Below are 57671 nucleotides of genomic sequence, written 5' to 3'. Positions count from 1 at the left end.
GGCATGTTCTTATGGGAATTTTTAGGTGGCTTATTATTTGGAAGTCTAATCGGTGTCTTAATCGTTAGCGTTCGTCTATTCTTAATTCGCTACAACGATGATACACCGCTCATCATGGTTCTCATACAACTATTGACGCCATTTCTGGTTTACCTTTTGGCCGAAAAGCTGGCATTGTCAGGTATCCTGGCCGTTGTGGCTGCTGGACTAGCCCAGGGTTCCGAACGTGAAAAGCTACGTTTAACCTCATCACGAATGCAGTTAATTACCAGTAATGTTTGGGAAATCATTTCCGGCATGTTATCAGGAACCGTGTTTGTCTTATTAGGACTCTCCTTACCGGAAGTCATTACTGCCATGCAACAATCCCCCAACCCAAACTTCGGTGTGTATAAATTGATTGGCATCGGGGTTCTCCTTTATCTGGCCAAAGGTATTATCCGTCTGTTCTGGAGTCGTTATTTAATTAAAAGACGTGTTAAAACAAGTCACGAATGGCGGGATAGTCTGGTCATGGCCTTTAGTGGCGCCAATGGAACCATTACCCTTTCTTTGGCTTTCTCGATGCCAGAAGTCATTCATGGTCAACCGTTCGAATTTCGTGGACCCATGATCTTTTTGGCAGCTGTTGTTATTTTCATCAGTTTGATTATGCCAACGATTTTCGTCCCGCTTCTTTTACCGAGTCAAGATAATAATCAGCCAAGGTATCGATGGGTACGGCGCATGCTTCAAGCGGCAATTTCCGATTTGGTTAAAGAAAAAGAGCATCCCGAAGAAGCCCAAATTGTTATCGATTCTCTGCAACAACAATTGGTTTTAGACGGCACACCAAATTTAAAGTTACGTCGCCGATTGATGAGTGCAAGTCATCAGGTAGAGTTAAGAGCTGTTCAAAAATTACATGACGACGGCAAAATCACCGATGATGAATTGTTTTATTACGGGAAATTCTTACAACTAAATAATTTCTCTGCCGATGAAAAGATTTGGAAAAATGTCCTGTTACGAATTCGCTTCAGTTTACACATCGGAACCTTATACAAGGACATGAATCGCGCACAAGATGCTTTTCTAACCGCTCCAGTTATTCTTGAAGAAGTTTACTGGCGGGAACAATTTAAAAAACACGGTGAGGATATTTTACCGATTGAACAGGTTGGCTTTGATGCCGTTATGGCCTTTCTAAAAACCAAAGATGTTGAAAGCGGTGTTGAATCAAACATGGTTAAACGATTCTATCGAACACGCCACCGTCGAATTCATGGAAAGGACGTTAATGCTGACATCGTTTATCAGATGTTCATGCGAGCCTTTCATAGCGAGTACGAACTAATTCAAGAAGCTTTAAGTACCGGAAAGATCAATTCATCCCTTGCCGAAAAGCTTCAGCAGCGAATCTCAATTGATGAAATGACTTATCTTCAAAATACAGAAATATTCAGCAACTAAAATGTATTTAATATTATTAAGCCTGACTAAATGGCACGCATTAAAGTGTCATTAGTCAGGCTTTCTATTAATGGGGTTTGTTATTTTGAAATACCAACCAGCAAAAGCTTAAATTAGAACGATAACGCTCCCTTCAGATCCCAACCTTTTAAAAACGGACCATTTCGCAATAAATGTTATACTGAATGAAAGCGACAGATTGAAGGGGGAGTTTTATGCAAAATCAAACACCGTCACGTATGCAGCGAAACCAAACAACGCAACAAACTAAAAAAACAAAACATACAAAATTAATTGTTGTCGTAATCGTATTACTGGTACTTCTGGGAGGCTTTCTGTACATTGGTCATCAAATTCATGAACTATCCGATGCTCAACGACAAACCAATACTATTTTAGACAAACCAATTAAAAATACAGTTGTTAAAATCGTCAAACCAAAGGTTCCGGCTGAAATTCGGCCACAAGTTGTTCAAATCATTGAACAGGAACCGCTTTATAGACTTCAACAAGCCGCAAATAATCCAGGGACGTTTCAGGAAATCGCCAACAAATACCAAGTACCGAAAAAATACGTTTATCCAGCTAAACAGTACTGGTTTAGTCAGGAAAATCAGACCTTACGGAATGATATTTACCATGCTCAGTTACTTCAATTACTATCTGAACTAAGGCAATTGAATGATTCATCAACCAATTCAACATCTCAATAATTCGAAACAGAAGACCTGTCTGTCATCAAATCGTTTTATTCAAAAACTTACTTACTACAGAGCGTGAAAAAACAGTTTATCTTTGTTTGATGTGAGGTATCTCCCCAAAAGTTAAAGTAAAAACTTTAGCTCTGGGGGTATACGCCAGTATCAATCAATGATAAGCTGTTTTCGTTTTCGTAAATTTAAGCGTCCTCAGTCCAGCTGTCATTATCCATCGGGATATATAGCCAACCGTAACGGGACACTTTTATTTGTAGGTCCCAGACCATCTCATTGTCATATGTTTTAATACGGGGGGTTCTCGTTGAATAAACAGCATAAGGATGTGACCGTTCCTTTAATTTATAAGTATTTACTACCAGTTTCGATTTAGCCGCCCCAATCATATGACCATCACCCAACAAAAATAATCTGGTGGCCCCGCTTGGCGTTAATAGGCTTATTACACTAAGCATACTTGGCAAAATAATCCAAACTGTCAATCGGTGATGTTGGTCTCCTAAGTGACAACCTAAAAGTACTGGAAAATACCAAGCCGTAACGACCAGAACACACGGAAAAATAAGTGTCAATAAATTATTGACAGACTGGCTAAGGGCCACATTCCCCAGTTCTGGATGAAATATATCGCCGAAAAATGTCACTGATAATATGACCATCAACCCTGTCAGTATAAAAAGGGATTTTTTCTTTTTAAGAAACGCTGCCGATAATGCAATAACAATCAGAAACCATTGGAATAACAAAATCCATAAAATAAGAATAACACCCCAATTATCGCTATCCGAGCTAATGTGAACCTCGTTTAACCCAACCGCTGCTAAAGCAAACATCATATACCATAAAGCAATAAATCCGACTCGTAATCCTAATAAAAGCCACCTATGCCACAAACGCAATGTAAAGTCCCCCTCTCCTTTTATTATGACACACTCAGAACTACAAAAAAGCTTCCAAAAACGATTTAAAAACAAGCTCAAAATCATTTTTGGAAGCTTTATTAATTTAGTTAATCAGGTTTATGACTGAACACCGTGTTTCTTTAAGAATTCACTTAATGGAACAAGCTTGTCAGCATAATAACGTTTCTTAAACTCATTAATCGTCTTTTCGTCAAATTTATCAGGATCCAACGTTAGTTTTTCAACCGGTATTGGACGCTCATTAGTCATCTTAACGTCAATTAAGACCGGTTTGCCAGCTTTGATCAACTCAACTGCTTGATCAAACGCCGGCTTCATTTGTCCAACTTTTGTCACCGTAATACCGGTCATACCTTGAGCTTCGGCTACTTTGGCAAAATCGGTTTGCGGCAAACTAATACCAAACCATTCATGATTGTCATCTTCCTGTTCATCTTCAATGAAACCAAGGGCATCATTTGAGAAGACAACGTTGATAACCGGTAAGTGGTACGCAACCTGAGTACTTAAATCCTGCATCACCATGGCAGCAGCACCATCACCAGCCAAGTTAAAGACCTGACGGTTCGGATAACTTAGTTTAGCAGCAATGGAACCGGGTAGACCCACACCCATCGTTGCAAATAAACCGGAAGTAATCCATGGTTGTTTACCGTTAACTTTCAATAAACGAACCGCATTTTGAGTCACATCACCAACATCGATTGAGTAAATTGCGTTGTCTTCAGAAATTCGATTAATTTCCTTAAAGGCCGGTTCAAATCTTAACTCACCGTCCGTTCGATTCATCATGTCATCATTGTACTGATGCCAATTAGCAACGTTATCCACGTTTGCGGCATACCAATCTGAAGGAGCACTATCCTTACCTAATTCAATAAATCGCTGAAGAGACTTCTTAGCATCGGCTAAAATTGCCACATCGGTCTTATGACGTTTTCCGAGTACTTGCGGATTACTATCAATTTGAATAAATTTAACATCCGGTTTAAACATTTCTTCGGCAAATGGATAATTGGACCCAACAAACAGCATCAAATCAGTTTCTTGCAAAGCTTCATTAGCCGGCTTGGAAGCAACACGGGCAGCTGATCCTAACAATGCTTCAAAGTCATAAGGAATAATTTCCTTGCCAAGCGCGGTTGTAATGACCGGCATTTGAAACTTCCTAGCAAATTGCATCACTTCATCCGCTGCACCAATTGTCCCTTGTCCAACGTAAATTAAAGGCTTTTTGGCTTTTGAAATCAATTCAAGCGCTTGATTGATTTGATCATCCGACCCAGCCCCAAGGACAGGTTTTGCAAAGTTCTCAGCCGAACTATAGTAGTCATCGGCCGGAATTTCTTTATTTGACAAATCGTTTGGAATTGTCACAAATGCGGGACCGTGTTGTGCAAATGCCCGTCGAATAGCTTCATCAAGAATATGAGGTAAGCTCTCGGCAGTCATGACCGTACGGGCATACACACCGGCATCTTTGAACCAAGGGTTTTCATCAAACTCTTGGAAGAAATCTTGATTCATTAATGCCTGTGGATTTTGACCAACAATAAAAAGCACAGGAACTTTATCTGCCATTGCATCATAGGCACCTTGATACAAATGAGTTGCACCGGGACCAGCCGATCCAAACGCAACACCTATGTGTCCGGTTAACTTTGTATCGGCAACCGCAGCCAAAGCACCTACTTCTTCGTGACGAACATGAATATACTTAATACGATCTTTTTCGGCATCCAGTGCATACATCAAATTATTAACAGTTCCACCCGGAATACCATAAATATGATCAACATGCCAACTCTCAAGTGTTCGTAATGCTGCTATGCCTGAATTAATTGTTTCTGCCATTATTAAGACCTCCTGTATAACCATCAATTTTCTATTCATTCTTATGATAGCGGTGTCAAATTTGAAAAACAATTAAATGCACTTATTAATCGTAACCAAAAAATGAACCTGATGATCTTTCCAGGTTCATTTTAATCTCGTATTTTATTCTTCAAATATCTTTCCAGCTTTAGGGCCCGGATCAAGTGTCCAAATTTTTTCAATATTAATCACACCGGCACCTTTTGGTACTGGAAACTTTCCTTCAGCCCATTTTTCGGCTTGTTCATAATAAGGACCGTCTGTATAAAGTTTTGCAGTCCCGCCAAACCGAAATCCCTTTAGCGCTTTAGCGTTGGCAGTCGCAACAATAACTTTACCATTGTCGTTAATATTGGCTTGTGTCTGACCACCCGTCATTTCGTTATAAATAAGGTGTTCGTCATCCAACACACGCATGGAAATTTTAGGACCGACATCCGGATTGCCATCTGCATCAACTGTCGCAATATAAGATAATTCACCAGCAATTAAATCTTTCATTGCCTGGTTTAACTTTGCCATCATAACATCCCCTATTTATTTAGTAAGGTCATTTTAGTGCTTGTTCAATCGACAAGCAATCATTTAACCTTACACGACATATTGATGCCGAAATTCAGGAACAAACCCTTTCTCCAGACCCAACCCCTCTTTTAAATAATTTTCAAAATGACCATATTGCTGATTGATCGTCACAAAAAAATGTTGTAAATAACGCCGATCAACTACCAATGCCTGACTTAATGCCCTTTGCTGGCCGGTTGTTAATTTATCTGCCAATTGATGGATAATTTGTTCATTTGCTTTCTTGCGTGATTCGTTGGTTTTTAAATAATCTTCAAAGATGTCGTTATCACTGACGCCAGCCGTTTTTAGAATTAAAGCGGCCGCCACACCGGTTCGATCTTTACCGGCAAAGCAATGAAAGAACGTCGGCCTTGGGTCGTCTACCAATGCGGTCATAAATTGATGATAACCCTTTTGAGCAGAAGGACTGGTAACCAGTTGGGCATACGTTGCTAACATCACTTGACTGATGTCGCCCGCATTATTAATCATGCCTTCAATGCTGACACCGCTTTTCTTTGCATCAACCAAAACATCGATCGCGTCATAATCAACTCCACCCCATACACTATCGGGATATTGTTTTCTCTCGGCTTGGCTTCGAAAATCAACTACCCGGGAAATTGCCAGTTTGTCTTTTAAATATAAAATCTGATTCTGATCCAAGTCGGCAATCTGACCACCCCGATACAACAAACCATCTTTTATTCGGCCATCTGCAGCCGGATAACCACCAAGTGTTCTGAAATTTGTTAATTCTACTGCCATTTTTTTCACCCATTCATTTTAATTATGACCACACTCTCATGGTGCCAATGGTCCAACTCTACCATAACTATCGTTTAAAATGATTAATCAGTGTCTACATCTTTAAATTGATAATAATCGGCTCCAAAATTTGCCATAAATTCATTTAATAATTTGGGATTTTGCTCCATTACGAAAGCATGACCACCATTATTCCAAAACTTTTCTTTTCGTCCCTTTGTCAGCGGCCAATATTTTTCCACAAAGTCCGGTAATGTTGGATCGGACAGATGGTTATTAACGTACCAACTAATAAAGTCCCTCATTCGCTGTGTCGATTTAGTGAACTCACTGATTTGATCTGTCTGTTCCTGCAATTTTTGCTTCGCATTGTCAATGGCTTTTTGGCGTTCTGCGGTTTTAATACCATACCTGGAAATTTCCCAAAGAAGCCACGTGAAGCCCTTCCAAAAGTCGCCCTCTGGAATCACCACATTCATCATCATCAACACATCATAAGATAGTAGATCAATCCCAAGAAATTTTTCCTTGGACTTGAGATGATATAAAACCGGCTCCCAATGATCAAAAAAAGTTTGATCACTATCCGTGTGAACCTTATCAACTAAGAGTTCATCTTCTAATCTGCGCTGGGCTTGAGACTGATCTGTTGAGACTGCCTGAAGCATTTCTTCGAGTTGCACGGTAAACTCGTGACGACTGTCCGTCAACGAACTTTCAGGCCTCTTTGAACGAAATTCTTTGATAATGGCGTTGAAGTTTTCCGTATAAAGAGCTGCTTTTACGGCATCTACCATTGAATAACGCTGATTTGACACAGCATACAAGAACAATGCATCATCAATGTCAACAAACCGTTGGTTGACATTCTCTACCAACGGATCCGATATTGGTGACCAGTGGACAATATGTCTACTTATGTTATTTTGAGAATCCGTCAGTTCAATGTCGATAATATCCTGAACTTTTTTTAAATGTTCAAAGGCATCCCGGCCACCAACAAAATAGTGGTTGGCCTGAACGCTTAATTCTCGATTAAGGACCAACACAAAGCCAGTAAGTAAGGTCGGATTGTCCAAATCTTTTTCAAGAATTAAAAATGAAACATCTTTTGAATCAAAAACCAACTTTTCACCATTTTTAAATATTAATGTTAATTGATTGACCAATGCTAAATTGACACGACTACCCTTATGAGCAAATTTTTCCCAAGCGTGTAGTGCAGTATCTTTTTTGCCCTGCAATCCACCACGCTGTTTACGGACCAGATAATCACCTGCAGTCGTGCCCGTTATTAAGTTATTATCTGCAAGCTCCGCAATAACGTCCCTATCAGTTTCTCTTTTTACCACAATCACATCAACCCCTACAACCCAAACTCATTTAACGATCATTCCCATATTACCGATATTTTATTAAATAGGCAACTCGTTTAAAGAAGCTTTTATATAAAATAGATAACTGCCATTTTGTTTTTTTGATCAAAAATAATTATTAAACTTATTTTTTGGGCATCCCTAAATTTAACTTTTGCTAAACCTCATTTTGGTGTAAAATGAGCTCAGGAGAAGGTGAGCATATGCAAAACCAATCTGACCAGAATCTGGATCTTTATAGAGAACTGGTTAAAGAAAAAGACCTTGTAGAAAAACAAAATACCGTTAAGGCATATGGTTTCTTAGCAATGCTTTATATGTATCTTGGTGAATAGCAGTCTAACCATCTTCTCTGATTATCCTCCTTATTATTAATCGTATTGTGGTTGTTTATTGGCGTTCACAACTAGAATACAGTTAATAATCCTGTTTGTTTTCCTTTATTTGCATTAATTCCAAAGGTCGTTTCATCTCTTGAACCTTTGGAATTTTTTGTGTACCTGTCTTTTATATGACACTGAAAGTGATCAAACTTTTATCGAAACCAGCCGTAAAAGGGTTGTAAAATAATTGACCATTAAATTATTTGGCACTAGCCTGTAGGCGAAATGGAAATTTGAGTACGATATTAGGAAGTATTTGAGATATATGGCAAATTCTCCCGTGATGTTATCAAGAATAACCCTAAGAACTTTCGTCCGTTTGGTCCTGATGAAACTGCTTCAAACCAATTGCAGGAAGCCTTTGCGGTTACCAACCGTCAATGGATGGAACCAATTCACAATCCATATGATCAGTTGATGAAGGCAGACGGCCGTATCATTGACTCTCAACTTTCCGAACACCAAGACGAAGGTTGGTTGGAAGGCTACACCTTAACCGGTCGACACGGTGTCTTCACGAGTTACGAAGCTTTCTTAAGAGTTGTTGATTCAATGTTGACGCAATACTTCAAGTGGATTCGCGAAGTTAATGAGCCACCTTGGCGTCAAAAATATCCATCATTGAACATCATTTCGTCATCAACATCGTTCCAGCAGGATCATAATGGTTATTCGCACCAGGATCCGGGTATTTTAACTCATTTAGCCGAAAAGAGGCCTCGCTATATTCGTGAATTCTTGCCGGCCGATGCAAATTCACTGCTTGCCGTTATGCACAAAGCATTGAATATGAAGCAAACATTGAATGTGACAATTGCTTCCAAACATCCACGTCCACAATTTACACGTTCATGGATATCGTGAAGATGGTGATATTACCCCCCCCATTTGATATGCGTGTATTGAACCACTTGGATCGATTCCACTTAGCTAAGGAAGTTGCAGAAGATGTTTACGGTGATAAGTCTTCCGAATTCACTTCGCACATGGATGACAAATTACAGCAACATCATGACTACATTCGTGAAACCGGAGCTGATTTACCAGAAATCAGAAATTGGGAATGGAAATCACTTAAATAAAATAAAAATAGGTTAATCATACTTGCCTAGAATAAAATGGTCAGCTCTCATAAAACAGCAGCTGACTATTTTTGTTGGCACTCACGACGCTTTAGAATTTGTAACGGCCCTGGGATATCACTATCAAATTTTAAATTTGGCAAAATGAGAAAACTGTTATAATAGACTTATCAAATACAGGAATCACTTGGAGGAAAATCATGAAAGTTATTAATGTTGAACTCACGGTTAAACCGGGTAAGCAAAAAGAATACGAAGCATTTATCGATAAGCTGGTTCAAGGCTCACGTGCAGAGGCTGGTAATATCAGTTATAATCATTTTAAAAAAATCGGGACAGACAATGAGTATGAGATTATTGAACATTGGAAGGATGCTGATGCAGTTGCCTTTCATAACGACACTTCCCATTTCCAAGCCTTTCTTTCAGGCGTTGGTGCTTATCTAACCAAGGATCCCGTCATCATTCGAATGGATTATCAGGAAAAATAATCACCGTAACTAAAATAAGAAGCTGATCCGGGTGCTATTAAAGCACTTGAGTCAGCTTCTTTGTTAATGATCCTGCTTAATTAATTTTTCTCTTCGGATTTAAAATACCCATTGGATCAAATAAATTTTTAATTTGATGTTGCAGCACGTCAACTGAGTCACCCAATTCTTCATTAGTCCATTGATTCTTTGACATCCCAACTGCATGTTCACCAGAAATCGTGCCACCTAAAGTCAGCGTTTTTCTAAATAGCCGACGAGTAGCTTCAATGACTCTTTCAGGTGGGTTGGGTTGATCATTCCATAACAGACTTGGATGCAGGTTACCATCACCAGCGTGTCCGGCAGTATAAATGTCGACATCCAACTCAGTACCAACCTGGGCGATATATTTAACCATTTCTGCCAGCTTGGATAATGGCACCGCCATATCTTCCATAATATAATATTTAGCATTGGAAAAGACCGCCGGTAGCATATCCTGACGCAACTTGATTAAGGATTTGGCCTTTTCTGGATCGTCTGTAATTTGAACATTCCAAGCTCCCTGCTCGTCAAGAATCTTCTTGGAAGTTTGTAATTTTAGTTCACTGGCACTATCAATGCTGAAAATCAGCAGTGACGATGTATCACTTTGTGAATAACTCGTGTGTTCATATTGATCCAACGCTTTGACAGTTTTACCATCTAACGCCTCAAGCATCGAAGGATACAAACCGGAATTTCTAATTGCTTTAACGCCTTCTGCCAACTTTGCCATATCGTCAAAGAACGCCATTCCGGTAATGGTTTTACCTATCGGAATCGGGAATAATTTGACGGTTACTTCTGTAATGATACCCAACGTCCCTTCGGAACCAACCAATAACTGTGTCAAATCATATCCATATGCCTGCTTGAATGTCCGACCGCCAAGCTTAATCTCTTGGCCATTTGTCAGCATCACTTTTAGCCCAAGGACCGAATCTTTAGTTGCGCCATACCGGACACCGCTTAGTCCGCCGGCATTGGTTGAAACATTGCCCCCGATAGCAGACATCGGTTTAGACGCCGGATCAGGTGCATAAAACATCCCCTGTTTCCGGGCCGCCTTATCCAAATCCTGGTTGATCACTCCAGGTTCAACGACTGCAAGCGAATCATCTTTATCAATTTCCTTAATATGATTCAACCTGGCAACTGACAAAATAATACCGCCATTAACACCATCGGCACCAATAACGGTACTGGTATCAGCGGTCTGTGGGACAACCGGCAAATGAAACTTCTGTGCGGTCTTCAAAACACCCCGGATATCATCCTTATCTCCAACGGCGACATAGGCCAAAATTTGACCACTGATTGAACTTTCGGCATTTCCGTTTGCTGTATGCTTGACTGCCGTTTCGTCATCAATATGAATTTCAGCGTGTGGTGCCTGTTGTTTCAAAAAATCGATTATTTGATCATGATTGTAAGCTGTAAAAACTGCCATCAACTAGCACTCCCTTATTAAATAGATTTTTATGAACATTTGTACCAAAATTAATTGTCGTGGGTTAATGCCATACATCAACTTTGTGAACCCATTTTTAGTTTTAAAATGTCTTGATCAATTGGTCAAACATTTACACGTTTAATTCCAAAACCTTCTCTATTGCTTATCAAATAAGTATTATTCGGCACTAACTATTTATAAGTATAGATTTCACAAGCTAATTTCTCACAACCCAACATGTGAATTTGCTATAATGAAAGTAGAAGTTATAGAATTAAAAAGTTATAACTATCATAATCTTTAAGGAGTTGGTCAATATGGCAATTAAAACAACTGTTTCAGAACTAGCAAAGTTACCAGACATGAATGCACCGGTGATTACGCTGAACTTGAACCTAAATAAATTGGCTTATGACGCAAACGAACAACTTCGAGTTAAGAATATCTTGAAGGAAATTCAAAAGGAAATCGGTCCAAGCATCGATTCTTTCGTCAATGAAGTCAATGATCTAATTCGCCAAGAACTGCCTTACGATGGCATCACGATGATTTCCGACCGAAGCGGCTCGAACGTCTATTATCTCATTCGAACCAGTGTCGACGAGGCTGATTATCACACTGACAACTCCATTGATTTTCTACTGCTCTTAAGTGCTTCGCCAAACGCTGATTACACATTACTTGAATTAAATCGTGATAACAGTAAATTATATCAACTTCAAAATAAACGTGTTAGTCCACTTGCTGTTGAAAATTATCCACTTACCGTTCAAGATGCGTTGGGAACAGAGCTTCGTGGCGGCGAACTGAACTTTAGCGGTCGTGGCGGTCAAACTCAATATCATGGGCATAACGAAACCAGTCAGGAAAAGCAAATTGACCAGGAAAGATACTATCACGTTCTGGAAGATTTATTGAAAGATGACCCATCATTGAGAGAACACGACTTTATTTTGATGGGATTACCGCAAAATATCAATCTTTTCAAGAAGTTAAACAAGGCATTAAAGCTTGCCGATATCTCAATTGATCAATCGGTTCAAAGCTTAGCACCGGATAAAATTGCAGAACTGGTTAATAAGAAGATCGAAGATTACAATAATACCCACTCTAATGAAGCGATCACAAAAGTCTTCAGAGATAAATTATTTACGGATTTAAATACGATTCAGAACATGCTCAACTCGGACCAGGTTCGTCACTTGTTCGTGGCTTCCAGAGATGAAATTAACGGTCATGATCCAGAATCATACGCAAAAATTAACGTCATGATTAAACAAGCTTTGGCACAAGACGCAGATGTCTCTGTTGTAAAGGAACAACCCGACATGCCTCTTGTTAGTGCAGTGAGCCATTAAAAATGCCGACATTAATCATCAAATAGGCAAACTAAAAAAGGTCGAAGGCTATCGTCTTTGGCCTTTTTTACATAGAATTTAAAAATTATTGATCAACTGTTGATAACACATGTCCGTTTGGTCCAACAATATCGCCATTATGGGATTGCCCATCCAATAAAATATTAGTTACCAGCTGACCGCCCTCTTCAACGGTTTTCATAAACGGTCCCTGTCGATGACCATTGATATCGGTTGACACACCACCGGGGAAAATGCCAAAAATTGATAGTGGCAGTTTCTGGTTAATAAAATCAACCGCCAGTGTTTGAATCAAACCATTCAATGCAATCTTCGAAACACGGTACGCTGCCGGATTATACCAAAGTGTGGCTGAAAACGGACCGGTTAGATTTGCAATTCGACCATGATTATTTTTCAAAATCGGCACTAACTTCTGAATCACCTGAAATGTGCCAAATAAATTAACGTTTAGTGTCTGCTGATAATCAGCGACCGTTGTTTCCAGAGCAGGCTTTGCCATATCTCCTGCAATACCGGCATTGTTAACCAATAAGTTCAAATCCGGATGTTGACGACTAATTTTGTCCGCTGCTTCAGTAATTGATTGTGACTCGGTCAAGTCTATTTGAATCGTATCCAATTGAAGGGCCGAAATGCCGGCTTCAACTAATTTGTTAACTGCTTGCTGCCCTGATTCAAGCCGACGGGCACCGACAATCACAAAATACCCATGCTCTGCAAGCTGTTTTGCAATTTCAAATCCAATTCCCCGATTAGCTCCGGTTACAAACGCCTTATTTACCATAAAGTTACCTCCAATTTAAGATAAGCATTTCGATTGAAAAATCATTGTAACCCTGTCAATAAAAAAAGCAAGTCAGCAATCCAAAATACCTGTAATTGTCTAAGCCTTCATTAATTTGCTTTGAATTTCATCGGCAATTTCCTTTAACCGTTGCATGTTTTGAACCTGCGAAATTTTATACCCAACAAAATATGGGGATGTTGCAAACCTGGGCACAATTTTGCAATAAAACCGTTCATTAATTTTATAGAAGAACAGATTGTATGAGGATAGACGGCCACCCATATAATCATTTAACAGGTAATCGATCATAACGTGAGCTACATCGGCCAAAGCATCAATATTTTCAACACCGTTGATTGCAATATTGATCTCTACAAACCCAATGATCGGATGTGTCGAAAGCGTGATCTCCCGTTGTGGCTGATTTGAGACAAAAACACCAGTGAAATTTTCCACACTGATATTTTGATAAACGTCATAGTCATTCAAACCAACAATTTGAAAATGTGGATGTCTCAGACTACCACCCGATAATGGCCCAAAATTTTTATACATAATCACGCTTGTGTATTGATTGGAATCAATCATCTTTTGCCAACATTTAAATGCAAATTCAAATACTTGGCGATTCTGTTCAATAGAATAGATAGAGGGTCCGCCTTCATGATCACTGGACTCAATGACAACCGTTTGAAATGTATCTTCCAAAGTTCGAAATTTATTAACCAACCAAATCCGGTCCTGTTCCTGAGCTAAAATATTAGTTAAATGGGCAACATCACAAAATGGGCAGTAGCCCTTCGGATGACGAATATTTTCCGGCTTGCCTTTTGCTGCATTATAGTCAAATTTTAACGGTTGATTCACTTTATGGCCTACCTTTTCTTAAATAATCTTTTGTTTATTGTAATTCTGTCTTTAGTATTCGTCCAGCAATGCAGTGCACTGTCATAAAAAAACCGACAAATTGTGAGAATAGCATCCATCAGCGTAGAATCTGAATGATGAACGCAGGGAATGGTGACGACTCTTTAGTTATGAATGAAGTGGATCTACAAGTAGGTTATTAGTAACCGATTTAATAGAGCCACCCCATAAATGGTTTCTGGGATGAATTATTTACCCCAGCATGTTATAATTTACCTGTTGGGTTTGATATAGCCCAACTATTGGGGATAAGATATTAGACGCGTCCAGACTGGCCTTTGTCAGGATGGACGTTTTTTGTGTTGGCCTTCATTCCTTAATGCCCACAAACATTTTTTCACAGTCAATAAAATGATTTTCCCCTAACCATTACATCAATTTTTAAGGTAATGATCGAAGCTTGTGAATAAAAAGGTTGCACTCGTGTCCTAGATGCGTTATATTTTTAACTGCACTTATAAAAAGTAAGCAATTGAAATAACCTTTAGGAGTGACAATATCATGGCAAAAATGAAAGCCGGTCAAGCTTTGGCCAAAGTGTTAGTAAGTTGGAACATTGATCATATTTATGGGATTACCGCAGATTCAATTAATAATACCGTAGACGGCTTATATCAAGAACGTGACCACATTAACTATATTCAGGTTCGCCATGAGGAAGTCGGTTCTCTGGCTGCAACAGCTGACGCGAAATTAACCGGGAAAGTGGGAATTAGTTTTGGATCAGCCGGTCCCGGCGCAACACACCTATTTAATGGCTTGTACGATGCAAAAATGGATCACGCACCGGTTGTTGCGATTATCGGTCAATCTGCAACCCCGATTATGAATACCTATTTCTTCCAGGAAATGGATCAGGATCCGATGTTCGTAGACCTGACTGATTTTCACAAACAAGTGACCACCCCCGAACAGATTCCATACGTTATGGATGAGGCCATTCGCTATGCCTATCGGACAAAGGGACCTGCCATTGTTATTATTCCGGACAACCTTTCGGGAGAAGAAATTGATTTTGAACCGTTCAAAACGGCCAAAACGCTTACTTCCGCAACCACTAAGATAATTGATCAGAGTGCTGTTGAGGACGTCTATAATCTGTTAAAACAAGCAAAACACCCTGTTCTTTGGGCCGGTCTGGGTATGAAAGATGCCCGCCAGGAAATGATTGATTTTTCTGAAAAATTCAGTGTCCCGGTTTTGACAACGGCTCCTGCAACCGGCATTATGCCAACCGATCATCCAAACTATATGGGGGCCCGCGGTCGACTTGGTACAAAGCCGGGCTTCGAAGTCACTCAGGCAGCAGATTTAATTATTCTGGCAGGAACCAACTATCCATTTAGCCGTTTCTTACCACAGGGTATTAAGTTTGTTCAAATCAATAACAACGTTGAAGATTTAGGTAAACAACGTGACGTTGACCTGGCTGTTCTGGCAGATGCCAAGCCATTCTTTGCAAAGCTCAATACCATGGGCGAAGCGGTTGACCCAACACCATTTCTAAAAGCTGCTCAAAAAGATAAACAAAATTGGAATGCTTGGTTGAATAAGGTCGCAGATGATGACAGTAACGGCCTTTCTCCGGAGGCGGTTATTCGGGCGATCAAAGAAAACAGTGATAATGATGCCGTCTTTGGCCTTGATGTTGGTAATAATCTGATGTGGTCAATCCGCCAATTACCGTTTAACCACGATCAAAAACTAAGCATGTCCGCTTGGTTTGGCACAATGGGATACGCTCTTCCGGCAGGAATCGCCGGCAAACTTAGTTATCCCGATCGCCAAGTTTTCAGTATCGCAGGTGATGGTGGCTTTTCCATGACCATGCAGGATCTATTAACTCAAGTTCAGTACAGCCTACCTATTGTTAATGTTGTTTTGGAAAACAAAGCCTTTGGTTTTATTCAACATGAAAAGATTACTGCCAACCAGGAACCCTATGGGATTCACTTTATCGGTGCCGATTGGGCCGGCTTTGCGGACAGCATGGGCGCGATCGGTTTGAAAGTAACCGATCGAGAGTCCTTAGCAGAGGCTTTCAAAAAGGTTCAAGAACTTCAGGCTGCCGAGAATACAAAACCAATTTTAATTGATGCCAAAGTTAAAAATCAAGATCCGGTTGATACCAGTTTTATGCCAATCGACCCAGAAAAATTCGACAAGGCAACGATTGATGCCTACAACAAGCAGTCAAACCTTTTTGACCAACCACCGTTCTCAGAATTACTCAAAAATGAATCAAAATAAAGATCATTAGTTAAATAAAAAACGACTGGGTGCCTATTATGGCACATTCACCAGTCGTTTTTACTCATTTATGAACAATTTTAATTAGCTGCCATCGCCTCATTAGGTTTTTCATCACCATCTGGTTGAAGCATTTCGGTCACCTCTTGTCGCCGACCATAAAGATAAGTGACTGAAAAACTCACACAAAAGCTGATCACACAACTGACAAGAAATGATGGAATTGCAGTCGTGGCGATGCTGATAAAGCCAAGAACGCTGTTAGATCCCAGTGAAACCGCTAAGACGTGTGTTAATCCAAGATAGACAGAGGCTACACCAGAACCGATCATTGATGCAACAAATGGAAATTTCAACTTTAAGTTAATCCCGAACATTGCAGGCTCGGTAATTCCCAGGAGTGCCGACATACTTGCAGAAGATGCCAATCCCCGTTGCTTCTTATCCTTTGTTAGGAATAAAACTGCAAGAGCAGAAGCACCTTGTGCAATATTTGAAACCGATGCAATCGGGAAAATAAAACTGCCCCCCGTTTGTTTAACATTGGCAATCAGCTGTGTCTCAATCGCCGGGAAACTTTGATGAAGTCCTGTGATAACAAGTGGTGCGTAGAATAAACCAAGTATCCCGGTTCCAACAGCCCCTGATGTTTGGTAAAGCCAAAGCAATCCAGATGTTAAACCATCGCTCACATCCCGCATAACCGGTCCAACAATGACAAAAGTCAAAATGCCGGTTACCAAAATTGTGATTAATGGTGTAAACGTATAATCCAATGCTTCCGGTAGCCGCTTATGACACTGTTTTTCAATAACAGATAACAACCAGGCAACAGCTAACATCGGAATAACAGATCCCTGATAGCCGGCTTGGGCAACCGGCAAACCCAGAAAATGCCAGTAAGGTAGCTGATGGCTGGCCAGAGCTGTGCTAACGTTATAACCACTTACTAAAGCTGGAGAAACCATCATCATGCCCATTGCGCCACCAAGATACGGGTTTCCACCAAATCTTTTGGTTGCTGAAAAACCGATGAGAACGGGTAAAAACGCAAACGGTGCGTTGGCAAGAACGTTAATAAACGCCGCAAACCCTTTTAAATTTGGATACGCAGTAATAAGCGAATCATTCATAAATAAATGTGGTGCAGATAAAACATTGTGAAGAGCCATTAGAAGCCCCGCAGCAACTATTGCCGGAATAATCGGTACAAAAATATCTGCCAATAAATTAATAAAGTTTAAAAAACCATTTTTTGTCTTTTTTAAAATAACTGATTGCAGCAAATCATATCCTCCTTCTATGATAAAAAAGTCACTTCGACATAGTTTACAGACTTTTTAAGAGGATGCAAGCTTTTTCCCCAATCAAATTTGCTTTAAAATCAAACGTAACCGGTTTCTTCCCTACTGTTTCAGTCAGAATCAAGCGACATATTAATTGCTTTTGATCTGACATGCATTACACTATGAATAGCAATAATTGATTAATAAAGGAGCGATTTTAATGAAAGCATTTGGATACGAACAAAATGGCGGCCCTGAGGTTTTTAAAGAATATCAAGTCCCGATTCCGGAAATTTCGGGAAATCAATTGTTAATCAAGACACAGGCTTTTAATTTAAATAATTTTGAACGGGCGCAACGTGCCGGAGAGTTCAAGGCAACTGATCACCGGATCATCCCCGGCAGAGACGTAGCCGGTATTATCGATCAGGTCGGCAGTGACGTTAGCGGGTTCAAAGTTGGTGATAGAGTTGTCGCCCACGGTCACCATTCATATGCTGAATATGCAATTGGCGAAGATACAAACACGGTTAAATTACCGGGCAATGTTTCTTTTACCCAAGCCGCCGGTATTGTGACACCGGGGCTTGCTGCCTATAAGGGACTTCATCTTTTTGCAGACGTTAAAAAGGGGCAGACCGTTATTGTTAAAGGTGCTTCGGGAGGCGTCGGCTCAATTGCCGCTCAAGTTGCTCTGGGCCTTGGTGCAAAAGTGATTGGTGTCGGCGCCAGTCGTAACGCAGACTATGTCAAATCACTTGGCGTTTCGCAATACGTTGCCTATGATCAACAGGATCCAGCTGAAGTTTTGGCCGATGCTGCCGATGTTGTGCTTGATGCGGCTTTAAACGGCAATGGAAATGATAGTGATGTTCACATTGTTAAAAACGGCGGCATCATTGCCACTGTTGGGGATGCTGAACCAGCTACCAATAAAGATGTCTCTTTTAAACACATCCATCCGACCCAAGAGATTTCTGACACGACGGCTTTGGCTGCGCTACTGAAATTAATGTCTGAAAATAAGCTGTCGATTAAAATCGGCTATCAACTGCCATTTACAATTGATGGCGTCATTAAGGGACATCAGATCCTTGAATCTAAACACGATGGCAGAGTTGTCGTCTCAAAAGACTGACTTTTATTAAACGTATAGCGACAGAAATGTTGTTATAGATTAATACCGGATCATCGCTGGAATATTAAAGAGGCCAAGACGATTTAGTCTGACCTCTTTTTTGTTAGGATGTTCATTATTTGGTTAAAGAACGCGCTGCAAGACGATTACTATCAACCCTGACCATTAGCGACAAATCTTTTTGTTGTCACATTGCCAACCTGATCAATTGCCTTGACTGTAAAGGTATTTCTACCGGGGGTTAAATCATAGGATTGGTTAATCTGGTAGTCCGGATACGGATTTAAAGGCTGATTTTGATCATGACTATTAAAACCGGCATCTTTTTGTTGGGAAAAGAGATTATTACCGTTAACGTCAAGTTTAACACCGGAAACATTATCATTAACCGTTCCCGTAAGCCTTATCCGATTGTTTTCCACGTTTTCGCTGACGGCCAGACTCGGCTTCACTACATCCAAATAAATTTCCAAAATACCGCGTTGTTTTTGAACCTTACTTTGCCCGTTTCTTAGTATCGTTTTGGTATATAAATTGTAGCCAACGCCACGTTGCTCGGTCGGATTGAATGGGACTTTGAACTTAAATGTGCCATTCTTTGAAATTCGAACTCTGTTAGCCGGATCGGCTTCGTCTGGCGTTGCCAGGATCACTAATCGTTGCTTGTTAGGAGATGAAACCTGTCCGTTAATTGTTAACTGATGGGTTTGTAAATCATAAATAGTTGCACTGTTAGCCGCATTTAAAAATGTGCTGGCATTATCATGCAGCTGGAAAAATTTAATCCCTTTGCTTGGCGCTCTCCGATAGGTGAGTTGTGACGTCTTATGGCCATTTGGTATTGGTGATCCAAAAATCGATTTGGTTTTTTTCTGTGCCTGGGCATTTGAAATGAGCTTAGGAGTCGTCTTTTTTAGTTTGGCTATGAGTGGCGCTTTGGGTAATTGGGAAACCACAATCAGTGTCGAGGGCGATTTTAAATAAGCGCCAAATTTTTTCTGTGGAACTTGGCTCCATCCCTGTATCGTTTCGTAACCGGTTTGACTAAAGTGACATGCAAAAGCGACGACACCCGTTTTAGGATTAAGGCGTCCCTTTACGACTTTGTTTGTCCCTGTATCCTTGGCATAAGCATTCAATGCCGGCACACCCTTTGGTACTCTTGCGTATAAAGTAAAGACCTTCTTATTTGAAATTTCCAAATAACTCGACGAGGCGTTTTTACCGGTTCCATACTTAAACCATTTAAGTTGTGGAGCCCGATCAAATGACACATTGGCTTTTTTTGTGACTAACCCCGAAAGTTTTCGATGAACGGCCACTTTTGTACTGTTCCCCGCAATATCCGTCAACGTCAAATTAGCCTGATGCTTCATGAGCATCTGTTTTACAATTGATGTTAACCGATCACTAAACTGACCGGCCAACGCCGCTTTTTTCGTCAGTTTAATGCCGAATTGATGACCATTTGTTGACAGAATGCCGCGGGAAATACCGGTAAATCCTGCACCATGATCGTTAAACTGTCCTGTTAATCGACCTGTTTTTCGATTATAGGTCACTGCCGTTGCCTGGGGAGCCCGCGTATCCACTTCAACCGGATAAGAAGCCAATTGTTGCTGGTCTGCGCCATCGTTATAGTTGGTCGTAACCAATTGATAATGATAGCGACCATTCGGTACCACAATGGATTTCCCGGTCGACTGGTCAATATAACGGCCATCCCACTGCAATGCTTTTGGATTCTGCCACATACTGAACGACGTACTGAGATCCAAGTTACCGGAATCATTGGCAATCGATTTGTCTGTATGGGTTTCCTGATCAATAACTCGAATGACATTCCCTTGATCATTGACAATCTGTGCCTTCACATTGGCAAGGCTTTGCTTGGCAAATACAAATGGGGTGACGCTGTCTTGATGATGATCGCCATTTGGTGAAAATGCCACCCGAGCAGGATGGATATAACTGGCCACTTTTCGCCAATTTGTCTTATTATCATGATTGTTAACATAAGCACTTAAAGATACCCGATCACTGATTCCAAGAGGTGTGTTGTTCTCATCCATCAAATAGCCGCCATGAAAAACACTATTAGGCATAAATGCAGGCGAATCAATCACCTGTTCCTTGGTCGTATCACCATAGTAAGCCAAGTATGGCATTGACAACGACTGCCCGGGTTGATCCGCTTTAAAATGCAGGTACCCTTCCACCACTTGATTTGACTTAACCGTTGGTGAAATAGCCAAAGATAAAGTAAGGGTTTTTCTCTGTCCCGGATCGATCACAATATTGGATTGATCGGAAGTTAGCGATGCACCAGTCAATGAAATATCGTGTACCTGACCATCCTTTTTTTGATCTCGAATCTGTGTCATAGGGCCACCGTCATTGTCAACAGCATAATTAATCGGAACGGATCCGTGATTTGACAGCTCAACTTTAAAAGAACGACTACTACTGATTTGCCCTAACGAAACCGAGCCAATACCGGTTGCCGGATCCTGGACCGTTGCTTTGAGATTGGCAGCAGCCGTCACATTAATTTGCCCCGCACCCTGTCTTCTGGGTGAGACAATATTTCCGTGATAATTAACATCTTTCATTGGTGTTGCACTGTTCATCAACATATTTTTTGTTTGTGAAACCAGCTGGCTGCCGGATAAATCAGGCTGGGATTGCTTTAATTTTTGAATGACAAGCGCTGCTGCACCAGATACAAACGGTGTTGCCATTGATGTCCCTTCCAGCATGGCGTACGTGTTATTTTGCCAAGTGGAAGTAATACCCATGCCCGGAGCAGAAATATCCGGCTTTAACGTATAGTCAGGAGTTGGTCCCCATGAAGAAAAAGATGCCATTTCATTCTGAGAACCCTTCAATGAATTTTCCGCGGCAACGGTCATTGAATTGGCAGAAACTGCCGGATCAGCCAAAGTGCCACTATTGGCTTCTTGATAAGCCGTATTGATCCTGTTTGTGTTTGCCAACGGGTTATTTGTAAAAATACTTGCTGAGTTACCATAGTTGCCGCCCTGCAAGTGAAACAAACACACCATGATTAATGGCATACTGAACTGCGGCCTGCTCCTCATCAGTAAACGACTGATTGGGTAAGCTGATGCCCAGTGAAATACTGATCACATTTGCGCCAAGATCTACTGCATCGTGAATGGCTCGGGCAACATCATTTTTGTTTTCGTCGTCAATCATGTCGGACACTCTCAAATCCAATAGTTGCGCTTCTGGTGCAACGCCCACGACATATTCATGCTGCTTCTTGGTATAACGACCGTTTGCGGCAATAATGCCGGCAACGTGTTGCCCATGAAACCCCGAAACATCATCCGGTTCAGTTGCCTGATTACTATTTGATGTGTAATTATAGGCAAACGGAATCTTTGAATTGACATATCTCCCATATCCCTTTTGAGCAATCATCCGTTGCGCATCGGCTCTCGAAATCTTGGCAGTTCCGGGGCTCGTCAAGCGAAAATCTTTATGAGGTTGAATCCCGGTATCGATTACGGCAACGACCATTCCCTGACCTCGATTTCCCGACTGCCAAAGCTTTGGCACATTGCCCTTATCAATTGCAGCTTGATTCTCGTTTCGCCCCTTTGCGTAAACAGGCAAGTCAATCGATACCCGACCGGCTCCAACTGGGCTTGAAAATCCAATTAAAAGCCCAAGCGTCAGCAATATGCCTGCACTAACAAACACACCAATGAACCCTTTTTTAATACATAAACGCTTCACTAAATCATTCAATGGCAACTCCCCCAGTCAGAATAATGGTTCTACAAATTAAGTATAGTTAAAGAAGTGCCAACTTGCATATGATTAGTTTAGTTTCCCCAATTCACGGCGAACCTCCGGGGCCTGTTGTTTACTGCTGGTAAAGATAATGCGATCATTTAATTTTAACGATGTGCCGCCGGTTGGCCGAATGAACCGCTTATCACGGTAAATCTGGGTGATCGTAATCTTATCAATGAAAGGAATATTTCTCACTTGAATATCTGCATATCGTGAGTTCCTAAGTGCCACTTCGTAAACACTGGCTTCGGTAGACGTCATTAATCGCATCGTCGAAGGCGCTTCAATCAGTGAACGAAGCATACTAATATTAACATCCGGTGTATTATAGACCTCCACTCCAAGACTCTCCAGCTCACTTTGCTTGTCGTTTAAAATATTTCGATCTTCAAAACGAACGATCACCCGTTTAACGCCATATTTTTTAGCTGCCCTTGCCAATTCATAGTTTTTCTTAGAATTCAATTGTCCCATAACAACAATATCAGCATCAAAAACCCCCTGATTGACCATAAGCCCCGTCTCCATATTATCCAATAATTTAATTGAGACTTCACTGTTGAATGCCCGGTAGTTATGCTGATTATTCGTATACATCGTCACATCATACCAGCCCTTTGCCAACTGTTGGGCAACCGGGACCGTCGTTAAATTGGTTCCGATAAAATGGACAGTGGTTTTCTTTAAATCCTCTGTTTCCGCAGAATAACCCTTATTAAACATTAAAGGTCCAATCACGCAGGTTAGAATGGCCGCCAACAGAAAAGCACCGGACTGTTGGCTGTTTATTTGATGCAGGTGCCGGGCAACTTGTAGTACGGCAAGCACTACCGTAATTGTTGTCGCCGACATTGCGGTCCCCGCAACTGCATTACTGGTCTTAAAGCGCATTTTCAGAGCAAAATAGACCAAGGCTTTGGATATGATATAAGCGCCAAAAATAGCCGGAATCATCAACAATGTTTGCGAATGAGAGATCAGTTGTCGTAAATTTAAATTCACCCCACTCATCATGAAGAAAATGGGAATAAAGAAACCGTATCCGATGGAATCTAATCGAACTTTGGTTTCTTCATGCGGTTCGAGCAGCTTAATAACGATCCCTGCCAAGAAGGCACCAAGAATGCCTTCAGCACCCACAGATTCCGCAACGGTCACCAACGTAACAATCATAAAGAATGCCAAGCGGACATCTAATTGAGTGGTGGATTTATTGATTTTATCAAACAATTTAAAGAATGGTTTGAATCGCCAAAAAAGTAAAGCCGCAGCGACCAAGATCAACAAAATCAGCCATAATGATTTTGAATTGGGACTGTAAGCCGAAGCATAAAATGTAAGGCCAACCATCGGCACAACTTCGCCCAATGCAGCTATCAGCAAAATGGTTTGACCAAATGGACGGCTTAATAATTCCTTTTCTTTCAAGCTTGCAATAACGATCCCAAGTGAAATTGTCATAAATAGAATCGAAGACAGGAAAACATCTTGGAATAACCCCGACAATTTCAACCCCACACCCATTACAATCGACATTGCAATAATCGATAGATAACCTAAAAATGCAATCGTCAATACTGAATATTTGGGTGCCTGCTTCTTCCCCTTTTCTTCAAGAGGAGATAACCGCGTAGACCGGCGTTTAAAAAGACTAAAATCAATCTCCATCCCACTCAAAAACAAAAGAACGATAACACCAACATTTTGTAACAAATCCAGCGTTGAATTTATCTGAATCAGGTTTAAAAGCGACGGGCCAAGAATGACCCCTACAATAATTTCAACAACAGCAGTCGGCAAAAAAGTTATTTTAAACCTTGCCATTGCCAATGGAATCAGTAACGCAGCCAGTAAAATAATAACCAAAGACAATTGATTCAAACTATCAACTCCTTCCAATGCTACTTGATCTTTATCAGAAACGTTAAAACAGCTAACACTTTAATGGAAACCGGTTGAAATTTCAATCATAAACCGTCACTTAAAATAGATTTCAACTTTGAGAAGCAACATTTCCAAGTTACATGAAAGCGCTTATAGCTTATAATAAAGAAAAAACAATTGGAGGCTTTCATTATTATGGATCCACGATGGCATCAAGCATTATATAGAACAGAAGGCATTAATTCAGAAGGTTTGGAGGGACACGCTTATGTGCCTGATGGCTTAAATGTTAAAACCAGCAGTCCTTTAAATAATCATCCCGGCACAAACCCCGAACAGTTACTGAGTTTATCGCTAAGTACCTGCTTAGAAGCGACCCTTGAAGCAATTGAACGGGAAAGACAGTTGTCTCACACATCCGAAGTCCGTGTCCAGGTTGCCTTTATCGGTGCCCGTGCCCACTATGAATTTTTAGTCAATGCCCAAATTAAAGTGGCAGGTGTGGACTTTGAGACAGCTAAATCAATGACAGCAGAAGCCGAAAGGCGCTGTTGTGTGTCACAATTGTTGGCAGGAAGTAAAAACTACACCGTAGAAACGGTCAAAGAATTCAGCCAATCAAAATGAGTCTAGACCCTTAAATTAAAAAAGTTTTAATTTTAATCGGGTTATTTTTTGATCTGGGGTAGTAACTCAGATCAATTTGAGGTAATATTTATTTAAATTAAGGAATTAATCGACCGATTTTATTCGTAAATATTCGACTTTTATTGGTGTTTATGTACAAAGTTGCTTGATTTTAAATTAATTTTTCAATTATGTCATTTTACTGTATAATCTCATTTAATGACATTAAAAGAAAACAGGAGGCATTTCTTTATGGATAGAAAAATCCCAAACATCATGGGTACTCAACATCCAGATAACGCAGGAGTTCCGTTTTTCAAAAATCATGATAACCCATTTATCTCAGCTTACCGAGAAATTGACGAAGCTTACGAAAACTTCTCAACTCTGGATGCTGATGAATACATGTGGGACTGGGAAGGCAAACATGCCGATGCGTCGGTTATTGACCGTTTGTATTCCGAACATTATGATTACTTTAAAAAGCACCAACTTGGTCGTGATAAGTTCCTAACTTTCCGTTTCCCAAATATTTGGGAAGAAAAGGGCTACAGTCTTATGCAAGCCATGACGACCATTCTTTCAGCAGAAGATTTTGCTAAAGACCTGGGCTTTGATGAACGACCATTATTCGAAGCTATTTTGCCTATGACACAATCAGCAGATCAACTGATTGAAATGGAAGATAAGTTCTCCAGCCTTGCTCACTACAAGTCAAAGGAATTCAATACTGGTCATGAAAATTCAGACACGCTGCAAATGATTCCCCTGTTTGAAGGTTTCCAATCACAATTAGACGCGCCCGAAATCTTAGAGAAGTTCATTGAAATGTACAAAAAGCATTTTGGCCGCGATATCGAATACATGCGGGTTTTCTTAGCCGGTTCAGATTCTGCTCTTTCCAACGGTTTCCTAAACAGTATTATCGGAAATAAATTAGCTCTGAGTCATTTAGCTAAGTTTGAAGATAAAAGCGGCATGCCGATTTATCCAATTGCCGGGATGGGAAGTACCGTCTTCCGTGGTGGTCTATCACCACTTATGTTGGACCGTTACCTTGAAGAATTCCCTGGTTTGAAGACGGCCACAATTCAGTCAGCATTCCGTTACGATTATCCACTAGATGTTGTTGAACCAGCCATCATGAAATTACGTGAAGGTTTACAACAAAGTAAGTTCCAAATTATTCCCGAAGACGATGAAAAGACGCTTTTGGAAATCGCTGAAAAAGCCGCCAAAGAATACCACGTCACTTTGGATCCGCTTATCAATGATTTGCAGCCGGTCTTCGATGCCTTTCCAAAGCGTCGTGATCGTCACCAACACGTTGGTATTATCGGTTATTCACGTGACGTTGATGGTTACAAGATGCCACGTGCAATTACGTTTACGGGTGCTTTGTACTCAATTGGCGTTCCTCCTGAATTTATCGGTGTTGGTCGAGCCCTTACCAAGCTAAGTGATAAGGAACTAACCGTCTTGAGAAAATATTACCATAATATTAAAGCTGATTATGAACATGTCTCCCATTACTTCAGTAAGGAAGCTTTAACCGAACTTCAACGAAAGAATCCTGCTTGGAAGGCTGTCGATGACGATATTGAGGGAATTGAAAAACTTTTCGATATTGTTGCAGGTCCAGAAACCGAAGAGGAAGAAAAACATGCACAACTTGCTTCCGATTTGGTTAAGATTTCCGACGATACTACTAAGACTGCCCTCATTCAACGCCAAGCAACATTGAGAAAATTCTTGGGTTAAATCAAATTCATCTATCAAGACATCCTGATCGGGGTGTCTTTTTTTGTATTCAGCGATATAATTAAAATAGAATTTAATGACTTGGAGTCTTTATTTTTAATGAATGGAGTGTTTGATGATGTTCAAATCCAACTTAGTGTTACCGATAATTGCAGCTGGCCTGATGTTCACGGCAACCGTTGAGATCTCGACTTCTGCTAAAGCAGCAACAAACGAAAGTATGCCTGGATCCCTTACTTATCACAAAACAGATCAGTTTGCGACAATCGGTTCAAATTACAAGTCGTTTAAGCTTTACAATCACGTCCCAACCAGTTCTTATAAAAACATCAAAACAATTTCTTGGAAAAAGGCAAGAATGAGCAGCTATGGTATTGTTAATAGTGCCGTTCATATTGATTTATATGCCTTCCAAGGAACTCAATATAATTGGTATCGAATTTCTAAAGCCAACGTACTGAGAGGAAAGGTCAAAACTCATTCAACCTCCGCTAAACAGAAGGTTCAAAAATATTGGGTTTATGGGCAAGCCTTGATTTTTCCAAAAACAATCACGACTTCCGTTTTTTCTTAATTTCCAGCCTATACGCGGTCTAGGATTAATTTGCTTCTAAAATTATCTTGGATCGTTTTTTATCGACTTGCTAAAAAGTAACTCACCCTAATTTGTTGTTCATCAGATCAATTTTATTCCCGAAAATGGTTTATTGGGGTTATGCTAGAAAGGAACAGAATTTTTGAAGGGATTGATTTAATTGAAGACAACAAGAAATCTTTCAAGTTGTACCGCTGTTTTAGTTGGCAAGAGTGCCACCGTTGACGGATCAACGATGATTGCAAGAAATGAAGATGCCGGCAGCGGTATCAACGCAAAGCGGTTTATTGTCGTAAAGCCGGAAGATCAGCCTAAAGATTACATATCAACTTTTAACAATTTTCGGTTAAAATTGCCGGACAAGCCGCTTCGTTATACTGAAACGCCTTGTGCAGATGTTAGTGACGGTCTGTGGGGTGAATCGGGTATCAACACTGATAACGTCGCGATGAGTTCTACCGAGACCGAATTCACAAATACAACCATGCTGGGACTCGATCCTTTAGTTGATGATGGCATTGGCGAAGAAGCAATGCTGACGGTAGTATTACCTTATATTCACAATGCGCGAGAAGGTGTCCGTCGACTTGGTGATTTGGTAACAAAATATGGTACTTGTGAAAGCAATGGTATTGCTTTTTCGGATCAGGATGAGGTTTGGTATTTTGAAACAGTTGGTGGTCATCACTGGGCTGCTGAACGAATTCCTGATGATACCTATGTCATCGCACCCAACCAAACCGGCATCCAAGAAATTGATTTTAACGATCCGCAACATTTTATGTTTTCAGATGATTTAAAGGAATTTGCCGAAAAATATCATCTAAATAAAGCCTCTAAGGGATTTAACTTCAGAGATATCTTTGGTGAAGATGTTCAAAGCGACCACTATTACAATACGCCCCGGGTTTGGTACGGTCAGAAATACCTCAACCCAGAGATCGTTCAGGATCCGGAAAGTCGAACGATGCCCTTTAGTCGTGTTCCGTCACACTTGGTTTCAATTGAAGATGTCGCCTTTATTTTGAGCAGTCATTATCAAGAAACTGAGTTTGACCCTTACGGCAAAACAGGAACATCGGAAACACGTTCTCGTTACCGGCCAATTGGCATGAATCGAAATCAGGAAATGCATATTCTACAGATTCGCCCCGATTTCCCTGCCGACCATGTTGCAATTCACTGGCTGGCTGAAGGTGTGAATATTTTCAATTCACCCGTTCCCTTCTTTGCCAACTGCCTTGATACACCCAAGAACTTCAAAAACACACCGGAGAGAACAACAACCGAAAGTTTCTACTGGTTAAATAAATTAATTGCCATGTTGGCTGATCCATTCTTTGCCGAGCACGATTGGGACGCCATGACCGCTGTTTCTGAAAGCCGTAAATTTGGGTTTGCAAATGGCCGAAATGCCGTTGCCAAAGCGGATCAAGCCTTTAAAAATGTTTCCGAAAACGATTTGCCCGAATGGCATACTAAAATGAATGATAAAATTGCAGCCGTTATCACAAATAATCTAAAAGATCTTCTCCATCAACTGGTTTTGTTAAGGGCTGAAAAAATGGTACCAACTTTTGAAAAAGGCGGAGAACTTTAATTTTTGACCTAAAAACAACTGATCATCTATATTGACGGACACAAAAAGCAGCCTGGGATTATCCCGAGCTGCTTTTTTGTCTATGTCTCTGCTTATTTATGATCGTCGGACTTGGCCTTGCACTTCTTTTCTTTTTCAGCCTGCATCACTTTGGATACAATGGGAACCTGTCGCAGCAACGGACTCGCATTTAATCCGACACTGACATTTAGAACTGTTTTTGCACGCGTCATACCAACGTAAATCAACCGCCGTTCTTCTTCAATAAACTGTGAATAGTGACGAATTGCCGTGTACCAATTATGAAGTAAATCCAAATCCAAATCATGAAACTTTTCAATTTCGATATGGTTTAAATCAATATGTTTATTTTTACGAACTTCTTCTGTTATATCGATAAAAGCTGCTTCTAAAATACCTGTCAATTCTTTCACACGTTGACGTGTCACCAAATCGTTCCAGCGATCAATAAAGTCCTCGAAACTGATATCCGGATGAAACCAATCGTTGATAATGGTTGTACCAACCGGTAATTGTTTGTCGGAGAGTCCATATAAATAAACATACTTAAACTCCAGTCCCTTAGCTTGATGAAGGCTTAAAAACTGCACATCGTTTTCCAATGACACCCCTTTTTGACTGTTGGCTTCCAATAATTGACGCTTTTGATATTCCTGGTCAAACCAAACATCGGGATCGGTTATCTGTTTTATTTCAGTGTGAAGGTAAGTGGTCATATCCTTGAATGTATCTTTTGAAACAAAGTCATTTTTAGTCATATAATCAAAATAAGTTGCCGTTAATTCCAATACGGTATTCCAAATCTGCATAAAGACATTCCCAATACTCGTTTCAGAGTTGGCTTTTTCAACATCCTGACGCTGCTCTTTAATAATCTTAAATGCCATTCGAACACGTGTATCTATTTTAGCAAACCGTTTTTGATTCTCCGTTCGTTGATGCCGCAAATTATATTTTGTTGCGATTTCAAGATAATCAGACAATGAATCAATTCCGCCGGCAGCCTTATCAATTTCTGTTACATGCCTCCGATAGGTCGTGAATCCGATCCGTGTGGCTTGTTCATGAAATGGTTGGAACCGGTTTTGCCAAAACGCCTGCATAAGGTTAACCAAAATCCGATAAATCAGCGTATGTTGAAAGATAGCACCACGGTTATTAATGTTGACATATATCTGTTGATTGGCCAACCAGTCGGCGACCAATGTTCTATCAGAATTATATCGAACCAACACCGCAATTTGGTGGTTATCAATCTCTGGATCACGAATTTGGGAAACTAATTTGGTAAACATATCGCTGTTCGGATCAAATCCCGCAGTCTTCAGAGGATAAACGTGTACCTGTCCCTTTTTTTCGTTGAAAGCTTTCAATTCTTTTGCCAACCGCACATAGTTATGCTTAATTAAAGGTTTGGCCTCGGATAGGATTTGACCTCCTGTTCGATAATTAGTTGAAAGACGGTATGTTTTTGCACCTGGTAAAATACCATGGAATTTTAAAATAAACTTTGGATTGCTGCCTCGAAATGAATAGATGCTTTGATCATCATCACCAATCACAATTAATCGCGATAACGCTTCTTGCGAAAGAAGTCGGGTCATGATATCCCATTGAAGGTTGTCTATATCTTGAAACTCATCCATCACGACCAACTTAAATCGACTCATAATTTGGTGGAACGACCTTACGTGATCAGGTTGGTCCAATAATTGTCGCAGCAAAATCTTCATATCATTAAAATCAACAAAACTATTTTGGCGTTTCAGAATCATATACTGTGTCATAACTGCAAGATAATCAGTATAGAAATCTAAATCATATTCATCTTCTCCAACCTCACCCAATTGCGCCTTTAATTGCTTGGGATCAGACAAATCTGCAAACGCATTATGAGAAATGCCCCTATTAATGATAAATTCAGCAAGTTCAAACATATTATCCAATATTTCAGACGGGGAATTCACTTGACTGTGCGTATGCTTAATCAGTCTGGTTAACGGCAATGAAAATTGACGGTAGCTTGTGAGAACCTTGGTTTCACGAAATTCCGTTGTCGTTCGCAGCAATCTGTAAAAAAGTGCGTGAAAAGTACTAAAGTATGGCATACCCTCAGCTGCTAGGTCTATTCCGACCGCTTTCAATTGCATCAGGTATTGTTGATAACGGTTTTCCATATCTGTTTGGGCTTTTTTAGAAAACGTGATGCCCAATACATTTTCCGGAGAGATCTTCCCTGTCATAATTGCGACTAGTGCGGATAACATAAAGATGGTTGTTTTACCAGAGCCAGCACACGCATTAATAAGTGTCGGCTGCTGATAAGGCTGCCGCAGAATTGCAAGTTGTTCTGTCGAAAAGGTCATCCCGGTTGCACTTTCCAGCAGGTTGATTGCTTGATCGCGACTTAAATTTACTGGTGATTGTTGCATATTGTTCCTACTTTCTTGTCATATCAAAAGACTACTGCTTTTCATTTTCATCTGAACGACCAGTTCTTGTCAAGGGAATACGTCATCGTCTTTGAGATTTTCAAATCAACTCACATTTCTTTTTAATTTTATGCCAAGAATCTCTTGATAATTTTCAGACAATGGCGTATTCTCTTATTTAAAGTAAATTTTACTTTTATTTTAACGCTTTAAAAGTATTAAATACTTTTATCACCTTGAAAGGAGTTTTTCTTTATTATGGATAATGTAAAGCAACGGACAACCTCCCTCGTCTTTTTAATTATCGGCACTGCTTGGATGTTTGATGCCATGGACGTTGGCTTGTTGTCATTTATTATGTCGCTTGTACACAAGCAATGGGCACTCACGAATTCCCAAACCGGTTTAATTAGCTCAATCAGTACAGTCGGAATGGTTTGTGGTGGCTTCTATTTTGGACATTTAGCCGATAGAATCGGCCGAAAAAATACCTTGATTGCAACCCTACTGACTTTTTCCATCGGTAACCTTGTGTTAGCCGGATCACCTGGTTTTTACACTTTTCTGACAATTAGATTCATTGTCGGTATGGGCCTTGGCGGTGAGCTTCCGGTTGCTGCAACTTATATTGCTGATATCTATAAAGGCGGTAAGCGGTCTCAGATGCTTATTTTAGCAGATAGTTTCTGGACAATTGGCTGGTTGGTAGCCTCTTTCTTATCATTCCTGCTAACCCCTGTCCTTGGTTGGTGCGGTCTTTTAATTGTAACTGCCATTACAGGATTCTTTGCTATTATTCTTCGAAAACACATTCATGAAAGTCAGCCTGAAACAAGTTCGTCACAAAATTGGCTAGTTTCGCTTAAACAAACCTTTCGACCATGGACATTAATGTTATGGCTTGCCTGGTTTATGGTTATGTTCAGTTATTACGGTATGTTTATGTGGCTGCCAAGCATTATGGTCGACAAAGGCTACGGTATTGTCAACAGTTTTGGTTACACAACTATTATCGTTGTTGCACAGCTTCCGGGTTATTTTTGCGCTGCTTGGTTGGCCAAAAGACTACAGGTTAAGTACGTCTTTGCTTTATACATGCTCGCAACGGCGGTTGGTGCCATCATGTTTGGTCAATCTACCACCGCAGTCATGATTGTCATTTCAGGGTGTGTGCTGTCATTCTTCAACCTCGGCGCATACGGTGCCATCATTGCGTTAACCCCAGAGCTTTATCGAAATGACATTCGCGGAACCATGACCAGCACGGCACAAGGAATTGGTCGAATCGGCGCAATCTTTGGACCACTTTTAATTGGTGTTTTGATGGATCGTCAAATTAATATCAACGTGATTTTTATTATTTTTATGATTTCACTGATTATCGGTTCCGTTGCCGTCCTTGCACTGCCCACTTCACCCAATCATGAGGAGGAAATTCAATGAACCCATTATTAGTTAACGAAAAACTAGCTGGCTTTCTTAAAGAAGATATCGGTTTCGGTGATTTAAGCGTCAGTTACCTGCCAACCGATAAAGTCCTAACCGGTTACTTCATTGCAAAACAATCCGGTATTGTTTGCGGCCAACAGCTTCCCCAACTGGCCTATAATTTAATTGGAGAAGCTCATTACACGTCCCTTGTTTCTGATGGTCAACACATTTCATCCGGTCAAAAAATCGGTAAAGTCGTTGGGGCCGCCGCAACCCTTTTAACCGGAGAACGGGTGATTTTAAATTTAATGCAGCGAATGAGTGGTATTGCTACCAAAACGGCACAGGTTATCACGGAACTAAATGATCCAACAATAAAAATTACCGATACCCGAAAAACGACTCCCGGTTTACGGCTATTTGATAAATATGCTGTTACCGTTGGCGGTGGATTTAACCATCGCTTTGATCTGACGAATGCCATCATGTTAAAGGACAATCATATTGCATTAGCCGGTGGCGTTAAGGAAGCCTTATTAATGGCCAAAAAAAGCGCTGGTCCGTTAACCCCTATTGAAATCGAAGTTGAAACCAAACAGGAACTTCAAGATGCTATTTCAATCGGTGCAGATGTCATCATGTTCGATAATCAGGACCCTTCCACTATCAAGAAATGGAAAAAACTTGTTCCTGACAACATCCATGTCGAAGCTTCTGGAGGGATTTGCGAAGACACAATCGCGTCATTTAGCGGATGCGGCGCTGACTTTATCTCAATTGGAAACTTAACAAATGCCGTTTCTCCACTCGATATCAGTTTTTTAGTCGAAGGAACCGTCAAGAAAAGTGTTCACGTGTCATAGCCACTACCCTTACTACCGGGTAAGATCTTGTCATAAACAAATGTATTGTCTAAGCGATAATTCATCACTATTTTATATGCACTCAAGCAATCATTCACACTGTTTATCTTTTTGTTAAGATTAGACTTTATTAAACGCTATTACGACTAAAAGCCGAAATAATGCGTTTTTCAAATCCATCTTAATTTGACTTTTATGCTAAAATTGTATTGTGCTTGTTGATTACTACAATGGGGGTCGTTTAATGACTAAATACAAGTTCTTAAAACCTGATACACTTCGAAATGGTGTTAAAATAAAAAACCGGGTTGTCATGTCACCAATGACAGAACAGTCCAGTTTTGAAGACGGGTCAATTACCAACGATGAAATTAATTATTACCGATTGCGCACCGGTGGTGTTGGCATGTTAATTACCGGTTGTGCCAACGTTAATGACTTGGGAAAGGGCTTTGAGGGCGAACTAAGTGTTGCTGATAAAAGTATGCTTCTGGGCTTGTCCCGACTGGCAAATGCTATTAAGATGAATGGCACTAAAGCTATTTTACAGATCTTTAGCGCCGGTCGGATGACTAACTCAAAAGTACTCCGCGGCCAACAACCCGTTTCTGCAAGTGCTGTTTCCGCACTTCGACATGGCGCTGAAACCCCACGGGCATTGTCCGAGAAAGAAATCACTCAAACCATTGAGGATTTTGCAAAAGCGACTAAACTCGCAATAGAAGCCGGCTTCGACGGTGTTGAACTGCATGGTGCCAACACTTATCTTCTTCAACAATTTTTTAGTCCCCACTCCAACCGGCGGGCAGACCAATGGGGCGGTTCCTTACAAAACCGCATGAGGTTTCCGTTGGCAGTTGTTGATGCCTGTGCCGACACCATTAAGCAATTTGCCGACTCGCCTTTTATTCTCGGTTACCGAATTTCTCCAGAAGAAATCGAAGAACCCGGGATCAGGATTTCAGATACAATCGCACTCGTTTCACAGCTAAACAACAAGCCGATTGATTACCTGCACCTTTCGTTAGCAGATGCTTGGGAAAGCTCAATTGTGGACACAAGTGACCAGCGGCCGGTATTTGAGAAAATTAAAGCTGTTTTAGCTGACGATTTACCCCTCATCGTTGTTGGACATTTGGCAACACCTGCTCAAGTGGAAAAATTAATTGATTCAGGTGTTTCCTTTGCCGCAATGGGTCGTGAATTAATTCGAGAACCACAATGGGTTCAAAAAGTTGAGGCTGAAGATGAACAGGCAATTCGCTATACTTTCTCCTTACGGGATTTGAACGAGTTAAAAATCACACCACCATTGCTGAATTTTTTAATGACTGCTTTTAGAAGAGGCTTCCCTCTTTCAACTGACAAACACCAATTAAAAAGATAATAAATATAGACAAGGAGAATTCTTGATGGCCAAAATTCAAATGGCAGAACCTAAAGATGCTGATTTAATTTACCGTCACTTAATGAAGGTTAGTGGTCAGACTAATAACCTTAGTTACAGTCAAAAAGATATTCATAAATATTTAGATGAAATTAAAATTTCTGATCAAATGCACGATGCGAATGCAACAGTGTTCTTCGCTGCGTTTGAAAATGAGGAGATTGTTGGCCTCGCTCAACTTTCCAGAAGGAACTTACCTCGCTACATCAATCGCGGGGATCTCGCTGTTTCAGTAGATCAGGATTTTTGGAATCAGGGCATTGGCAGTACACTAATGGAACAGGTCATTGACTGGGCAGCTAATGATTGGAAACTGCACGGTATCTACCTGGACGTTATTTCTGGCAACCTTCATGCAATTGATTTATATAAAGAATACGGCTTTAAAATCATAGGCGATCTGCCCCTTTTAATGACCGTAAGTGGTCGAGATATAGCTGGAAAACTAATGTTTAAAGAGATTGTTCATTAATTATTGACTGATAAGTACCCAATGGACCTTGTGGTGGTCAATTGGGTGCTTTTTATTAGCACTATCGTTAACACCAATTAAGCGTTAGTGTACTTTTAAACCAATAGGACGGTTACAATAATAGATAGATCGTACTTATTTGCCTACTTGAAAAGGAAGTTACTTAAATTGAAAGAAACTTTTAATATGCCCTGCAACGATAATGAAATAACCTTAACGGTTGATGATGTCAGCTACCAGTATTTAGCATTACGACGCGCGTCGTTGGATGTTGCGCCCCTTGACTCCGTGGACGTCACTTTAACAGACGAATCGGTAGATGGCCATGCTTATTATGAAGTTGCGGGTTTTAGTGTTGTAGGTTCGGCAACGCTGCAAAATGATCATTTAAAACCAGGCGATTACGCCGTTTACAGAGCCACCCCCGGAGACCATCCAAGTATGGTCATTCAATTGTTGGGGGATACGTTTGATCAAAACAATTAATCAAGGTTGAAAGCTGTCAAACAGAAATCATTCTACGTTTTAACTGACTTATATCATTTTTTTCAAAAAGTCATTTAAGCTGTTAACTGATCGAAAAGTAGTGGCGTTTGCCTCTTGAAGCTTATCAACATCTGCATACTTCGACCAAGCTGCTGAATAACAGTCAATTCCAACGGCTCTACAGCTTTCAATATCGCCAACCGTATCCGCAACATAGGCCATTTGATCCGATGCTAATTGATATTGAGATAGTAATCTCTGAAAATTTTCGCTCTTATTCGGTCCCGTTGAGGATCCGATCAGAATTGGTGAAAACCGGTTTTGAAGCCCTAAAGTTTCTAGACTGATCCGGCAGCTAACAGATCCTTTCCCGGTTACCATTGGCGTTTGCACGTGGTGAGCTGCCAGCATGTCAATTAAAGAATTTATGCCGGAAAACGGTTCGGTTAATGTAGCGTGGCTGGCATTGTATTGCTGATAAAAATCATTTAAAATTCTGTCTGGCGCATTGGGGATCAATTGGTTTAACATCCCAATCTCATTTGCTCCAAAAGTCGCTAAAATGGTTTGATCATCAATTCGCTTGTGCGTATATTTATAAACGATTTTGCGAAATGAATCAAAAATCACGGGAAAAGTTTCGGCTACTGTGCCATCTAAATCAAACGCAATCATCTTATACATCAAAATCCCTCCAAAGCCTTTACAATTAGTATAGAAAAATGTCGATTGGTGATCAGTCCTTTGACCATTTTCTTCGGATACAAAAGAAGTTGAAAACACACAACAGTGTTTTCAACTTCTTTTTATTGAGATAGCAGATTAACTATCTGTTTCTAAATTAACCATTAGCCTTTTCAGGATGACCCTGCAGGTAGATGACGTGGGTATTCAAGTATTCTTCAATACCATGACGACCATCGTCTCCACCAATACCGGATTCTTTCCAGCCGGAGTGAGAACCATTCATAGCTTCAAAATTGAAGCGGTTGATATAGGTTTCACCGTCTTCAAGTTCATTTGCGGCACGCATTGCGTTATCCAAATTCTCAGTAAAGATTGATGAAGTCAATCCAAAGTCACTGTCATTAGCCATTTCAATGGCATCATCCAATGTCTTAAAGGTTAATACAGGAAGAACCGGTCCAAAGATTTCGTCTTGAACAATTTCGGAATCCTGTTTAACGTTGGTAATGACAGTTGGTTCGTAATAGAATCCATTTTCAATATTCAGCTTGTGACCACCGGCCGTGATCTTGCCACCGGCTTTAACAGCACGATCAACCATTCCGGCAACCTTATCCAAAGCTGCTTGATTAATCAATGGTCCCATACCGATCTTCTCATCTTTCATTGGGTTGCCAACCGTAATCTCAGACATCTTTTTGGACAACTTCTTGATAAATTCGTCCGCAACATCTTCTTGAACGTAAACCCGTTCACAGTTGTTGCAAAGTTGACCATTGTTATCGACTCGAGAGTCAATAATTGATTGTACGGCGAGATCAATATCGGCATCCTTGCAAACAATGGCTGGTGCTTTACCACCTAATTCAAGTGATACCTTGGCCATATGAGTGGCAGCACCTTCCATAATGCGCTTGCCTGATTCAACAGAACCGGTCAAACTGATAATACCGATCTTCTTGTTTCGAGTTAACTCATCACCAACGACCGAACCCGGTCCTGAAACAATGTTGACAACACCCTTTGGAATACCAACTTTGTCACAGATCTTAGCAAATTCAAGTGCCAAGTTAGGTGTATCCGAACTTGGCTTCATAACAATGGTATTACCTGTTACCAAAGCCGGACCCATTTTACGGGCAATCAAGAAGAATGGGAAGTTCCATGGTAAGATCCCGGCAGCGACACCAATTGGTTGCTTAGCAATCATAATGTTTTCATTTTTGTTGTCGGATTGAAGGATTTCGCCTTCGTATGTCCGAGCGGCACTAGCCATATAATCAAAGTAGTCAGCCGAGAACAAGATTTCAGTTGTCGCTAAGGACTTAATCTTTCCCTGCTCCTCTTGAAGCATTTCAATTAAGTGATCCTTTTGCTTACGAACTTCTGTTGCAACATCGTGAAGATATTGGCCACGAGTAGCAGCCGGAACCTTCTTCCATGATTTTTCAGCTTCATAAGCCGCATCAATTGCTTCTTTTGTTTCTTCACGGGTTGCACTTGGAACAGTAGAAATTGCTTCTCCCGTTGAAGGATTCAGTACCGTCAACATATTACCTGACTCTGAATCTTTAAATTCTCCGTTAATGTACATTTGATAATGTTTTAATGCTACAGCATTTTGTGCCATAATATTGTGCTTCCTTTCCAATTTATCCTGTCGAAAAGACTTGATGGCAGGAAAAAATGCTTTTTCAATATTCAATGTCAACAATCATTAAACATGACTAACTAAAACTAGTCCCCCGGTTTGTAATCATCGTCGATTACCAAGACAGGCTTAATTGTCTTGCCACTGACAGAATCAGTGTTGGCTTGATTAATGTCATCGAACTTGTAGAATTTCTCAGTCTTATCAAAATCAAACATGCCCAACTTGTAGAAACGAATCAAACGCGGAATATCAACTTGAGGAATTGAATCGCCCATGTTAACACCGACAATCTTGCGATCACTTGTGCAAAGATCATTCCAAGTATCCAAATCAATGTGTTGATCAGTAACCGCGATAGTTGCTGTTGTACCGCCTTGAGCCAATGCTTGAATGGAATCTTCCATGACCTTCTTAACACCCGTTGTGTCAACGGCATAATCGACACCATGCCCATCCGTTAATTTCTTGATGGCTTCAACAGCATCTTCATCTTTACTATTAATAGCATCGGTTGCGCCAAGTTCTTTTGCCAACTTAAGGCGTGAAGGCACAATGTCAATGGCAATCACTTTTGTGCATCCTGAGATACGGCCGGCCATCATTGCTGCCAAGCCAACAGCACCAGTACCGAATACAGCAATTGTTGAACCTGGTTCCGGTTTCAGTGTATTGAAAACAGTCCCACTGCCTGTGACATATCCGCACCCTAAAGGTCCCAATTGACGCAAATCCAAATCTTTTGAAACTTTAACGGCGTTACGTTCACGAACAACCGTTGTTGTCGTGAATGATGATTGATCAAACATGTCGGCAACGTCATGACCATTTTCAGTAAAATGAGCACTTCCGTCAGGACGAACACCCGACAAATTATTTGCAGCATAATTCAAGCATTGAGTTGGAATACCTTTTAAGCAATTAATACAATTTCCGCAGCCATAGAACGACAGAACAACATGGTCACCGGGTTTAAAGTCCTTAACTTCCGGACCAACCTTCTCAACGATTCCTGACCCTTCATGTCCAAGAACAATTGGGTAACCAATTTCAGCTGTTCCTTTACGCAAAGCCTCGTCCGAATGACAGATACCCGAGGCAACCATATGAACTTGAAGGTCATCAGCCTGCATGTCAGCTAATTCGACATCGTTCTTCATTTCGAACTTGCCGTCCTTCTTGTTTACAACCGCTGCTTTAATTCGCATAATCACATCTCCATAATCGTTAAATTTGTTATTAAATGAGCAATCATTAACAAATAAAAAATGGAAGCTTATTCACAAAGTCGTTACTTAAATGATTATCTTTGCACTTGTTCTGACTACTTGGTCATCCTTTAATCTTCCATTCAACGTTTTTGTAACAACCGCTTACATCTCTATTTGTAACGCACCTAGCGTATTTTTGCAAGGTTATTTTCATCATTTCCCTCGTAAAACTGAGATTGATATTTACAAACTTTTACTCTCCGTAACCATTTCACAATCTTAAACAAATTTCTGGATCGTGAAACAATAATCTGGCAAAAATCGAGGATTTATGAAAAAAGCATACAAAAAGCTGAGATGCCTTTTCAACACTCTCAGCCTCAAATTAGCAATTAAATTAATCTAATCCGTTTGCCAATTTTCTATATTTGAATGGTCTAGTTTGCGGACCCGAAGCATGCCCTTCATTGATGCAAACTCTTCGACTAAATTTGTAACTTGTTCGTCTGAAAAATCTGAAAAATCCGTATTCACAATCGTGTAGCCAAACCCATTTTGGTTATTATTCATCATTTCCATAACCGGCAAAGCGCGTTTATTTAGTAATGACGAAATTTTAGCCATCACGTTCTCCTGTGTTTTAAAAAAGAAGGTTAATCGGTGCGGGCTGATAAACGGTAAGTCAACACGTGGAAAATTAACTGATGAGCGAACAGTCCCATTTTCAAGGAAGTCCAATAAATTTTGTAAAATTAAATTAGCACTGTGCGTTAAAGCCTCGGTTGTATTGCCGCCCAAGTGTGGTAATAATGTGATTTTTGAATGATGTTGAAGTTCCGCCTTGGGAAAATCGCTCACATAGCCGGCAAATTCATCATGATCTAAGGCGTCAACCACTGCCGGATTATCAACAAGCTCGCCACGACCAAAGTTCAGCAAAAAGGCCGATTTCTTCATCAGTTTAAACTGTTCAGCCGTTATCAAATGCTCTGTTTGCGGTGTCAATGGCAATAGTAAAACTACAAAATCCGAAAGTGCCATCACTTCTTCAATTGTTTCCAGTTGTTGAACATGGCGTAAATTTTTGAAACTGCGATTATAACCAATAATTTGCATTCCCATATGATAACAGGCATCCGCCAATTGCTGACCAATAGTTCCAAGCCCAAGAATGCCAAGTGTTTTACCGTAAAGCTCCTGACCAATGTAATCTTTTCTTTGCGACTCAGCAGCTTCTTGAAGACTTTCTTCATTTCCCACATGAAGTTGATCAATCATTGAGATCGCCTCGTTTAAAGGACGCACACAACGAAATAAATTTTGGATGATCAATTCCTTAACTGCATTGGCGTTTACCCCAGGAGTATTAAAAACTGCAGTGCCGTTTTCGGTACAGGCATCAATATTGATGGTGTTGGTACCGGTTCCTGAACGTGCGACCAGCAATAAACGCTTCGTAATTAAAGAATCATCAACTTGAGAGCTTCTCACAAGTACTGCATCGGGTGTTTCTGTATCGGATGTTTGAAAAACATCGCCGGCAAAGTCAGTGACATTGAAGGGATCGATTTTTTTAACTTGATACATCATTTTAAGCTCCTTTTAGCTTCCTTTTTTTTGAAGAATATTATAATATACCAGTAGTAAATTTTGAGAGAAAGAAGTTGAGCTTTATGCATATTGATTTTGTCAGATTATCACAGGATAAGCCAACGATTGGAAAAAATAGCCAAACAAAAAACACAACTTTCGGTCAATGGGTTGAAATTGGTGCAAGTAATCTCATCGACAATAGTACAATAGGTGATTATACGTATACAGGTCAATACTGTTTTATTCAAAATAGCGATTTAAAAAAATTTATCAGTATGGCTGCAATGATTCGAATCGGACCAACTAACCATCCCTATGATCGACCGGCCCAACACATTTCATTATATAATGGCGGCGCATACGGATTCGACAACCCAGATAAAGATTTTCTGGAAAAAAGATCCCACGTCAGAACGACCATTGGCAATGACGTTTGGATCGGTCATGGTGCAATTGTCCAAGCCGGCTTGACCATTGGTGATGGTGCCGTCATTGGTTCAGGCGCTGTTGTCACTAAAGATGTCGAACCGTACACAATTGTGGGTGGTGTCCCTGCAAAACCAATTAAGGACCGTTTTCCAGACGAAGTAAAGACTGATATGGAAAAAATCGCCTGGTGGAATTGGTCACGTGAAGACATTGAAAAATACTACCTCGATTTTCGGCTTCCCGTCAAGGAATTTATTGACAAACATTTACCTAAAAGTTAAATTTCATCCTAAAAATGGGCTTCTTCCTGAATATTACAGGTTGCAGTCTTTTTTGTTGAAAAGACACATTTAAGAATAACCGGATGTATAATAATTATTGGGCCGAGTTTTAGGGATGCATTATAGTCGTATTAAGTCAGATTTGCTATAATGAATGATTGAAGGTATTTAGGTACATATTGGAGGAAGTTAGAATGTCGCAGGAGAAAACTAAAGTTTGCGTCATGTGTGGGAAAACAATTCCCGCTTACGCAAACTTTTGCCCATATTGTGGCGCCAAACAGCCTTGGCTGAGTGAAAGCGAGCTCGGTAACTCACGAGTTGAAAGAATCGTTCAGTGGAACGATACGCCACTTGGTCGGATTGCAATGTTAATTGGCGCTTTTTTGATTATTATTGTCTTTGCCACTTCATGCCGTTTACAAGATGGTCCAGGGCATAAAACGGTCGGACGTGAGTTAAATCAATACTTATTTAACACACAGGATAAAACCCCGTTTGGTAAGAAGCCAAAAATTAAAGTTGATAAAAATAAGGGCGTTTCTATTAAAGTCTCAAACTCTGGTAAGGCCGTCAAAGATTTAAAAGCGGGTAAACCCACAACTTGGAATACGTTTGTTACACGTGTACAGCGCCGTTCAAATTCATTTAAACACGTTTATTCCAATCAACTTTACTCAAAGTTTAAAGTGACTGCCAGGGACGGTAAGAAGCAGACTTTATTGAAAGTAAATCAGGGAAAAGTCACCTATAATATCGCAAATAAGTATAAATAAGCTGATTCCCAGCTATCTATATAGCGTTACCAACATAATCATCTGTTTTCTTTCAGGTATTTAGTTCAATCATGATAACTATAATAATTATAGGGGCCGAGACAAAAGTCATTTTGTCCAGCCCCTTTTTAATTTCATCACGATTATGACCGAGCAAAGACGTGTAGAAAAGGGTAACTTACTGCCGTGCAATCGCATCCCACTATTCAAGCCCCGAATCTCAGGATAATCCAATTGCATTCTGGAAGTTAACCTTTTTTGTCCCACTCTGGATCTAATCTTAGATTGTTTTTATTTTATTAGTTGTATTTCCCGATTGTCACGTGTTACTTTCTGGATGTGACCAGGCACCTTAAACCTCTCTTTACAAAGTTGATGTAACGCTTCAATTGCCTCATCTGCACGTTTTGCCTGCTCAGCATTGATTGATTCAATGACCAATACGGAATCAGTCGTCGACTCGGTAAGTTCCGTTCTCTGAGCTTCACGCCAGTTAAAGCAACGGCAGACCGCCCCTTGATCGTCATAATAAATAACCTCACCTGGTAAAGCCGGTGAATTTTCTTCCGCGCCATGTGGGAAAAAGTCTTCGCCGCCCTTTGCTTCCCCTAAGTGAAGGTTTCCCTGAATGGCGTTCAAATCTTCTCCTCCCGCCGGAACACCATATCTAAGCGAAATACTATTATAGATGTCCACTAACGGAAAAATTGGTGAGAAACTTCTGCCTTGGTCAACCCGCTTTAAGAGCGCTTCAATTGATGAGCGAGCCCCTTTTTTCGTCTTGAATTGTCGATAGGCCTGCCGCCATTGGTCAACAACCGGGTTCTTCCGAAAAATGCCTTCTGTCATAAATTGTTCAGATTCCCTTGCTGCTTCATCCAAAAGCTGCTGAAAATAAGCGTGATCCCTTGCCTTGTCATGATTATCGATTCCACGAAGCGTTAAAGTATCTATTTGAGCTTCCGGAAATAAACGCCAAAATTGATCATCAACAATAAATTTTTTCATTTTTTGATCCTCCAATTAGATATCAATCGACATAATAATGTCTCGTTGACGATTGTCGCCAAGCGTAAAAACATGGTCACCAATTTGGTTAAATCCTAACTTCCGGTAAAATTTTTGGGCTGCTACATTATTTTCCCAAACGCCCAACCAAATATGATGTTTATGCAGCTGATTGGCAACTTCAAAAGCTTTGTGCATTAGATGCGTCCCGAGACCTAAATGTTTAAATGCTTTTCGAATATAAATTCGTTGAATTTCGAGTTTATCTGTTCCATATTCTTCGGTTTGATTATCGCCAAAATTTACTTTAAGATAACCCGCTAACTGATCCTCTTGATAAATAAAGAAAAAAGCCGATTCAGGATCAGACAATTCGCTCTTTAATTGCCGAATGCTATATGCATTGGCTAAGTACTTCTCTAAATTTTCTGGGGTATTGACATCTCCGAACGTATCCGTAAACGTTTCACAACTAATTTTTTGAAGAGCTTGAACATCTGCCAACGTACACTCTCTTAATAATACTGCCAATTAACTTCCCCCTTTAGCCATACTAATAAATTCTCTGTTGGCCTTTTTTGACTTTATCCCAATCAGCATTAACATGATAGCTTACTTTTTTAAGTAGCTCAGCCAATTGCTTATTCTCTAGTTCAGACAGCCCCTGCACCGCTACTTGATTAGAATATTGGTTTTCTTTCTGAATCATCGGTGCAATCTCTTTTCCCTTTGGTGAAACAAACAACCGGCGAATTTTCTTGTTGACGTTATCTGACTGCTTTCTGATAAAAGCATTTTTTTCAAGTTTTTGAATTGCCCGTGCAGCGGTCGTTCGGTCAACTTTAATCATTTCTGCCAAACGTTCTTGAATTATTCCGGGATGTTCGTAGATTCGAACCAGATATAGATATTGCCCTTTAGATAGATCAAATTGCTTGAACTCGACATTTGCAATCGAATCCAGCGCTCTTGCAATCACACCGATCGGCCTTAAAATATCAATCAAAATGCATCCCTCTTCCTATATCATTTTTTTAACAAATTTATGTTACATTATTTTTGTTGCATATGCAACAAAAATAAAGAAAACAAAAAGAGCTTAGGCAATTTAGACCCAGACTCTTTTTCAATACTCACCATTTTCAACCCTAAAATTTAATGACCGGATTTTTTTCAGTATCAATGACGACTAGCAACCTTTCGAACAATCCATTTTCGCAACTCCTCGAGTAAAAATAACGGAATTGGAATACAAAACAGGAAGAACCATTCTACACGATCCAACGGCCCCGTGTTAAATACTACCTGCAAAAATGGTGTATACATCAACACTGCAAGCAACACAATTTCAACAATAATTCCCAGCCATATTCGCCGGTTACTAAAAAGGCCAACGGAAAAGACAGACGAAATCTGTGTCCTGCAGTTCATTGCTGCTGCAATTTGGCAGAAAATAATGGCTCCCAATGTCATCGTGGTTGCCTCGGCATATCCTGTTCCAGAAGACATGAGAGAAACCGATGGCCATCCATGAACGCCATTGACAAAGAAGTAGGCACAGGTAGAAATAATTGAAGCAACCAACCCGTATAATCCAAACGCCTTTATGACGATTGATCTATTAAGTAAATGACTGTCCTGTGGGCGGGGTGGAAGATCCATAATCCCCGGTTCGCTTTTTTCAATTCCCAGGCCCAATGCAGGTAAAAGGTCAGTGCCCAAATCAACCGTTAAAATCTGCATAACGGTTAATGGTAAAGGCACCAATCCTCTCGTTAGCAAAAACACAACCGAAGGTGCCGCTTCGGGAACATTACTATTGAGAATATATAATAGAAATTTTTGTAGATTACTGTAGACCGTTCGGCCCTCTTCAATTGCACTCACAATTGAAGCAAAGTTGTCATCCGTTAAAATCATATCCGCTGCATCTTTTGCGACATCTGTTCCTGTCACGCCCATTGCAATTCCGATGTCAGCCCGTTTTAAAGCCGGAGCATCGTTGACACCGTCACCCGTTGAAGCGACAACTTCGCCATTTTTTTGACACATTGAGACAATCCTGAATTTATGTTCTGGCGCCACTCTGGCAAATATAACCTCACCTTTAACTGCCTTTTGAAGGTCATTATCAGATAACTGATCCAATTCATTACCAGTAATAACTTGAGCTTTGTCTGATGTAATACCGATCTTTGTCGCAATGCTTTTCGCTGTGATAGGACTATCACCAGTGACCATAATGATTCGAATGCTGGCACGATGACACTTTTTAACTGCATCAAAGATTTCCGGTCGCGGTGGGTCGGACATCGTTACCAAACCAACGAAAACCATATGTGTTTCGGCTGTTTTAATGGTATAGTCATCAATTTTCTGCCCCACAAGCGGATCCTGACCAGCCACCTCCCGGAAAGAAAAAGCAAGTGACCGTAATCCTTCTCTAGAATATTTTTCATTAACGTCAAGTACTTTTTGTCGATCAGCATCCGTGATTGTTCTAATTTGTCCAGCATCTAGAATACGATCACATATTTGAAGCTCACTGCTTAGAGCTCCCTTGGTATAGATTATTGGATTTCCTGTTTGGGCTTTTGAAATCGTCGACATTAATTTTCGCTTTGAATCGAAAGGCAATTCCTTTATGCGAGGAAATTTCTGATTCTCATGACGACTATTAATACCGGCCTTCCTGGACAAAATCACTAGTGCCGCTTCCGTTGGTGTTCCTAAAATCTTTGATTTTTCGTCTTTTTTCCCTTCCGTTACTTCCGTATCATTATCAAGTTTTGCAATTTGAAGAAGAATTTTTAAATCAGCTTCTTCCCCAATATCGACCGATTGCCCCGCTGATGTCACAGTTCCATTTGTAAAATAACCGGTTCCACTCACCTCGTATTGCTTGGATATCAACCAGATATGATTAACAGTCATTTGGTTTTGAGTGAGTGTCCCTGTTTTATCTGAACAGATAACTGTTGTTTCACCAAGTGTCTCAACACTGTTCAGGTTCTTCAATAATGCATGGCGCTTTGCCATTCTCTGTGTGCCTTGAGCAAGAGAAAGTGTAACGGTTGGCAAAAGCCCTTCCGGAATGAAAGCCACAATCATGCCCAACGCAAAAATAAACGAAGAGGCTATTGGAGAATGAACAAAAAAGATTGCCAATAGAAAGAAAGCAACACCAATTAAAACGGCGATTAGTGTCAGTTGCCTGGTTAACTGATTTAATTCCCGTTGAAGTGGATACATCACCTTTTTCTGATTTTGAGTTAGTTGGGCAATTCTCCCAAACTCAGTCGTCATCCCTGTCGCAAAAACAATGCCACTGGCAGTACCGCTCGTCACAGTTGTTCCGGCAAAAACAATGTTATTTTGAGCAAATTCATCATCACCGTGCTGATACTGGTCTCCCTTATCCACAGGAACCGATTCCCCAGTTAGTGAGGATTCATCTACCTGCAGGTTTGAGCAATTAAATATCCTGGCATCTGCCGGAATAGAATCACCAGCTTGAAGCGCGAACAGGTCTCCAGGTACCAACTCTTCTTCCCGAATCTGTTTAACACTTCCGTTTCTAGTAACTTTAACGTAAGAAGGCAACATCTTTTTTAAAGAATCAGTTGCTTTTTGAGCGGCATGTTGTTGCCAATATGAAAAGCAGCCATTAATAACGTTGACAGTCCAAATAGCAACACCCAGCTCTAGCATTCCGGCAAACATTGCAATAATGCCCGAAGCCCAAAGAAGAATCGCCATCATTGACGTAAAGTTTTCAACAAAAATCAATATCTCTGAACGCTTTTTTGCAGCTTGGATCGTATTTTCCCCATACTTTTTGAGTCGATTATCAGCCTCTTCTTGCGCTAATCCCTGAGAGGTGGTTTGGTAATCAATCATTAAAGCCTCAAGACTTTTCTTTGCCACATCGTCCACTTTAGTAGATTCATTATTTGCCATAATTCACCCCCGTAATAAGTTATTTAACTTACTGAAACGATAAACAAGTTAAGTATAGAGCTTTTTTATAATTGTGTGCAGAAATAAAGGCCTTAGGCGTATTTAAAAATTCGTTAGCTCATCATTTATTCGCAAAAAAAACTTCCGGCAGTCTTTCATTATTCGCCGAAAGTTATATTGATTGATATTTATCAATTATCGATTACTGTTCACAAAAGAACCCGATTCGCTAGGTTCAATTGGCTTGGAATTAGTTAATACTTCAGGAGAAAATAGGCTGTCAATTAATGAATCAGGTAGTAAGTGGGCCATTTTAACTACTTGTTTAACTGACGTATGGGTCACTTCAGATTTTTTAATCAGAGCCATCGTTTGCTCATAACCCAAATATGGTGAAAGGATGGTTGCGCTAATCGATGAATGATCAACCTCATGTTGACAATGTGTCAAATTTACCTTGATACCGGTCACACAATTCTCAATTAATGTTTGAATGACCTTTGTTAAATGGTCTTCACTAATTAATAGTTCTCTAAATATAATCGGCTCAAACGCGTTCAATTCTAGTTGACCACTTTCGGCTGCCATTGTTACCGTCAAGTCTTTACCAATAATTTCAAAAGCAACCTGATTAACAACCTCAGGAATGACCGGATTAACTTTCCCAGGCATAATTGACGATCCTGCCTGAACCTTTGGTAATGAAAGCTCAGCTAACCCAGTTTGAGGACCGCTTGCCAGCAAGCGGAGATCATTACAAAATTTTGATAGGTTAATCGCCAGTCCTTTCAGAATAGCTGAAAATCCTGCAAAAACATCACTATTCTGAGTGGCGTCAACCAAATCATCCGATTGGGTCAATGATAAATGCGAAACTTGGCTTAAAATCGGAGTAACTGCTTGGCGATAGGACACGCTTGCGTTAAGTCCCGTACCAATCGCAGTACCACCGAGATTGACCTGTTCAAGCGATGCTTCAAACGATTTCATTTTCTGCAAATCCCGTTTAAACATTGAGGAATACGCTTGAAAACTTCGACCAAAAGTTGTCGGTACTGCATCTTGAAGTTGTGTGCGGCCAACCTTAATCGCATTTCGATAGGCTTCCGCTTTTTGTTCAAGTGCATGTGTTAGATCTTTTAACATGTCCTCTAATGGGTCCAAAGCCTTTAATATTGCCATCTTCCCGGCAGTTGGATAAGTATCATTGGTTGACTGTGATTGATTCACATCATCATTGGGATGAATTGAAACGGGGTCTTGGCTTCCTTCTCCACTAATCTTCATGGCTAAATTTGCAACAACTTCGTTTATGTTCATATTAGTCGAGGTCCCTGCACCGCCTTGAATGGCCGGAACAATCATCGCTCGAAAATCCTTTGAAAGTAGCAGCTGGTTACATGCCGAAATAATAAATGTCGCTTTTTCTTTATTCAATGTGCCGGCTTGTTGATTAGCAAGTGCTGCAGCTTTTTTAATCTGAAGATAACTTTCAATAATAAGTGAATTAACGTGTTCTCTTGTAATAGGAAAGTTTTGTTTTGCTCTTAACGAATGAATGCCATACAATGCATCATCTGGTACAAACATTTCACCAATACAATCTTTTTCTAATCTCATAATCAATCCTCATTTCATGTAATATCATATAACATCAATTTACAAGTATAAATATATACCTATTTTATTTTTTGTCAATATCTTTCTTAAAATTCAACAGATTATTATACATACCAATAAATAGCATTGTGATGAAACAAATATTGCTTTTTGGTCTAGTATTTCCTAATTCATTAAATATATGTCAGACTTTATAACAAAAAAACAGTTGCTTATTTAACGCACTGCTATTTACAGATTGCATTAATGATTATTCTGCAACCCAGGCCCCTTTTATTCTTCAAACTTTGCGTCGCAATTCAGCTTTATGATGTATCCCACCAAAAATTAAAACATCCCCTGATCCAATTAATAAAATTTCCTGAAGTTTCGTAACTATAATCAATATTTTTGGTATGCTTATCTTTAGGTACCAACTTCAAAAATAGATTAATCGGGGGGATATTTAATTGAAAAAAATAATAGCAATATCAATGATTCTTTTAACAACTATGTCACTTGCTGCATGCGGTCATTCCAGTGAAAAGACTCCTAATAAATCCCAGAGCCAAAAAACAGCCCAATCTTTCAGAGTTTCAAGTAACGGATCGGCAATCGGTCGAGCAGATTACAATAGAATTGAAACCGGTAATGTTACCTCGCCAAAGACTGGTACTTCAAAAAATGTCATTTTAACGTCATTTGGAAAACCAAATTCTAAAAGTCGAGTTACGGTTAATAACTCCGGAAAAAAGGCCGCCATTCAATATTCTTGGACAAATTTAAAAACAAGTTTTAAGGCTTCGGCGCTTACCGTTGAATTTCTAAATGATCACGCGATCGGTAAGGGCTATATTGAAGCAAGCATTAAGAATCGCCGTTATATTTCCAAAAATCGCCTTAATAACGTTCAAAAGGGGGAAACATATACCCAGGTTGTCAAAACATTAGGTGTCCCCGACGCAGAATCATTAACCGGTCACGGTAATGTGTCCGCCAGAAATGTTACATACGCCACTGGTAAGAATGGACGAGCGTTGAGCTTAATGTTTGCAGGTGATAAATTGACATCAAAAATGCAAACCGTTGTTAAATAATCAATCATTGAAAGCATTAAAAAAACGAGATATTTTCAGCTCAGTCAAAAAGACTGATCAAAAATATCTCGTTTTAAGTTGATACCTCATTTCCAACTTAAAGAAGTTCACTTAAGCTTCTTCTCTACTACGCAAGCTTTCCTTCTTCAATATATTGATGATTCAAAAATCTGTAACGCTTTGGATTACCGGTTAACTTTGAAAAAGGAACGGGTTCCCTTTCATGATTTAAAATAATTTTAACCAAATAATTTCTCAAAATCCATGGCTCTTCGATTCTGGTAACATTTAAATTCATGACCTGCTCTAAATGCAGCGGGCTGGTATGTAAATCCTTGGCTGCCGTGTCTAGAGAAACACCGGCCAGTTCAAAATTCTGCTGGAACTCTACGATTGTTGCAGCAGCTTCATCTGCCGTCAGGGACATCATGTCACTTCCTTAACTATTAAATATATCAAAAATATTCGTGAGTTGATTCACGTTAGGTAAGATACTAGCACATTATGTATCCGTTAACAAACATATTGAAAACCCAATCCCCGTTTTGATTCATGATAGTCATTGAGATGGCTCTGCATAACGTTTATAATAACAGGTATGCAAGAAGCCGGTGGCGACAACAGCCATAATGTCATCTTTTGATCATTTGACAGAAAGTCTAATCCAATAGCGTTTCTAAATATTTGTGTGCTTGTTGTTTTGTCGTTGACTTTTGTTTTAAAAAGATCCATTCCAAAATAAGCAGCACCGTTTCACTACAATGATCTGCCATCAACTGAGTTGGTATTTCAGGCTTTGAATAGTTTAATGATTCATAGAAAATTTGCTGCATCATATTTTTAAGATAGTTCACAAAGCTGGTCACCAGCGTTCCTGAAAAATCATTATTTTTTAAAATATGATTGAGTACGTTTTGATTTTTTTCGAATATATCGTATAACCGATCAAAATAAACCATCAAAGCTTTATCAGAATGTACTTTCGTGACTTTGTCAACCTGAATCTCAGCCGCCAAAACATGCCAACAATAATCCACTAAATCATATTTATCGTCAAAGTAATTGTAAAATGTTGCCCTGGGAAAATTGCTGACGTTGCATATTTCATTAACACTAATATTGTCAAAAGTCTTTTGAGACAATAAAGACAGCATTGTATTAAAAAAGGCATCAAGTGTTCGCTGTGCCCCTCTTGTGGGCTTTTTGGATAGATCGTATTTCATAATGACCTCACTTCATTCATTTTTGCATTTTTTGATTTTTGTCTAAATCTAAACAAATGTTGCCGATTGTGACTTGCAACATTTTCATGCTGAGTTTATCATTTTCAAATAGCTTATACAAGTGTCTAAATTTAAACAGTCGCTTATAATTAATTATTAGGAGAAGGGGAAAAAATAATGCAAAGATTTCGTGAAAAACATGTCTTGGCGTTGATTATTTGGCTTGGACTAGCTCTAATTGCTATCTTTACCCTGCCGAATATCTCGCAATTAGTTCGTGATAAAGGGGCAATTTCTTTACCATCAAACGTTGAAAGCGAAGTTGCCAACAAAATTCAAAAAAAGGCTGCTGGTGGAAAATCTGTTCGAAGTCTTATATTGGTTTTCAATAATAAGAACGGTAAGATTACTTCTGAACAGTCACAACAAATTACCGATGCAGCTAATGCTGTAAAAAGTGATGCCGGTTTACATACCAATAGTGTTACCAGTCCCGGAGATAACTCTGCTGCTAAGAAACAGTTAACTTCCGACGATAAAACGACTCAAATGGTTATGGTCACTTTACCCAGTAAGTACAAGGTACGTTCTCAAACGGATAAACTTCTAACCAAGATTAAAACACCGGGGTTACGAACCTATGTAACAGGCAATGATATTTTAAATGAAGACTTTTCAACTGTTACTGAAAAAGGATTGCAAAAAACTGAAATAATTGCCGCAATTTTTATTTTTATTGTCCTCATCATTGTTTTCCGATCTTTATTTATTCCAATTATTTCATTACTAACGGTCGGTCTTTCATACTTAATGTCCCTAAATGTTGTCATGAATTTGGCGGATAAATATAATTTTCCGATTTCCAACTTTACGCAAGTCTTCCTTGTCGTCGTTCTTTTCGGAATTGGAACAGATTATAATATTCTGCTTTATGATCGTTTTAAGGAAGAAATAAAAAACGGCTTGGATGCAACGTCCGCCGCAAGGACCGCCCGCAAGCATGCCGGTCGAACCATTTTGTACAGCGGATCTTCCGTCCTAATTGGATTCACCGCCTTGGCGCTTGCTAAATTTGAATTTTATCGTTCAGGCGTGGCCGTTGCTGTCGGAGTCGCCATTTTACTGGCCGTTCTTCTGACTTTCAATATGTTCTTTATGTCGACGTTGGGTGAAAAACTGTTCTGGCCAAGCAAAGACCTTTCAGCCCACGATCGAAGCTTTCTTTGGAATCTTTTATCTAAAATCACACTTTCTCATACCTTTGTGATGGTCGGAATATTAGTTATCGCGGCTATTCCATTATTGTTCTTTGGAACACAACAACTCAATTTTAACAATGCCGATGAGCTTCCTGATACTGTCCAATCAAAGGCTGGTTATGAAGTCATCCAAGCTCACTATCCTGCTGGTATGTCTGGACCATCAACGTTATATATTGAAAGTAAAAAGCCTCTTGACAATCAAAAGGACCTGGCTGAACTTGATGATTTGACCGGGTATTTAAATTCCGAGCCAGGCGTTAAGACAGTTGCTTCAGTTACAAGACCAAGCGGTGACAAAATTCAACAGCTTTATCTTAAAAGCCAATTAGGAAAGTTAGTAAATGGCTTAAATCAGGCAAATTATGGCTTAAAGAAAGTCCAAAAGGGGTTAACGAGTGCTAACAAACAACTCGCCAGTTCGAACGCTTCTCAAAATGTTGCCCAAGTTCAAAAACTTGCCAATGGTGCAAAAAGCCTGCAAGCCGGCGCCCAACAACTAAGTCAGGGTGTTTCAACCTATACCGCTGGTGTTGGACAACTTTCCAGTGGTTCTCAGCAGCTTAGCCGAGGTGCTTCCTCTCTTACCTCCGGTGTTGGTCAACTACAAACTGGAAGCCAACAAGTCACTTCAGGCATTCGTCAATTACAAAGACGAACCAGCCGAATTCCATCTGTTCGCCAAAGTGCCGGCCGATTAGCAGCTGGATCAAGCTCAGTTACTTCAGGCCTCGGTAGATTGCGCTCACAATCAACACCTTTTGCAAGTGGCTTAAATCGATTGAATCAGGGCAGTTCTCAGCTCCAGCAGAAGAGTACCACACTTACTTCCGGAGCAAGAAGTGTTGCCAGTGGAAGTGCACAGGTCAATAGTGGCGTTCAGGAGTTGAATACCAAGATGAAGCAACTCGAAGCCCAGACTCAAAAATTGCAACAGGGCTTAACTTCAGCTAATAATGCTCTTGGACAAATTGATAATGGTACTAATACTGTTAACAACTATTTAAAACAAATGCAGAAATCTTATCTTGGCAATACCTTCTACATGCCAGCCGATACGGTAAAAAGTTCTTCATTTACACCATCTCTTGATACTTTTATGTCGAAGAATCGTAAAATCACTAATATGACAATTGTTCTGACTTCTGATCCAAGTACGACTCAGTCTGCTAAACGTATTCGGACGATCTCCTCCGACGTAAAAGCCAGGCTGAAGAACACCGATCTTAAAAATGCGACTGTTGCAATCGGTGGTCAGAGCTCACAAACAGCTGATCTTCAAAAAACAGCCAATGGCGACTTCCTACGTACAGTTGCGATTATGTTAATCGGAATTGGATTAGCTCTAATGATCGTGACACGTTCACTGGTTCAAGCACTGACAATTATTGGCACATTAATTGTCACTTACTTTGGATCCTTACAGATTACTCGTTGGATTTCCGGCTACCTAATGGCAAGAGATATGTTGACCTGGAACACACCATTCTTTAGCTTTATTATGTTAATCGCGTTGGGTGTTGATTACAGTATCTTCTTAATGATGCGCTATAGAGATGACGCGAGTGCTATTCCAGATGTTCGTCGCCGAATTCTGCATTCGGCTACAATTATTGGAACCGTTGTTATCTCAGCTGCCATTATTTTGGGCGGTACGTTTGCAGCTTTAATTCCATCAAATGTCTTAACATTGATTCAAGTTGCTACTGCTGTTATTGTTGGGTTAATCATCTTGGTCATCGCGTTACCAATTATTATGTCCGCAATGATTAAATGGACTTATCCCTATGTGACTGATAAGATGTACCAAAAGAAATTGGAAGAAGACGAGAAAAATCACCCTACCCGTCGAAGTAAACATTCAGAATCATAATTAAGGTCAATTTTGTCCATCCCGTCTTCATAAAAAGAGTTGTCCGGTTTTATAACCGCCAACTCTTTTTTCATTACAAATGTTAACAATTTGACAACAGCCTTCAAAAAACGATATATTTCTTATATACTTGTTTCATTGTTATCAATTTTGCTATTAAGTCGAGCTTATCATATGAAAGGATATACTAACTAAAATGACAAAAACTCTTTTTAAATTAATTGCATTACCCATTATCGGATTAACATTAGGAACTTTTGGAGAACTAGCACATTCATTTTCCGTAAGTGCTTCCTATTTTAAAACTGAAAAAATTTATAACACCACGCCACAAACTTTGCGTGGAAACTGGTACTCATACGTGAATGGTCATATGTGTGTCACTCATATTAATAAGTTCTCGGTCACCCAGACATATAAAGGAAAAACCCACGGACTATTCCGGAGTAATTGGAAAGGTTATAAAAAGTTAGCGGTTGCAAAAATTGTCAATTCTGAAAAATATACGTTTAATGCCTTAGCTGATAAAGCCTATCAAAGTGACGGTGGATGGAAAACAACTTACCGAACTATTAATAAACAAAAAGTTAAAGTTTTAAGAGATTATCACGGTTCTGGCGGCTATGTCGACTTGTTTAGAGCGCCAATTTACAAATCATATGCCAAATAAAAACTAGACGACTGATTATTCTCGGAGGAAATTACCATGTCTCAAAACAAAATAGTTAACGCGTTATCTTATTTATCGATTATCTTCGCCCCCTTTATTTTTCCGTTTATTGTATGGTTGGTCACAACTGATCATCAAGACATGCATGAGACCGCAAAAAATGCCTTTTTACTTCACCTAATCCCTTTGGTTCTTACAATCCTTACCATAATGATTGTTAGCATTACAGGGCTAACCACAAAGAATTCACAGATAACCGGGATCATGCTTATTATTCTACTTGTCTTGGTTGTTTTAGTGGACGTGGCCATGTTCATTTATAATCTATATTTGGGCATTAAAATTTTAATTACTGACTAAAGATAACATGCCAACCATTATATTTAAAAGAGGCTGTTTCATAAAAAGCATTTTTTGCTTTTATGAAACAGCCTCTTTATTTGGTCAATCAATTATTTCTATTTTCGTCATAATACGCTAATCGTTTTTTAGCATTTATCCACATGTTACTTATAAATCACAACAGGTTCGTTCGTATGCGTATACTTCCATACTTTTGGCATCTGAGATGGTGGATTATTTAAACATCCATGAGAATGATATTGGGCTCGAGCGCTAGGATTACCATACACTGATGCGGGTTGCCAAGGCGAATCGTGCAACCCAACCCCAGAAAGTGTCACCGGCTCCCAATAACCAACTGGTGACGCATATTTGGAACCATCACTATTTTTACCACGAAGTGTGGCATGGCGCTGCTTGTACATAATAAAGTAAGTCCCCGTTGGCGTTGCATTACCACCCGTCAAAGTACCAGACATCACCGGAATTTTTGCTTTCAAATGACCATTCTTATAAATATATTCCTGCAGATTCGTTAGATCCACTGCAACATATGTCTTGCCAACTCCGTTGATACCGTAACCGGTTCCAGAAACATAATTTTTTAAATTAACATTTTGGGGATTCTTTTGGGTTAGATTTTTTGCAATAGCATTTGATAAAGATTGCCGATTAACTTTCCAGCCATAGGTACCACCACTTGGAATTGTAATTTTTTTACCCGATTTTGAAATAGTTAGTGATTTTCCAAGTGTATCAACTTTATTAGCAAATTTGGAAACCCAATGTGTGACCTTGCTTGTGTCGAATTTATAACGGCCGTTTGCAGTAACTTCACCGTTAGTCAACCATTTCTTAGCAGCAAACGTAAACGACTTATTATATGTTTTTAAGGTAACTTTGTTATCAAGCCGTTTTTGTAGTGCTTGCTGTCGATTCTTGATTGTCGCACTATTAGGAGCAGCAGCAACCTGCTTCTTCATCTTGACGGAGATCAACAAATTATCTTTAGCTTGTTTCTTAAAGTCCTTAACCATTGATGCCTTATCAAGTTCAGTACCTTGAGTACCCTTTTTAACAGTCACCTTCCCATTAGAAAGGTTAATAGTCGAATCAATCGTTGGTTTTCTGGTCATATTCATTTGATCAACTCGATTTTCAAATTTAGGTAACAGTGTCTTTATTCGATAATGATACGCCTTATTAGAGACTTCAGCTTGCGCACTCATCTGCTTTGAAGTCAACATACTCATAGAACTACGGTGCTTGAATAATTGCTTAACGTCGTCTGAATTCAATTTAATACGTGAATCCTTTACGACTAAATAATTGCCACTTTCATCGATTCTTGATTTATTCAATTTTTTTGTTGCTTGTGCAACAGTCAAACCCGACACGTTAACATCATTAATTTTTGTCCATTTAAAATGATTCTGAAAATAAACGTGCGACCCAATGAATCCACCAGCCAACAGCAAAACAATAACCGCTGAAAACCGTCTTAGCTTGCGATTGCGTTTTATTTTCTTTTGTTGGCTGAACTTTTCTTTTCGTGACATGGATCTAGCCAGCCCCCTTGGCAGATATTTTACTTCATTTTACGAGGATTAGAACGTACAATCTACTTATAAGCTTTACGATTTTATATCCTTAATAAAATCTTCAAGCTTTTCTAATTTCGTAATTGG

The 57671-nt window shown here is 39.9% G+C and carries 47 protein-coding genes and 1 pseudogene (1 of these 48 only partly in view); 23 read left to right on the top strand and 25 right to left on the bottom strand.

The window, feature by feature from the left end; genetic code table 11:
* On the top strand, positions 1–1452 hold the 3' portion of the coding sequence (locus HMPREF0519_RS04440) for a cation:proton antiporter (protein ID WP_003635013.1). The gene continues 540 nt to the left of window position 1, outside the view; only the last 1452 of its 1992 coding nucleotides appear in the window; the start codon falls outside the window, past its left edge; it ends in the stop codon at positions 1450–1452.
* A 215-nt stretch (positions 1453–1667) separates the two neighbouring features.
* Positions 1668–2165, top strand: coding sequence for a hypothetical protein (locus HMPREF0519_RS04435; protein ID WP_003635011.1), 498 nt, complete (start codon positions 1668–1670; stop codon positions 2163–2165).
* A 185-nt stretch (positions 2166–2350) separates the two neighbouring features.
* Here HMPREF0519_RS04435 and HMPREF0519_RS04430 read toward each other — a convergent pair whose 3' ends face one another.
* The 5 genes from HMPREF0519_RS04430 to HMPREF0519_RS04410 all read right to left on the bottom strand — a co-directional run bounded on the left by HMPREF0519_RS04430 (position 2351) and on the right by HMPREF0519_RS04410 (position 7653).
* On the bottom strand, positions 2351–3067 hold the full coding sequence (locus HMPREF0519_RS04430; RefSeq protein ID WP_225429166.1) for a hypothetical protein: 717 nt from the start codon (positions 3065–3067) through the stop codon (positions 2351–2353).
* 120 nt (positions 3068–3187) lie between these two features.
* Entirely contained in the window at positions 3188–4945 is a 1758-nt protein-coding gene (gene spxB, locus HMPREF0519_RS04425) for a pyruvate oxidase (RefSeq protein ID WP_190870490.1), read from the bottom strand.
* A 144-nt stretch (positions 4946–5089) separates the two neighbouring features.
* Positions 5090–5491, bottom strand: coding sequence for a pyridoxamine 5'-phosphate oxidase family protein (locus HMPREF0519_RS04420; RefSeq protein WP_003635006.1), 402 nt, complete (start codon positions 5489–5491; stop codon positions 5090–5092).
* 66 nt (positions 5492–5557) lie between these two features.
* The gene (locus HMPREF0519_RS04415; protein ID WP_003559844.1) at positions 5558–6301 is read right to left on the bottom strand and encodes a tyrosine-protein phosphatase; all 744 of its coding nucleotides are present in this window, start codon (positions 6299–6301) and stop codon (positions 5558–5560) included.
* Between the two features lie 83 nt (positions 6302–6384).
* A complete protein-coding gene (locus HMPREF0519_RS04410; protein ID WP_003635003.1) occupies positions 6385–7653 on the bottom strand; it encodes a hypothetical protein in 1269 nt (422 codons plus the stop codon).
* Between the two features lie 227 nt (positions 7654–7880).
* On the opposite strand from HMPREF0519_RS04410, the gene HMPREF0519_RS14575 reads away from it, so the two are divergent.
* The 3 genes and pseudogenes from HMPREF0519_RS14575 to HMPREF0519_RS04395 all read left to right on the top strand — a co-directional run bounded on the left by HMPREF0519_RS14575 (position 7881) and on the right by HMPREF0519_RS04395 (position 9633).
* Complete coding sequence (locus HMPREF0519_RS14575; protein WP_003553493.1) at positions 7881–8012, top strand: hypothetical protein; 132 nt, start codon at positions 7881–7883, stop codon at positions 8010–8012.
* A 315-nt stretch (positions 8013–8327) separates the two neighbouring features.
* Positions 8328–9142 (top strand): annotated as a pseudogene (locus HMPREF0519_RS13285) (phosphoketolase family protein); the annotation flags it as partial.
* Positions 9143–9342: 200 nt separating this feature from the next.
* Positions 9343–9633: a putative quinol monooxygenase gene (locus HMPREF0519_RS04395; RefSeq protein ID WP_003559834.1), complete on the top strand. Its 291-nt coding sequence runs from the start codon at positions 9343–9345 to the stop codon at positions 9631–9633.
* A 76-nt stretch (positions 9634–9709) separates the two neighbouring features.
* On the opposite strand, the gene HMPREF0519_RS04390 is transcribed toward HMPREF0519_RS04395, so the two are convergent.
* On the bottom strand, positions 9710–11107 hold the full coding sequence (locus HMPREF0519_RS04390; protein WP_003559833.1) for an FAD-binding oxidoreductase: 1398 nt from the start codon (positions 11105–11107) through the stop codon (positions 9710–9712).
* A gap of 320 nt (positions 11108–11427) precedes the next feature.
* Here HMPREF0519_RS04390 and HMPREF0519_RS04385 point away from each other — a divergent pair, with 320 nt between their 5' ends.
* Complete coding sequence (locus tag HMPREF0519_RS04385) at positions 11428–12468, top strand: baeRF6 domain-containing protein (RefSeq protein ID WP_003634994.1); 1041 nt, start codon at positions 11428–11430, stop codon at positions 12466–12468.
* 85 nt (positions 12469–12553) lie between these two features.
* On the opposite strand, the gene HMPREF0519_RS04380 is transcribed toward HMPREF0519_RS04385, so the two are convergent.
* Positions 12554–13276, bottom strand: coding sequence for an SDR family NAD(P)-dependent oxidoreductase (locus tag HMPREF0519_RS04380; RefSeq protein WP_003634993.1), 723 nt, complete (start codon positions 13274–13276; stop codon positions 12554–12556).
* A 99-nt stretch (positions 13277–13375) separates the two neighbouring features.
* Positions 13376–14146: a DUF4931 domain-containing protein gene (locus HMPREF0519_RS04375; protein ID WP_003634991.1), complete on the bottom strand. Its 771-nt coding sequence runs from the start codon at positions 14144–14146 to the stop codon at positions 13376–13378.
* 561 nt (positions 14147–14707) lie between these two features.
* Here HMPREF0519_RS04375 and HMPREF0519_RS04370 point away from each other — a divergent pair.
* On the top strand, positions 14708–16456 hold the full coding sequence (locus HMPREF0519_RS04370; protein WP_003634988.1) for a thiamine pyrophosphate-dependent enzyme: 1749 nt from the start codon (positions 14708–14710) through the stop codon (positions 16454–16456).
* A gap of 80 nt (positions 16457–16536) precedes the next feature.
* Here HMPREF0519_RS04370 and HMPREF0519_RS04365 read toward each other — a convergent pair whose 3' ends face one another.
* A complete protein-coding gene (locus HMPREF0519_RS04365) occupies positions 16537–17742 on the bottom strand; it encodes a PTS transporter subunit EIIC (RefSeq protein WP_003559825.1) in 1206 nt (401 codons plus the stop codon).
* 220 nt (positions 17743–17962) lie between these two features.
* On the opposite strand from HMPREF0519_RS04365, the gene HMPREF0519_RS04360 reads away from it, so the two are divergent.
* Positions 17963–18880 (top strand): NADP-dependent oxidoreductase, encoded by a 918-nt coding sequence (locus tag HMPREF0519_RS04360; protein ID WP_003634986.1) that lies wholly within the window; start codon positions 17963–17965, stop codon positions 18878–18880.
* A 152-nt stretch (positions 18881–19032) separates the two neighbouring features.
* On the opposite strand, the gene HMPREF0519_RS04355 is transcribed toward HMPREF0519_RS04360, so the two are convergent.
* The 3 genes from HMPREF0519_RS04355 to HMPREF0519_RS04350 all read right to left on the bottom strand — a co-directional run bounded on the left by HMPREF0519_RS04355 (position 19033) and on the right by HMPREF0519_RS04350 (position 24586).
* Positions 19033–21957, bottom strand: a complete 2925-nt coding sequence (locus tag HMPREF0519_RS04355) for a S8 family serine peptidase (protein ID WP_263862513.1) — start codon at positions 21955–21957, stop codon at positions 19033–19035.
* Positions 21905–22657, bottom strand: a complete 753-nt coding sequence (locus tag HMPREF0519_RS14570; protein ID WP_263862512.1) for a S8 family serine peptidase — start codon at positions 22655–22657, stop codon at positions 21905–21907. Before HMPREF0519_RS14570 ends, HMPREF0519_RS04355 begins: the two co-directional genes overlap by 53 nt.
* A 72-nt stretch (positions 22658–22729) precedes the next feature.
* Positions 22730–24586, bottom strand: coding sequence for a cation:proton antiporter family protein (locus tag HMPREF0519_RS04350; protein ID WP_190870489.1), 1857 nt, complete (start codon positions 24584–24586; stop codon positions 22730–22732).
* A gap of 195 nt (positions 24587–24781) precedes the next feature.
* Here HMPREF0519_RS04350 and HMPREF0519_RS04345 point away from each other — a divergent pair, with 195 nt between their 5' ends.
* The 4 genes from HMPREF0519_RS04345 (at position 24782) to HMPREF0519_RS04330 (ending at position 29172) form a co-directional block, all read left to right on the top strand.
* Positions 24782–25216 (top strand): OsmC family protein, encoded by a 435-nt coding sequence (locus HMPREF0519_RS04345; RefSeq protein ID WP_396426544.1) that lies wholly within the window; start codon positions 24782–24784, stop codon positions 25214–25216.
* Positions 25217–25468: 252 nt separating this feature from the next.
* On the top strand, positions 25469–26977 hold the full coding sequence (gene ppcA, locus HMPREF0519_RS04340; protein WP_040472705.1) for a phosphoenolpyruvate carboxylase: 1509 nt from the start codon (positions 25469–25471) through the stop codon (positions 26975–26977).
* Positions 26978–27092: 115 nt separating this feature from the next.
* On the top strand, positions 27093–27551 hold the full coding sequence (locus HMPREF0519_RS04335) for a hypothetical protein (protein WP_225441258.1): 459 nt from the start codon (positions 27093–27095) through the stop codon (positions 27549–27551).
* 181 nt (positions 27552–27732) lie between these two features.
* Complete coding sequence (locus HMPREF0519_RS04330; protein WP_003634974.1) at positions 27733–29172, top strand: C69 family dipeptidase; 1440 nt, start codon at positions 27733–27735, stop codon at positions 29170–29172.
* A gap of 92 nt (positions 29173–29264) precedes the next feature.
* On the opposite strand, the gene HMPREF0519_RS04325 is transcribed toward HMPREF0519_RS04330, so the two are convergent.
* Positions 29265–31625: a UvrD-helicase domain-containing protein gene (locus HMPREF0519_RS04325; RefSeq protein ID WP_003634971.1), complete on the bottom strand. Its 2361-nt coding sequence runs from the start codon at positions 31623–31625 to the stop codon at positions 29265–29267.
* Positions 31626–31883: 258 nt separating this feature from the next.
* Between HMPREF0519_RS04325 and HMPREF0519_RS04320 the strand changes: the two genes are divergently transcribed.
* The 5 genes from HMPREF0519_RS04320 (at position 31884) to HMPREF0519_RS04300 (ending at position 36324) form a co-directional block, all read left to right on the top strand.
* On the top strand, positions 31884–33068 hold the full coding sequence (locus HMPREF0519_RS04320; protein WP_003634969.1) for an MFS transporter: 1185 nt from the start codon (positions 31884–31886) through the stop codon (positions 33066–33068).
* The gene (nadC, locus tag HMPREF0519_RS04315; protein ID WP_003634968.1) at positions 33065–33919 is read left to right on the top strand and encodes a carboxylating nicotinate-nucleotide diphosphorylase; all 855 of its coding nucleotides are present in this window, start codon (positions 33065–33067) and stop codon (positions 33917–33919) included. Before HMPREF0519_RS04320 ends, nadC begins: the two co-directional genes overlap by 4 nt.
* 244 nt (positions 33920–34163) lie before the next feature.
* Entirely contained in the window at positions 34164–35306 is a 1143-nt protein-coding gene (locus HMPREF0519_RS04310) for an NADH-dependent flavin oxidoreductase (RefSeq protein WP_003634966.1), read from the top strand.
* A gap of 25 nt (positions 35307–35331) precedes the next feature.
* The gene (locus HMPREF0519_RS04305; protein ID WP_003634965.1) at positions 35332–35838 is read left to right on the top strand and encodes a GNAT family N-acetyltransferase; all 507 of its coding nucleotides are present in this window, start codon (positions 35332–35334) and stop codon (positions 35836–35838) included.
* Between the two features lie 147 nt (positions 35839–35985).
* On the top strand, positions 35986–36324 hold the full coding sequence (locus tag HMPREF0519_RS04300; protein ID WP_003634963.1) for a hypothetical protein: 339 nt from the start codon (positions 35986–35988) through the stop codon (positions 36322–36324).
* Between the two features lie 48 nt (positions 36325–36372).
* On the opposite strand, the gene HMPREF0519_RS04295 is transcribed toward HMPREF0519_RS04300, so the two are convergent.
* The 4 genes from HMPREF0519_RS04295 to HMPREF0519_RS04280 all read right to left on the bottom strand — a co-directional run bounded on the left by HMPREF0519_RS04295 (position 36373) and on the right by HMPREF0519_RS04280 (position 41463).
* On the bottom strand, positions 36373–37008 hold the full coding sequence (locus HMPREF0519_RS04295; protein ID WP_225429164.1) for an HAD family hydrolase: 636 nt from the start codon (positions 37006–37008) through the stop codon (positions 36373–36375).
* A gap of 157 nt (positions 37009–37165) precedes the next feature.
* Positions 37166–38641 carry an aldehyde dehydrogenase gene (aldA, locus tag HMPREF0519_RS04290; RefSeq protein ID WP_040472743.1) on the bottom strand — a complete coding sequence of 492 codons (1476 nt, stop codon included), beginning with the start codon at positions 38639–38641 and terminating at the stop codon, positions 37166–37168.
* A gap of 107 nt (positions 38642–38748) precedes the next feature.
* Complete coding sequence (locus tag HMPREF0519_RS04285; protein WP_003634957.1) at positions 38749–39870, bottom strand: NAD(P)-dependent alcohol dehydrogenase; 1122 nt, start codon at positions 39868–39870, stop codon at positions 38749–38751.
* A gap of 405 nt (positions 39871–40275) precedes the next feature.
* Positions 40276–41463, bottom strand: a complete 1188-nt coding sequence (locus HMPREF0519_RS04280; protein ID WP_003634955.1) for an NAD(P)-dependent oxidoreductase — start codon at positions 41461–41463, stop codon at positions 40276–40278.
* Positions 41464–41546: 83 nt separating this feature from the next.
* Between HMPREF0519_RS04280 and HMPREF0519_RS04275 the strand changes: the two genes are divergently transcribed.
* Entirely contained in the window at positions 41547–42176 is a 630-nt protein-coding gene (locus HMPREF0519_RS04275) for a DapH/DapD/GlmU-related protein (RefSeq protein ID WP_003553432.1), read from the top strand.
* A 194-nt stretch (positions 42177–42370) separates the two neighbouring features.
* Positions 42371–42952: a zinc ribbon domain-containing protein gene (locus HMPREF0519_RS04270; RefSeq protein ID WP_003634953.1), complete on the top strand. Its 582-nt coding sequence runs from the start codon at positions 42371–42373 to the stop codon at positions 42950–42952.
* A 291-nt stretch (positions 42953–43243) separates the two neighbouring features.
* Here the strand turns inward: HMPREF0519_RS04270 and HMPREF0519_RS04265 are convergent, their stop codons facing one another.
* From HMPREF0519_RS04265 to HMPREF0519_RS04245, 5 genes are all read right to left on the bottom strand, one after another.
* Positions 43244–43960, bottom strand: a complete 717-nt coding sequence (locus HMPREF0519_RS04265; RefSeq protein WP_190870488.1) for a B3/B4 domain-containing protein — start codon at positions 43958–43960, stop codon at positions 43244–43246.
* Positions 43961–43975: 15 nt separating this feature from the next.
* The gene (locus tag HMPREF0519_RS04260; protein WP_081447193.1) at positions 43976–44491 is read right to left on the bottom strand and encodes a GNAT family N-acetyltransferase; all 516 of its coding nucleotides are present in this window, start codon (positions 44489–44491) and stop codon (positions 43976–43978) included.
* A 22-nt stretch (positions 44492–44513) separates the two neighbouring features.
* Complete coding sequence (locus HMPREF0519_RS04255) at positions 44514–44966, bottom strand: MarR family winged helix-turn-helix transcriptional regulator (RefSeq protein WP_003634949.1); 453 nt, start codon at positions 44964–44966, stop codon at positions 44514–44516.
* Between the two features lie 173 nt (positions 44967–45139).
* Entirely contained in the window at positions 45140–47920 is a 2781-nt protein-coding gene (locus HMPREF0519_RS04250; protein ID WP_003634947.1) for a cation-translocating P-type ATPase, read from the bottom strand.
* A gap of 195 nt (positions 47921–48115) precedes the next feature.
* Positions 48116–49540: an aspartate ammonia-lyase gene (locus HMPREF0519_RS04245; protein WP_003634945.1), complete on the bottom strand. Its 1425-nt coding sequence runs from the start codon at positions 49538–49540 to the stop codon at positions 48116–48118.
* A gap of 449 nt (positions 49541–49989) precedes the next feature.
* Here HMPREF0519_RS04245 and HMPREF0519_RS04240 point away from each other — a divergent pair, with 449 nt between their 5' ends.
* A complete protein-coding gene (locus tag HMPREF0519_RS04240) occupies positions 49990–50616 on the top strand; it encodes a DUF3862 domain-containing protein (protein ID WP_225429163.1) in 627 nt (208 codons plus the stop codon).
* A 127-nt stretch (positions 50617–50743) separates the two neighbouring features.
* On the opposite strand, the gene HMPREF0519_RS04235 is transcribed toward HMPREF0519_RS04240, so the two are convergent.
* Positions 50744–51046: a DUF2316 family protein gene (locus HMPREF0519_RS04235; protein ID WP_003559768.1), complete on the bottom strand. Its 303-nt coding sequence runs from the start codon at positions 51044–51046 to the stop codon at positions 50744–50746.
* Positions 51047–51275: 229 nt separating this feature from the next.
* Positions 51276–51839, bottom strand: coding sequence for a TetR/AcrR family transcriptional regulator (locus tag HMPREF0519_RS04230; protein WP_003634940.1), 564 nt, complete (start codon positions 51837–51839; stop codon positions 51276–51278).
* 177 nt (positions 51840–52016) lie between these two features.
* Here HMPREF0519_RS04230 and HMPREF0519_RS04225 point away from each other — a divergent pair, with 177 nt between their 5' ends.
* The 3 genes from HMPREF0519_RS04225 to HMPREF0519_RS04215 all read left to right on the top strand — a co-directional run bounded on the left by HMPREF0519_RS04225 (position 52017) and on the right by HMPREF0519_RS04215 (position 56001).
* A complete protein-coding gene (locus HMPREF0519_RS04225; protein ID WP_003634938.1) occupies positions 52017–54971 on the top strand; it encodes an MMPL family transporter in 2955 nt (984 codons plus the stop codon).
* Positions 54972–55167: 196 nt separating this feature from the next.
* Complete coding sequence (locus tag HMPREF0519_RS04220; protein ID WP_003634935.1) at positions 55168–55641, top strand: hypothetical protein; 474 nt, start codon at positions 55168–55170, stop codon at positions 55639–55641.
* A 36-nt stretch (positions 55642–55677) separates the two neighbouring features.
* Positions 55678–56001 carry a magnetosome magnetite crystal formation protein family gene (locus HMPREF0519_RS04215; protein ID WP_003559760.1) on the top strand — a complete coding sequence of 108 codons (324 nt, stop codon included), beginning with the start codon at positions 55678–55680 and terminating at the stop codon, positions 55999–56001.
* Positions 56002–56147: 146 nt separating this feature from the next.
* Here HMPREF0519_RS04215 and HMPREF0519_RS04210 read toward each other — a convergent pair whose 3' ends face one another.
* Positions 56148–57542, bottom strand: coding sequence for a L,D-transpeptidase family protein (locus HMPREF0519_RS04210; RefSeq protein ID WP_003634932.1), 1395 nt, complete (start codon positions 57540–57542; stop codon positions 56148–56150).
* Between the last annotated feature and the right edge of the window lie 129 nt (positions 57543–57671).

The sequence above is a fragment of the Lentilactobacillus hilgardii DSM 20176 = ATCC 8290 genome (assembly GCF_000159315.1).
GTDB lineage: Bacteria > Bacillota > Bacilli > Lactobacillales > Lactobacillaceae > Lentilactobacillus > Lentilactobacillus hilgardii.
The sequence above is the reverse complement of the archived record's forward strand: the minus strand, read 5'-3'. Positions and strand labels throughout refer to the sequence as shown.

Bases quoted from the DNA above. Each gene is read 5' to 3' on its own strand.
- HMPREF0519_RS04435 (WP_003635011.1), top strand. From the start codon at position 1,668: ATGCAAAATCAAACACCGTCACGTATGCAGCGAAACCAAACAACGCAA.
- spxB (WP_190870490.1), bottom strand. From the start codon at position 4,945: ATGGCAGAAACAATTAATTCAGGCATAGCAGCATTACGAACACTTGAG.
- HMPREF0519_RS04420 (WP_003635006.1), bottom strand. From the start codon at position 5,491: ATGATGGCAAAGTTAAACCAGGCAATGAAAGATTTAATTGCTGGTGAA.
- HMPREF0519_RS04415 (WP_003559844.1), bottom strand. From the start codon at position 6,301: ATGGCAGTAGAATTAACAAATTTCAGAACACTTGGTGGTTATCCGGCT.
- HMPREF0519_RS14575 (WP_003553493.1), top strand. From the start codon at position 7,881: ATGCAAAACCAATCTGACCAGAATCTGGATCTTTATAGAGAACTGGTT.
- HMPREF0519_RS04395 (WP_003559834.1), top strand. From the start codon at position 9,343: ATGAAAGTTATTAATGTTGAACTCACGGTTAAACCGGGTAAGCAAAAA.
- HMPREF0519_RS04390 (WP_003559833.1), bottom strand. From the start codon at position 11,107: ATGGCAGTTTTTACAGCTTACAATCATGATCAAATAATCGATTTTTTG.
- HMPREF0519_RS04385 (WP_003634994.1), top strand. From the start codon at position 11,428: ATGGCAATTAAAACAACTGTTTCAGAACTAGCAAAGTTACCAGACATG.
- HMPREF0519_RS04380 (WP_003634993.1), bottom strand. From the start codon at position 13,276: ATGGTAAATAAGGCGTTTGTAACCGGAGCTAATCGGGGAATTGGATTT.
- HMPREF0519_RS04370 (WP_003634988.1), top strand. From the start codon at position 14,708: ATGGCAAAAATGAAAGCCGGTCAAGCTTTGGCCAAAGTGTTAGTAAGT.
- HMPREF0519_RS04360 (WP_003634986.1), top strand. From the start codon at position 17,963: ATGAAAGCATTTGGATACGAACAAAATGGCGGCCCTGAGGTTTTTAAA.
- HMPREF0519_RS04355 (WP_263862513.1), bottom strand. From the start codon at position 21,957: ATGCCATTAATCATGGTGTGTTTGTTTCACTTGCAGGGCGGCAACTAT.
- ppcA (WP_040472705.1), top strand. From the start codon at position 25,469: ATGGATAGAAAAATCCCAAACATCATGGGTACTCAACATCCAGATAAC.
- HMPREF0519_RS04335 (WP_225441258.1), top strand. From the start codon at position 27,093: ATGATGTTCAAATCCAACTTAGTGTTACCGATAATTGCAGCTGGCCTG.
- HMPREF0519_RS04325 (WP_003634971.1), bottom strand. From the start codon at position 31,625: ATGCAACAATCACCAGTAAATTTAAGTCGCGATCAAGCAATCAACCTG.
- HMPREF0519_RS04320 (WP_003634969.1), top strand. From the start codon at position 31,884: ATGGATAATGTAAAGCAACGGACAACCTCCCTCGTCTTTTTAATTATC.
- nadC (WP_003634968.1), top strand. From the start codon at position 33,065: ATGAACCCATTATTAGTTAACGAAAAACTAGCTGGCTTTCTTAAAGAA.
- HMPREF0519_RS04310 (WP_003634966.1), top strand. From the start codon at position 34,164: ATGACTAAATACAAGTTCTTAAAACCTGATACACTTCGAAATGGTGTT.
- HMPREF0519_RS04305 (WP_003634965.1), top strand. From the start codon at position 35,332: ATGGCCAAAATTCAAATGGCAGAACCTAAAGATGCTGATTTAATTTAC.
- HMPREF0519_RS04295 (WP_225429164.1), bottom strand. From the start codon at position 37,008: ATGTATAAGATGATTGCGTTTGATTTAGATGGCACAGTAGCCGAAACT.
- aldA (WP_040472743.1), bottom strand. From the start codon at position 38,641: ATGGCACAAAATGCTGTAGCATTAAAACATTATCAAATGTACATTAAC.
- HMPREF0519_RS04285 (WP_003634957.1), bottom strand. From the start codon at position 39,870: ATGCGAATTAAAGCAGCGGTTGTAAACAAGAAGGACGGCAAGTTCGAA.
- HMPREF0519_RS04280 (WP_003634955.1), bottom strand. From the start codon at position 41,463: ATGATGTATCAAGTTAAAAAAATCGATCCCTTCAATGTCACTGACTTT.
- HMPREF0519_RS04275 (WP_003553432.1), top strand. From the start codon at position 41,547: ATGCATATTGATTTTGTCAGATTATCACAGGATAAGCCAACGATTGGA.
- HMPREF0519_RS04270 (WP_003634953.1), top strand. From the start codon at position 42,371: ATGTCGCAGGAGAAAACTAAAGTTTGCGTCATGTGTGGGAAAACAATT.
- HMPREF0519_RS04265 (WP_190870488.1), bottom strand. From the start codon at position 43,960: ATGAAAAAATTTATTGTTGATGATCAATTTTGGCGTTTATTTCCGGAA.
- HMPREF0519_RS04250 (WP_003634947.1), bottom strand. From the start codon at position 47,920: ATGGCAAATAATGAATCTACTAAAGTGGACGATGTGGCAAAGAAAAGT.
- HMPREF0519_RS04245 (WP_003634945.1), bottom strand. From the start codon at position 49,540: ATGAGATTAGAAAAAGATTGTATTGGTGAAATGTTTGTACCAGATGAT.
- HMPREF0519_RS04235 (WP_003559768.1), bottom strand. From the start codon at position 51,046: ATGATGTCCCTGACGGCAGATGAAGCTGCTGCAACAATCGTAGAGTTC.
- HMPREF0519_RS04230 (WP_003634940.1), bottom strand. From the start codon at position 51,839: ATGAAATACGATCTATCCAAAAAGCCCACAAGAGGGGCACAGCGAACA.
- HMPREF0519_RS04225 (WP_003634938.1), top strand. From the start codon at position 52,017: ATGCAAAGATTTCGTGAAAAACATGTCTTGGCGTTGATTATTTGGCTT.
- HMPREF0519_RS04220 (WP_003634935.1), top strand. From the start codon at position 55,168: ATGACAAAAACTCTTTTTAAATTAATTGCATTACCCATTATCGGATTA.
- HMPREF0519_RS04215 (WP_003559760.1), top strand. From the start codon at position 55,678: ATGTCTCAAAACAAAATAGTTAACGCGTTATCTTATTTATCGATTATC.
- HMPREF0519_RS04210 (WP_003634932.1), bottom strand. From the start codon at position 57,542: ATGTCACGAAAAGAAAAGTTCAGCCAACAAAAGAAAATAAAACGCAAT.